Annotated in this window: 52 protein-coding genes and 2 pseudogenes (2 of these 54 only partly in view); 44 read left to right on the top strand and 10 right to left on the bottom strand. The window is 57.2% G+C overall.

Annotated elements, in window-relative coordinates; genetic code table 11:
• Positions 1–863 carry the beginning of a DUF5054 domain-containing protein gene (locus ISN39_RS26525; protein WP_194731099.1) on the bottom strand. Its footprint begins 1,063 nt before the window's first position, so the window shows 863 of its 1,926 coding nt (coding positions 1–863); the start codon lies at positions 861–863; the stop codon falls past the left edge of the window.
• An 11-nt stretch (positions 864–874) separates the two neighbouring features.
• Positions 875–1,915, bottom strand: coding sequence for a LacI family DNA-binding transcriptional regulator (locus tag ISN39_RS26520; protein ID WP_194731932.1), 1,041 nt, complete (start codon positions 1,913–1,915; stop codon positions 875–877).
• 298 nt (positions 1,916–2,213) lie between these two features.
• Between ISN39_RS26520 and ISN39_RS26515 the strand changes: the two genes are divergently transcribed.
• The 12 genes from ISN39_RS26515 to ISN39_RS26460 all read left to right on the top strand — a co-directional run bounded on the left by ISN39_RS26515 (position 2,214) and on the right by ISN39_RS26460 (position 16,673).
• Positions 2,214–3,575 carry an extracellular solute-binding protein gene (locus ISN39_RS26515; RefSeq protein WP_194731098.1) on the top strand — a complete coding sequence of 454 codons (1,362 nt, stop codon included), beginning with the start codon at positions 2,214–2,216 and terminating at the stop codon, positions 3,573–3,575.
• A gap of 80 nt (positions 3,576–3,655) precedes the next feature.
• Positions 3,656–4,564, top strand: coding sequence for a sugar ABC transporter permease (locus ISN39_RS26510; protein WP_074071984.1), 909 nt, complete (start codon positions 3,656–3,658; stop codon positions 4,562–4,564).
• Positions 4,564–5,394 carry a carbohydrate ABC transporter permease gene (locus tag ISN39_RS26505; protein ID WP_194731097.1) on the top strand — a complete coding sequence of 277 codons (831 nt, stop codon included), beginning with the start codon at positions 4,564–4,566 and terminating at the stop codon, positions 5,392–5,394. The genes ISN39_RS26510 and ISN39_RS26505 overlap by 1 nt, the downstream gene beginning before the upstream one ends.
• A gap of 16 nt (positions 5,395–5,410) precedes the next feature.
• Positions 5,411–6,511 carry an ABC transporter ATP-binding protein gene (locus tag ISN39_RS26500; RefSeq protein ID WP_194731096.1) on the top strand — a complete coding sequence of 367 codons (1,101 nt, stop codon included), beginning with the start codon at positions 5,411–5,413 and terminating at the stop codon, positions 6,509–6,511.
• Positions 6,512–6,522: 11 nt separating this feature from the next.
• Positions 6,523–7,923: a CehA/McbA family metallohydrolase gene (locus tag ISN39_RS26495; protein ID WP_194731095.1), complete on the top strand. Its 1,401-nt coding sequence runs from the start codon at positions 6,523–6,525 to the stop codon at positions 7,921–7,923.
• Between the two features lie 154 nt (positions 7,924–8,077).
• On the top strand, positions 8,078–8,809 hold the full coding sequence (locus ISN39_RS26490) for a FadR/GntR family transcriptional regulator (RefSeq protein ID WP_194731094.1): 732 nt from the start codon (positions 8,078–8,080) through the stop codon (positions 8,807–8,809).
• Positions 8,810–8,874: 65 nt separating this feature from the next.
• Positions 8,875–10,383 carry an ABC transporter substrate-binding protein gene (locus tag ISN39_RS26485; RefSeq protein WP_194731093.1) on the top strand — a complete coding sequence of 503 codons (1,509 nt, stop codon included), beginning with the start codon at positions 8,875–8,877 and terminating at the stop codon, positions 10,381–10,383.
• Positions 10,384–10,448: 65 nt separating this feature from the next.
• Entirely contained in the window at positions 10,449–11,396 is a 948-nt protein-coding gene (locus tag ISN39_RS26480; protein WP_194731092.1) for an ABC transporter permease, read from the top strand.
• Positions 11,393–12,265, top strand: coding sequence for an ABC transporter permease (locus ISN39_RS26475; RefSeq protein ID WP_074071992.1), 873 nt, complete (start codon positions 11,393–11,395; stop codon positions 12,263–12,265). The genes ISN39_RS26480 and ISN39_RS26475 overlap by 4 nt, the downstream gene beginning before the upstream one ends.
• Positions 12,266–12,277: 12 nt before the next feature.
• On the top strand, positions 12,278–14,062 hold the full coding sequence (locus ISN39_RS26470; RefSeq protein ID WP_194731091.1) for a gamma-glutamyltransferase family protein: 1,785 nt from the start codon (positions 12,278–12,280) through the stop codon (positions 14,060–14,062).
• A 3-nt stretch (positions 14,063–14,065) separates the two neighbouring features.
• Positions 14,066–14,821 carry a DUF1028 domain-containing protein gene (locus tag ISN39_RS26465; protein WP_194731090.1) on the top strand — a complete coding sequence of 252 codons (756 nt, stop codon included), beginning with the start codon at positions 14,066–14,068 and terminating at the stop codon, positions 14,819–14,821.
• 28 nt (positions 14,822–14,849) lie between these two features.
• A complete protein-coding gene (locus ISN39_RS26460) occupies positions 14,850–16,673 on the top strand; it encodes an ABC transporter ATP-binding protein (RefSeq protein WP_194731089.1) in 1,824 nt (607 codons plus the stop codon).
• Positions 16,674–16,836: 163 nt separating this feature from the next.
• Here the strand turns inward: ISN39_RS26460 and ISN39_RS26455 are convergent, their stop codons facing one another.
• Entirely contained in the window at positions 16,837–17,094 is a 258-nt protein-coding gene (locus tag ISN39_RS26455; RefSeq protein WP_040116588.1) for a hypothetical protein, read from the bottom strand.
• Between the two features lie 106 nt (positions 17,095–17,200).
• On the opposite strand from ISN39_RS26455, the gene ISN39_RS26450 reads away from it, so the two are divergent.
• Both ISN39_RS26450 and ISN39_RS26445 read left to right on the top strand, forming a co-directional pair.
• Positions 17,201–17,350, top strand: coding sequence for a hypothetical protein (locus ISN39_RS26450; RefSeq protein ID WP_194731088.1), 150 nt, complete (start codon positions 17,201–17,203; stop codon positions 17,348–17,350).
• A gap of 227 nt (positions 17,351–17,577) precedes the next feature.
• A complete protein-coding gene (locus ISN39_RS26445; RefSeq protein WP_194731087.1) occupies positions 17,578–17,892 on the top strand; it encodes a hypothetical protein in 315 nt (104 codons plus the stop codon).
• 496 nt (positions 17,893–18,388) lie between these two features.
• Here ISN39_RS26445 and ISN39_RS26440 read toward each other — a convergent pair whose 3' ends face one another.
• From ISN39_RS26440 to ISN39_RS26430, 3 genes are all read right to left on the bottom strand, one after another.
• Positions 18,389–18,685 (bottom strand): DUF982 domain-containing protein, encoded by a 297-nt coding sequence (locus tag ISN39_RS26440; RefSeq protein WP_194731086.1) that lies wholly within the window; start codon positions 18,683–18,685, stop codon positions 18,389–18,391.
• A 213-nt stretch (positions 18,686–18,898) separates the two neighbouring features.
• Positions 18,899–19,327 carry an HD domain-containing protein gene (locus ISN39_RS26435; protein WP_074071998.1) on the bottom strand — a complete coding sequence of 143 codons (429 nt, stop codon included), beginning with the start codon at positions 19,325–19,327 and terminating at the stop codon, positions 18,899–18,901.
• 10 nt (positions 19,328–19,337) lie between these two features.
• Positions 19,338–19,754 (bottom strand): hypothetical protein, encoded by a 417-nt coding sequence (locus tag ISN39_RS26430; RefSeq protein ID WP_194731085.1) that lies wholly within the window; start codon positions 19,752–19,754, stop codon positions 19,338–19,340.
• A 253-nt stretch (positions 19,755–20,007) separates the two neighbouring features.
• Between ISN39_RS26430 and ISN39_RS36795 the strand changes: the two are divergent.
• From ISN39_RS36795 to ISN39_RS26410, 5 genes and pseudogenes are all read left to right on the top strand, one after another.
• Positions 20,008–20,277, top strand: a pseudogene (locus ISN39_RS36795) (NADPH-dependent FMN reductase); the annotation flags it as partial.
• Between the two features lie 250 nt (positions 20,278–20,527).
• Complete coding sequence (locus tag ISN39_RS26425; protein ID WP_074072000.1) at positions 20,528–20,749, top strand: hypothetical protein; 222 nt, start codon at positions 20,528–20,530, stop codon at positions 20,747–20,749.
• A gap of 211 nt (positions 20,750–20,960) precedes the next feature.
• Positions 20,961–21,818 (top strand): SDR family oxidoreductase, encoded by an 858-nt coding sequence (locus tag ISN39_RS26420; protein ID WP_194731084.1) that lies wholly within the window; start codon positions 20,961–20,963, stop codon positions 21,816–21,818.
• A 210-nt stretch (positions 21,819–22,028) separates the two neighbouring features.
• Complete coding sequence (locus tag ISN39_RS26415) at positions 22,029–22,232, top strand: hypothetical protein (RefSeq protein WP_074072002.1); 204 nt, start codon at positions 22,029–22,031, stop codon at positions 22,230–22,232.
• Position 22,233: 1 nt separating this feature from the next.
• Positions 22,234–22,446, top strand: a complete 213-nt coding sequence (locus ISN39_RS26410; RefSeq protein WP_194731083.1) for a hypothetical protein — start codon at positions 22,234–22,236, stop codon at positions 22,444–22,446.
• A 571-nt stretch (positions 22,447–23,017) separates the two neighbouring features.
• Here ISN39_RS26410 and ISN39_RS26405 read toward each other — a convergent pair.
• Positions 23,018–23,122 (bottom strand): annotated as a pseudogene (locus tag ISN39_RS26405) (transposase); the annotation flags it as partial.
• 441 nt (positions 23,123–23,563) lie between these two features.
• Here ISN39_RS26405 and rfbC point away from each other — a divergent pair.
• From rfbC to ISN39_RS26380, 5 genes are all read left to right on the top strand, one after another.
• Positions 23,564–24,127: a dTDP-4-dehydrorhamnose 3,5-epimerase gene (gene rfbC, locus ISN39_RS26400; RefSeq protein ID WP_074072004.1), complete on the top strand. Its 564-nt coding sequence runs from the start codon at positions 23,564–23,566 to the stop codon at positions 24,125–24,127.
• Between the two features lie 15 nt (positions 24,128–24,142).
• Positions 24,143–25,426, top strand: coding sequence for an SAF domain-containing protein (locus ISN39_RS26395; RefSeq protein WP_194731081.1), 1,284 nt, complete (start codon positions 24,143–24,145; stop codon positions 25,424–25,426).
• Positions 25,427–25,747: 321 nt separating this feature from the next.
• The gene (locus ISN39_RS26390; protein ID WP_194731080.1) at positions 25,748–25,924 is read left to right on the top strand and encodes a hypothetical protein; all 177 of its coding nucleotides are present in this window, start codon (positions 25,748–25,750) and stop codon (positions 25,922–25,924) included.
• A gap of 10 nt (positions 25,925–25,934) precedes the next feature.
• Positions 25,935–26,351 carry a DUF982 domain-containing protein gene (locus tag ISN39_RS26385; protein ID WP_194731079.1) on the top strand — a complete coding sequence of 139 codons (417 nt, stop codon included), beginning with the start codon at positions 25,935–25,937 and terminating at the stop codon, positions 26,349–26,351.
• A gap of 30 nt (positions 26,352–26,381) precedes the next feature.
• A complete protein-coding gene (locus ISN39_RS26380) occupies positions 26,382–27,443 on the top strand; it encodes an acyltransferase (RefSeq protein WP_194731078.1) in 1,062 nt (353 codons plus the stop codon).
• Positions 27,444–27,549: 106 nt separating this feature from the next.
• Here ISN39_RS26380 and ISN39_RS26375 read toward each other — a convergent pair whose 3' ends face one another.
• Complete coding sequence (locus tag ISN39_RS26375) at positions 27,550–29,454, bottom strand: acyltransferase family protein (RefSeq protein WP_194731077.1); 1,905 nt, start codon at positions 29,452–29,454, stop codon at positions 27,550–27,552.
• A 528-nt stretch (positions 29,455–29,982) separates the two neighbouring features.
• On the bottom strand, positions 29,983–30,753 hold the full coding sequence (locus tag ISN39_RS26370; protein ID WP_194731076.1) for a metallophosphoesterase family protein: 771 nt from the start codon (positions 30,751–30,753) through the stop codon (positions 29,983–29,985).
• A gap of 540 nt (positions 30,754–31,293) precedes the next feature.
• On the opposite strand from ISN39_RS26370, the gene ISN39_RS26365 reads away from it, so the two are divergent.
• The 18 genes from ISN39_RS26365 (at position 31,294) to ISN39_RS26285 (ending at position 53,070) form a co-directional block, all read left to right on the top strand.
• Entirely contained in the window at positions 31,294–32,715 is a 1,422-nt protein-coding gene (locus tag ISN39_RS26365; RefSeq protein ID WP_074072010.1) for a glutamate-1-semialdehyde 2,1-aminomutase, read from the top strand.
• Positions 32,716–32,877: 162 nt separating this feature from the next.
• A complete protein-coding gene (locus tag ISN39_RS26360) occupies positions 32,878–34,116 on the top strand; it encodes a class I SAM-dependent methyltransferase (RefSeq protein WP_194731075.1) in 1,239 nt (412 codons plus the stop codon).
• A gap of 41 nt (positions 34,117–34,157) precedes the next feature.
• The gene (locus ISN39_RS26355; RefSeq protein WP_194731931.1) at positions 34,158–35,423 is read left to right on the top strand and encodes a DUF4910 domain-containing protein; all 1,266 of its coding nucleotides are present in this window, start codon (positions 34,158–34,160) and stop codon (positions 35,421–35,423) included.
• Between the two features lie 29 nt (positions 35,424–35,452).
• On the top strand, positions 35,453–36,160 hold the full coding sequence (locus tag ISN39_RS26350) for an SDR family NAD(P)-dependent oxidoreductase (protein WP_194731074.1): 708 nt from the start codon (positions 35,453–35,455) through the stop codon (positions 36,158–36,160).
• 455 nt (positions 36,161–36,615) lie between these two features.
• Positions 36,616–37,485 carry a family 16 glycosylhydrolase gene (locus ISN39_RS26345; RefSeq protein ID WP_348651990.1) on the top strand — a complete coding sequence of 290 codons (870 nt, stop codon included), beginning with the start codon at positions 36,616–36,618 and terminating at the stop codon, positions 37,483–37,485.
• Positions 37,485–38,669, top strand: coding sequence for a glycosyltransferase (locus ISN39_RS26340; RefSeq protein WP_194731073.1), 1,185 nt, complete (start codon positions 37,485–37,487; stop codon positions 38,667–38,669). The genes ISN39_RS26345 and ISN39_RS26340 overlap by 1 nt, the downstream gene beginning before the upstream one ends.
• A gap of 11 nt (positions 38,670–38,680) precedes the next feature.
• The gene (locus tag ISN39_RS26335) at positions 38,681–39,679 is read left to right on the top strand and encodes a glycosyltransferase family 2 protein (RefSeq protein WP_194731072.1); all 999 of its coding nucleotides are present in this window, start codon (positions 38,681–38,683) and stop codon (positions 39,677–39,679) included.
• Complete coding sequence (locus tag ISN39_RS37700; protein WP_257788117.1) at positions 39,676–39,798, top strand: hypothetical protein; 123 nt, start codon at positions 39,676–39,678, stop codon at positions 39,796–39,798. Before ISN39_RS26335 ends, ISN39_RS37700 begins: the two co-directional genes overlap by 4 nt.
• Entirely contained in the window at positions 39,795–42,191 is a 2,397-nt protein-coding gene (locus ISN39_RS26330; protein ID WP_246763437.1) for a polysaccharide biosynthesis tyrosine autokinase, read from the top strand. Before ISN39_RS37700 ends, ISN39_RS26330 begins: the two co-directional genes overlap by 4 nt.
• 106 nt (positions 42,192–42,297) lie before the next feature.
• Complete coding sequence (locus ISN39_RS26325) at positions 42,298–43,410, top strand: NAD(P)-dependent oxidoreductase (protein WP_074072016.1); 1,113 nt, start codon at positions 42,298–42,300, stop codon at positions 43,408–43,410.
• A gap of 70 nt (positions 43,411–43,480) precedes the next feature.
• A complete protein-coding gene (rfbF, locus tag ISN39_RS26320) occupies positions 43,481–44,269 on the top strand; it encodes a glucose-1-phosphate cytidylyltransferase (protein ID WP_194731071.1) in 789 nt (262 codons plus the stop codon).
• Positions 44,270–44,498: 229 nt separating this feature from the next.
• A complete protein-coding gene (locus ISN39_RS26315; RefSeq protein WP_269466874.1) occupies positions 44,499–45,185 on the top strand; it encodes a sugar transferase in 687 nt (228 codons plus the stop codon).
• Positions 45,186–45,224: 39 nt separating this feature from the next.
• Positions 45,225–46,514 (top strand): polysaccharide biosynthesis/export family protein, encoded by a 1,290-nt coding sequence (locus tag ISN39_RS26310; protein ID WP_083635976.1) that lies wholly within the window; start codon positions 45,225–45,227, stop codon positions 46,512–46,514.
• Positions 46,515–46,536: 22 nt separating this feature from the next.
• The gene (locus ISN39_RS26305; RefSeq protein ID WP_074072020.1) at positions 46,537–47,835 is read left to right on the top strand and encodes an O-antigen ligase; all 1,299 of its coding nucleotides are present in this window, start codon (positions 46,537–46,539) and stop codon (positions 47,833–47,835) included.
• A gap of 403 nt (positions 47,836–48,238) precedes the next feature.
• Entirely contained in the window at positions 48,239–49,201 is a 963-nt protein-coding gene (locus ISN39_RS26300) for a glycosyltransferase family 2 protein (RefSeq protein ID WP_074072023.1), read from the top strand.
• A gap of 57 nt (positions 49,202–49,258) precedes the next feature.
• Complete coding sequence (locus tag ISN39_RS26295) at positions 49,259–50,326, top strand: glycosyltransferase family 8 protein (RefSeq protein ID WP_194731070.1); 1,068 nt, start codon at positions 49,259–49,261, stop codon at positions 50,324–50,326.
• 90 nt (positions 50,327–50,416) lie between these two features.
• Entirely contained in the window at positions 50,417–51,868 is a 1,452-nt protein-coding gene (locus ISN39_RS26290; RefSeq protein ID WP_194731069.1) for an oligosaccharide flippase family protein, read from the top strand.
• A 386-nt stretch (positions 51,869–52,254) separates the two neighbouring features.
• Positions 52,255–53,070 carry a hypothetical protein gene (locus tag ISN39_RS26285; protein WP_156886603.1) on the top strand — a complete coding sequence of 272 codons (816 nt, stop codon included), beginning with the start codon at positions 52,255–52,257 and terminating at the stop codon, positions 53,068–53,070.
• Positions 53,071–53,138: 68 nt separating this feature from the next.
• Here ISN39_RS26285 and ISN39_RS26280 read toward each other — a convergent pair whose 3' ends face one another.
• A complete protein-coding gene (locus tag ISN39_RS26280; RefSeq protein ID WP_194731068.1) occupies positions 53,139–53,813 on the bottom strand; it encodes a sugar transferase in 675 nt (224 codons plus the stop codon).
• Between the two features lie 882 nt (positions 53,814–54,695).
• On the opposite strand from ISN39_RS26280, the gene ISN39_RS26270 reads away from it, so the two are divergent.
• On the top strand, positions 54,696–55,841 hold the full coding sequence (locus ISN39_RS26270; protein ID WP_074072030.1) for an NAD(P)/FAD-dependent oxidoreductase: 1,146 nt from the start codon (positions 54,696–54,698) through the stop codon (positions 55,839–55,841).
• Between the two features lie 622 nt (positions 55,842–56,463).
• A protein-coding gene (locus tag ISN39_RS26265; RefSeq protein ID WP_194731067.1) for an FAD-dependent oxidoreductase crosses the window boundary here: on the top strand, positions 56,464–57,671 show its 5' portion. It continues 415 nt past the right edge of the window; 1,208 of the gene's 1,623 nt are visible here — the first part of the coding sequence; it begins with the start codon at positions 56,464–56,466; its stop codon lies off the right edge, out of view.

Genomic DNA, 57,671 nt, shown 5'->3' with positions numbered 1-57,671 from the left:
GCTGCAAAACGGTCATAGAGCCGCTGCAACGCGAGAAACTGCGCGGTTTTCTGCGGATCGCTGGCAATGCCGTGAATCCAGCTGTCACCGAGCTCGAGCTCCATACGGGGAAAGCGTTCGCGTTTTTCCCAAAGAAGCGCCCCGTAGTCCTCAAGCGTCGCTGCACGGATAATCGCATCGGGATCACGCTGGTGCATTTGCCGGTAGACATCGGCTGTCTGCGCCACGCTTTGCGGGCCAATATTATCGCTCGTGTGCGCAAAGCCCAAACCCTCGGAAACACCGTCCGGGAAGTATGTTTCGCCATAGGAACGCTGATACATCACAACGATCTCTTCGCCGCCGGGCGCGCGCCAGCGAAAGATATCAGGCACCTGCGGCGGCGGCGAAGCAGTGTTGACGCCGAGATGCAGGAAACGAATGCCGGCTTCGGCAAGCAGCGGCACCATGCCGAGTGTGTGTCCCGGCACGTCCGTCATCTTCGCTGCAATCGTCTTCTTGCAGAAACGCCGATCCAATTCCTGCGAGTAGGAAAGACCGGCCCGGAAAAGATCGGGCGACATCAACTCCGTATGCGTGGTGAATGGCAGGCCGTGCCAACGGATGAGACCGCGTTCGATTGCCCGCTCCAGTTTCGCCACCTCTTCCGGCCGGCACGAATTCAGATAGTCCCAAATCAACCAGGCACCGGTGGTCCAGATGAACTTCGGATCGCCTGGATCTTCCGCGTAAAAATGGTCGCCCGTCTCGATCGCCTGCGGAATGAAGCGCTCGTGATACTGGCGGCGGACCTTTTCCGCATGGTCGGTGAAACCGATGTCGAGATGGGTCTTGAAGACCAGATGCACACGCTTTTGCGTCATGAACGTTCCATTCAGCCAACCGTGCCGCGCACGACGAGACGGGTGCTCAGCGTCTCGATCAAGCGTCCGGCGTCGGGTGTCTTGAGCCGCTTGAGGATCAGCCGGACGAGCGCCCGGACCCGATCTGTCAGATCGATCCGGACGGTGGTGAGGTTGTAGCTCTTCCAATGCGATTGCGGGATGTCGTCGAAGCCGACGATCTTGACATCGCCCGGCACCGACAAGGAAAGCTCGTGACGCAACGCATCGATTGCGCCGAACGCGCCGACGTCGTTGGAGGCAAAGATGGCATCGGCTCCATCGCCGACACGGAAGAGGTCCACCGTCGCGCGATAGGCGGTATCGTAGGTGTAGTCGCCAGGCACGACGATCGGCGGCGCCATGCCGCGCCCTACAAGAACCTGCGTGATGATGCGTTCACGCTCGGTATTGGCCAGCGATTGCGGCTTTCCGCCAAGATAGGCAACGCGGCGGGCGCCATAACCCTGCAACAACGCAACGGCCTGCTCGATGCCCTCTTTCTGCCGCACGACCAACCGGTCGTAGAGGCTGGCAGACGGCTTTTTGCCAAACTCTTCTGCATCATCATAAATGATGTAGATCGGCACTGCGCGATCGAGAAATCCGCAAAGCACGTCCGGCTCCACGTTCTCCGTAAAGGCAATGACCGAATCCGGATTGAAACCGCGCATATAGGTGAGCAAGGTCTGGTCCATGCTCAAATCGGCCTTCGCCTTGAACAGCAAAGTGGCAAAACCCTCCGCTTGCAAGGCCGTCGTCAGTGCATCGATTTCCTGGCTTTCCCAGGGACTGCACACGTCGGGCACGATCATGCCGACAAGATGCGATCGTCTCGTGACGAGCGAGCGCGCCGCCATATCCGGCGTATAGTTCAACTCCCGAGCAATCTGCAGAATGCGGTCGCGCTTTTCCGGCTTCAAAGATGCATTGGGGTTGAACGCGCGCGAAACGGCAACCCGCGAAACATTGGCTTCACGCGCTACTAGATCAGCGGTCGCACGTGCCATTTTTTTGTCGCTGCGTTCATTCATGAAGATAACTGGCGCTGGAATTGAAAACGTGTTCATTCATCGTGCACTTGAGAGCGGCAAATCGTCAAGCGCGACGATGCAGTTTTCACGGGAATGCGCAGCTCTGCTGCCTTTTCCGTCTTTCGTCCATCGAATATTCCAGCGTGCGCAACCGCAGTGTTGACAAAAATGAAAGCGTGTTCATTCTGATGGCTGGATGAGGTGGGGCGTGGCTTGGAGGAGGATCCGGTCCGTTCCGATGCACCGAACCGAAAAGCGTCTGGTCGACAACCGGGCCAAATCCTAGGGAGGAATTGCAATGCGCAAGGGCATACAGTCTTTATTGCTTGGCGTTTCGGCGGCAGTGGCCCTGTCGGGCTCTGCCATAGCCACCGATCTCGACATCACCTGCCGCTGCGTCGTCGGCGGCGTGAACAGCGGTACGGCCGAATGGATCCAAAAGAAAATCATCCCGGCCTTCACCGAAAAGATGAAGACGCAAGGCAAGGACGTTACTGTCAAGCTGACCCAATTCGGCGGCGAAGATGAACAGTTGACGCAGCAACTGGCGCTCGACTTCTCGACCGGCGCCGGTCCGGACATTTCAGCTTTCGACGGCTTCCTCATTCCGAGTTTCGTTCAGGGCGGGCTATTAAAGCCGCTTGAAGAAATAGCAGGTCCGGACGTAGCCAGTTGGGATGGCTGGAGCCATATCGCCGATGGCACCAAGGCTCTGATGAGCTACCAGGGCAAGCCTTACGGAATTGCGCTCGGCACCGATGCACGCATGATCTTTGTGCGCAGGGATCTCTTCCAGAAAGCCGGTCTTGATGCAGAAAGCTGGCAGCCGAAATCCTGGGGCGAACTGCTTGACGCTGCACGCAAGATCAAGGCTGCCGATCCAGATTCCTTTCCACTGCAGCTGAATGCCGGCGTTTCCATGGGCGAAGCAACGACCATGCAAGGTTATTGGATGGCGCTTCTTGGCACCGGCGAGCAGGTCACCGACGAAAATGGAAAGTACATCGTCGCCAGCCAAGGCATTCTCGATACGCTGAGGCTTTACAAGACCATCTATGTTGACGACAAACTTGGCGATCAGCGCGCCCAGCTCTTGGCAGACGGCCGCAACCGTACCTTTGCAAATTTCCGCGACGGCAAGACGGCGATGCTCGTCGAAGGAGACTGGTTCTACCGCTCCGTGACGGCACCGGGGGCCGAATTTGCCGTCGCCGACCGCGACAAGGTCATGACCTGGAAGAAGATGCCGGCCGCACAGCCGGGCAAGGGCCTGCGCGGCCAGGATTTCGTCACCATCTCCGGCGGAACGGGCTTCGTCATCAACCCGCATACGGATGCGCCGAAGGAGTCCTGGGAACTGCTCTCCTTCATGAACAGTCAGGAGCAGTTGACAGCGTTCCAAGAGATCCAGCCGGCGATCCGTATCCGTGACGACGTCGCAATCCCGAACTCGCCGTTCCTGACGGAAACGGCAAAAACGCTGCTGCCGATCACGACGGCGCGTCCCAACGACGCCAATTACAATAAGGTGTCCACGGAGATACAGCGCATGACGGAAAGCGTCGTCTCCGGCGAAATGTCGCCTGAAGACGCGATGGCCCAGTACAAGGCCGCCATTGTCGCCATCGTCGGCGAAGAAAACACCGTCAGCCGTCTCTGACCGGTCGGAACTGGACCCGGCCGGATTTACGGCCGGGTCCAATCAAGCGGACGCCGCAAACCGTCATCGGGTTTTCAAGCATGAAGAAGTTCTCCCTGCTTTCCACGCGCGCGGGCGCAGTTTTTTTGGCACCCGCCGCCGCACTGGTCGGCGTCTTCGTCATCATCCCCTTCTTCTGGGTAATCTTCGTTTCCTTCACGAACCGGACGCTGCTCGGACGAACGGCGCTCGATCCGGATTTCGTCGGTTTGCAGAACTACGTCGCGCTTTTTAATCCGGCGACCTTCTTCACACGCGGCCAGTTCGGCTTTTCATTGGTCCTGACGATTCAGTTCGTGTTGCTGTCGGCACTCGTCGGCCAGGCGCTGCTCGGCCTCGTGCTTGCCTGGCTCAGCCAGTCCGTCTCACCGTCCGTCAAAGCCTTTCTGCAGACGACCGTGATTGCGGCCTGGATCCTTCCGGAAGTGGTGATCGGTTTTGCCTGGTTTGCCTTCCTCGACTATGACAACGGCACGCTGAACATGATCATGCGCAGTCTCGGCCTGCCGCCGGGAGATTGGCTGCTGCAGCAGCCATTCTGGGTGATCGTTTTCTTCAACACATGGCGCGGCGCCGCCTTCTCGATGATGCTTTTCAACTCGGCTTTCCAATCGATCCCGCCAAGCTATTTCCAGGCCGCCGATGTCGCCGGCGCAACCTCCTGGCAGAAGCTGCGCGATATCGCCCTGCCGCTGATCCGCGGCCATGTTGTTACCGACCTCATCCTGATTACCATGTGGACCTTCAACGTCTTCACGCCCTTCCTGCTGACAAACGGGGGGCCATCCTACCGCACCGAAATTCTTTCCATCTATACCTACCGGATCGCCTTCAAGGATTTCGAATTCGGCAAGGGTGCCGCCGTAGGCGTCGTCATCATGCTCATCAATCTGGTATTCGCACTCGCTTATCTGCGTATCGCCCGCAAGAAGACGGCGGAGGCCGAGTGATGCAGATAGCGCGCGCAGTCTATGTGCGGCGCTTGGGCTTTTCGGCTGTTGCCGCGCTGCTCGGGGCCATTTTCGCGCTACCGCTCGTCTGGTTCGCCTTTGCGCCGTTCAACGCGCGCGCCGAGCTCGGCCTTGCCATCCCCAAGCCGTTCACGCTGGCGAATTTCGCAACCGTCTTCCAAAACAGCTTCGCCATGCAGGCGCTGTTCAACAGTCTCGTCCAGGCCTTCGGCGGCGTCGTCTTCGTCGGCACTGCCGCAACGCTCGCAGCCTATGCGCTCTCCCGCTCCTCAGTCCCGGGCAAGGGCGCGGTCACATATATCCTGCTACTCTTTTCTTCCGTGGTGTCAGGTTCGGCGGCAATGGTGCCGATCTTCCTGATCATATCGGCGGCGGGTCTCATCGACACGCATCTTGCTGTCATCCTTGTCTTTGCGGGCGGGCTGCTGCCGACAGCGATGTTCATCCTGCGTGATTTCATCGACGCAATCCCTCGCTCTTACGAAGAGAGCGCCATGGTCGCCGGCGCATCGCCGCTTCAGGCCTTCTTCGACGTGGCGTTGCCCGTCATCCGGCCCGGGATTGTCGTGGTCGTCGTCTGGGCCTTCGTGAATATCTGGGGCAGTTTTCTCATCCCCTTCATCCTGCTGCGGAGCGACAGTCTGATGCCCGCCTCCGTGGCGATCTACTCGTTTTATTCCGAAGCCGGCACGCCGATTGTCACATTGCTTGCCGCCTATTCTCTTCTCTATTCGCTGCCGGTCATCGTGCTCTACCTCTTCGTAAACTGGAAGTTCGGCTTCCGGTTCTTCGGTGGCATCAAGTCGTAATCGGAAGATCAGTCTCATGGCCTCTGTCGAATTCCAGAACGTCTCCAAGAGCTTCGGCGCCTTCAACGCCGTGCCCGACATCAGCTTTTCGATCGCCGACGGCGAATTCGTCTGCCTGCTCGGGCCTTCAGGCTGCGGCAAGACCACCAGCTTGCGCATGATCGCCGGCCTGGAAACGCCGACCTCCGGCAAGGTGCTGATCGGCGGCAAGGACGTCACCTTTCTCCACCCAAAGGACCGGAAGATTTCGATGGTCTTCCAGGACTATGCCCTTTATCCGCACATGAACCTTGCCGACAACATCGCCTATCCGTTGAAGGTCCGCGGCGAGGCGGAAGACAAGCGTCATGCACGGGCCAAGGAAGTCGCCGACGTGCTTAAGATCGGCGATCTCCTCAAGCGCTTGCCGAGCCAGATTTCCGGTGGGCAACAGCAGCGCACCTCGCTTGCCCGCGCTCTTGTCTATCCAAGCCAGGTCTATCTTTTCGACGAGCCGCTCTCGAACCTCGACGCCAAGCTCCGCCTCGAGGCCCGCGGCTTCCTCAATCATCTGCAGCGCGACATGGGTATGACGGCCGTCTACGTCACCCACGATCAGGCCGAGGCCATGGCGCTTGCGACCCGCATCGCGGTCATGGACAAGGGGCGTATCGTGCAATTTGCCCCGCCGATCGAAATCTACCGCCGCCCGGCAACCACATTTGTCGCGAATTTCGTCGGCAATCCGCCAATGAACCTCGTTCCAGTCGAAGCCATGGTCGCAGAAGACAGGCTGCAGCTTCGTGCCGAAGGGCTGACGCTTGAACGCCTTGCGGTCTCCGCGGCCATCGCACGTGCGGCAGACGCAAAAACGATGACACTGGGCATCCGCCCCGAGCATCTGCGCATCGCACGCCCGGATGATGCGAATGTCATTTCCGGCATGCTCTTTGCGAATGAAAACATGGGGCCGGAAAGCCTGGTGACGATGGAGCGACAGGACTCAGGACGCGTGACGGCCCGCATCTTCACCGACGACGAAATCAAGGTCGACAACCGCGTGGCGCTTTCCTTCGATGCAGCGCATGTGACACTTTTCGACGCCACCGGTGCACGCATTCCCGTCATTGGCGAGTAGGCAGGCATCGAATGCGCGAAATCGCCGTCCATGTCTCCCGCGCCGATCAGGTTGACAACCCCTATTTCTACGTAGCCTTCGACGTTCCCGTAGGGACGACGCGGATCGACGTGGCAATGCGCTATGCCAAGGCCGAGAATTGCATTGTCGACCTCGGCCTGCTTGATCCGCGCGCCACCGACTATCCATCCACCGCCGGCTTCAGAGGCTGGAGCGGCGGAGCGCGCGATCGCTTCTTCGTTGCGACGGACGATGCCACGCCCGGCTATCTCCATGGCGAGATGCCAGCGGGTCGCTGGCAGGTGATGCTCGGCCTTTACAAGGTTCCGGCGGAAGGTGCCGATGTCTTCCTCACGATCGATTACGACAGGGCGAAGCGCAAACTGGAACCGCCTCCATCCCGTACGTTCCCGGTGCGCAAGGGCGCCGGCTGGCATCGTGGCGATCTTCATTGCCATACCTACCATTCCGATGCCGCCGGCTCCCCGGACCTACTGCATGAAGCAGCAAAACAGGCCGATCTCGATTTCCTTGCGATCGCCGACCACAACACGATCGCCCAGCGGCGCTATTTTCATCCGAACTCCTCAGCCGACCTCGTCTTCGTTCGCGCCATGGAAGTGACGACCGGCGCCGGCCACGCCAATGTCTTCGGCGTCGACGACTGGATCGATTTCCGCATGACGAAGCCAGGGGACGCCCATACACTTGCGCGTCTGGTGCATGAGCGCGGAGGCCTTCTGTCCATCAACCATGACAAGCCGACGATCCCTTGGGACTACGAGCTTCCGGAGACCGACTGCATGGAGGTCTGGCAATCCAACTGGATGGCTTGGAACTGGATATCGCTCGAACGCTATCAGCAGCGCCTTTCTTCCGGCCTGAAGATTTCTGCCATCGGCGGCAGCGATTTCCACCAGCCCGCACGCCTGATGCCGGAGGGTCCGCTTGCACTTGCACGCCCGACGACCGTCCTTTGGCTTGAAGAACTCTCCGAAGAGGCAATCCTTGCCGCCATGAAGGCCGGCCACGGCTACGTTACCGAGAGTCCATCCGGCCCTCACCTGGCTCTTACCGTCAACGGTAAGCCGATGGGCGAAACAGTGTCCGGTCCGGTTTTTGCTGAAGCCGAAGTGGGTGGTGCAAAAGGCGATCGCCTCGTGTTTCTGGACGCCACCGGCGTGCTTGTCGATCAACCGATTGAGGACGATGCTTGGACGGGCCGCTTTTCCGGTAGGCCGAAGACCTTTCTGCGCGCCGAAGTCATCGCCGAGGCGAGCCGCGCGCGGCTTTTATCGGAATTCACAGCGGCGATATCTGGCAGGAGCCTGCCATGGCAGCTTCGCGGTTCCGATATCCACAGCCAGCCGATCCGCCGCGCGCTCAGCAATCCCGTCTATATAGAAGCCTGATTTGGCGCCATATCCAAGCGCAGGACCACCAAATAGCGTGCGCCGCGCACCAAATCGCTCAAACTTTGTGCATTGCAGAATCTGCCCAAAAATTCGCTTGACGCGTCGGCCAATTTGGTCTGGATTGAACCAATAATCAATTGGTACGGACCATTTGCCAATGGACGAAGCCGCCGGGAACTCAAACCTTGCACTGGACAAGCTCCGGACGCTGCTGCGTTCCGACGGACTGGATGCGGACGGCAAGCTGCCGACGGAGCGCGCGCTTTCGCAAACCTTTGGCGTTAGCCGCCGCGCTGTGCGCCGTGCACTGGAGGTCCTGGAAGCCGAGGGGCTAATCTGGCGGCGTCAGGGTTCGGGCACCTTTGCCGGGCGACGTCCCGATGGCTGGAGCGAGCATGTCGGTTCGATCGTCGCCGGGACCGACCTGATGGAAGTCATGGAAGTGCGTTTGCGCGTTGAGCCGCAGCTGGCCCAGCTTGCCGCCATGCGCGCCAAGGCCGCCGATATCGAGCGCATGTATGAGCTCGTCAAGAAGATCTACGAAAGCACCGATGCCGACGGCCGCGAACTCTGGGACGGCGCACTGCATCGGCAGATCGCCCAGTGCGCCGGCAACCAACTTTTCCTGGCGATCTTTGATGTCATCAACAGGGTGCGTCAGGACGAGGCCTGGCAGACGATTCGCGAGCGCGCCCGAAGCGCCAGCAAGACGCGCACGGTCACTTACGGCCAGCATACCGCAATCATCGAGGCGATTGCTGCCCGCGACCCTGCCAAGGCGGGCGAAGCCATGCGCCAACATCTCTTCACGCTCCAGGAAAGCCTGATCCGCATTACCTCGCTAGACCACCACGAACCGAAGACAAAACAAGAACTCGCCTAAGCGAGCCGGACGCTGAGAGGCAGACACTGCCCCTGAAGAAGCAAAGAACGACAGAGGAGAATGGCATGACGATCGCCAGATTCGTGACGACCCTTCTTTCGGGCGCGCTGATTGCGCTGCCCGCTTTCGCTGCCGAACTAAAAATCGGTCTGCAGGATGATGCCGACGTGCTTGACCCCGCACAGTCACGCACCTTCGTGGGCCGCATCGTCTACACGGCAATGTGCGACAAGCTGGTCGATGTTACACCCGACCTGAAAATCGTGCCGCAGCTTGCGACCGAGTGGAAGTGGTCTGGCGACGGTAAGCTGCTGACCATGAAGCTGCGCGAAGGTGTAAAATTCCATGACGACACGCCGCTTGATGCCGAAGCCGTCGTCGCCACGATTGAGCGCAACATGACGTTGCCTGAATCGCGCCGCAAGAGCGAGCTCGCCTCTGTTGAAAAAGTCGAAGCAGTCACACCCTATGAAGTGAAATTCACGCTGAAGAGCCCGGACGTCACCTTGCTTGCCCAGCTTTCAGACAGAGCCGGCATGATTGTCTCGCCAAAGGCGGCAAAGGAACTCGGCGCGAATTTCGGCAGTCAGCCGGTCTGTGCCGGACCCTTCAAGTTCGTCGAACGCGTGCAGCAGGACCGCATCGTGCTCGAGAAGTTCAAGGATTACTGGAACAAGGACAATGTCTTCATCGACAAGGTCACCTACCTGCCGATCCCTGATACGACCGTACGCCTTGCCAACCTTCGTTCTGGCGACCTCGACATGATCGAGCGACTGGCCGCCACCGACGCAGCTTCGGTCAAGGAGGATGCGAGCCTGACCTACGCGGACGTGGTCAATATCGGCTACATGGCGCTTTATGCGAACATCGCCAACGGCCCGCGCGCCGACAATCCGTTCGGCAAGGACAAGCGACTGCGGCAGGCCTTTTCGCTTGCGATCGACCGCGAGGCGCTGAACCAGATCGTCTACGAAGGCACTGCCGTGGGTGGCAATCAGCCGTTCCCACCCAATAGCCCGTGGTTCGACAAGGACATTCCAGTGCCTGTCCGCGATCTCGACAAGGCGAAAGCGCTCGTGAAGGAAGCCGGCTTCGATCGCGTGCCCGTAGAAATGCAGATCCCAAACAATCCGGTCGCAGCGCAGATGATGCAGATCGTCCAGTCGATGGTCGCCGAGGCAGGGTTCGACGTCAGTCTGAAATCGACGGAGTTTGCGACCCTTCTGTCCGAGCAGACGGCAGGCAACTACCAGCTCAGCCGCTCCGACTGGTCCGGCCGCGTCGATCCCGACGGTAACATCCATCAGTTCATCACCTGCAAGGGCGGAATCAACGATACCAAATATTGCAACCCTGAAGTCGACAAGCTGCTGAATGAGGCCCGCGCCTCGACCGACGATGCAGTGCGCAAGCAGAAGTATGACGCCGCCGCAGCAATTCTCAACGAGGACCTGCCGATCATCTATCTCGGCCACCAGTCCTGGATCTGGGCGCTGCATAAAAACATTACCGGCTTCGTCCCCTCGCCGGACGGCATGATCCGCCTCGCCGGCGTGAAGAAAGCCGGCTGATCCAAACAGACCCGCATGGCGGACCAGTATCCGCCATGCTCCCGGTGCCGTGTCAGGACCTGCTCATGTACACCTACATTACCAAGCGGCTTCTGGTCGCCATTCCGACGCTGCTGATCATCTCGATCTTCGTCTTCTCGCTGCAGAAGCTTTTGCCGGGCGACCCCATTCTCGCCATGGCAGGCGAGGAGCGCGATCCGCAGGTGATCGAATACCTGCGCGAAAAATATCGGCTGAACGATCCGGTACCCTATCAGTACGTCTCGTGGCTCGGCTCGGTTCTGAAGGGCGATCTTGGCATATCGCTGCGTACCAACCAGCCGGTTGTTGAACTTGTGGCGGAAAAGCTGCCGGTCACCATCCAGCTCGCGATCATGTCGATGATTTTCGCTTTCGCCATCGGCGTGCCGATGGGGATTTTAGCCGCGGTCAAGAAGAATACGGCCTTCGACTACCTCGCAAATCTCATCGCACTTTCAGGTCTCTCGATCCCGAATTTCTGGCTCGGCATCATGCTGATCCTGCTGGTCTCGGTGAAGCTCGGCTGGCTTCCCGCCTCCGGTTACGAACCCTTCTTCAGCAACCCGCTACGCTCGATTGAAACGATGTTGATGCCATCCTTTGTACTTGGCAACGCACTCGCCGTCACGCTGATGCGTCACACCCGCTCTGCGATGTTGAGCGTACTCAGCGCCGATTACGTCCGCACCGCCCGGGCGAAGGGGCTTTCCGAGCGCTCCGTCGTGCTTGAACACAGCTTTCGCAACGCCGTCCTGCCGATCGTCACGCTGAGTGCACTGCTCTTCGGCGAATTGCTTGCAGGTGCGGTATTGACCGAACAGATCTTCACCATTCCAGGCTTTGGCAAACTCATCGTCGATGCCGTCTTCAACCGCGACTACGCGGTCGTCCAGGGCGTCGTGCTTTGCACGGCAATCGGCTTCATTCTGATGAACCTGTTAGCTGACATCGTCTATGTCCTTCTCAACCCGCGAATGAGGGCAACCCTATGACCGCTCTCGACCAGATCACCATTGCAACTGATCAGCGCCCGCCAAGCCGAGCCTGGCGCAAGCTGAAGGCGAACAAAGGAGCGATCGCAGGCCTCGGGATCATCGCCTTCTTCGCCATTCTCGCAACAGCAGCGCCGCTATTGCCGATCCCGGACCCTAACGCGACGAGCTGGTCTGCAATCCGCAAGGCGCCGTCAGCAGCCCACTGGCTCGGAACCGATGACATTGGCCGTGATATTCTCTCCCGCATGGTCTGGGGCGCACAGGCCTCACTGATGGCGGGTGTCTTTTCGGTGGCGATTGCGGTTGTGATCGGCGTGCCGTTCGGCCTCATCTCCGGCTATTTTGGCGGGTGGACGGACCAGATCATCTCCCGCGTCACCGAAGCCTTCCTCGCCATGCCGTTTCTGATCACCGCGATCGCACTTGCGGCGTTCCTCGGCCCAAGCCTGACGAATGCGATGATCGCCATTGGTCTTTCGGCCATGCCTATTTTCGTCCGGCTGACCCGAGGCCAGGTGCTCGCCGTCAAGACGGAGGAATATGTTGAGGGCGCACGTTCCATCGGGCTTAGACACTTTAGCATCATCAGCCGCTATATCCTGCCGAATGTCTTTGCGCCGATTCTCGTGCAGGCGACGCTGACGATTGCGACAGCGATCATCGCCGAAGCGAGCCTTTCCTTTTTGGGCCTCGGTCAGCAGCCGCCTGCCCCCAGCTGGGGCTCGATGCTCAACGTTGCCAAGAATTTCCTCTCCCAAGCGCCCTGGATGGCGATGTGGCCGGGTGCGGCAATCTTCCTCGTCGTGATTGGCTTTAACCTTCTCGGCGACGGCCTGCGCGATGCGCTCGACCCGCGCGAAGCATGAAAGGATTTTGAAATGACCGCGTTCACCACCCGTCCTGAGATTTTGGGCACCTTCGGCGTCGTCACATCAACCCATTGGATCGCCTCCGCCGTTGGAATGAGCATACTCGAAAAAGGCGGAAACGCGTTTGATGCAGCTGTCGCCGCCGGCTTCGTCCTGCAGGTCCTCGAGCCGCATCTTTGCGGACCGGGCGGCGACATGCCTGCGATCTTCTATTCGAAGAAGAAAGATAAGGTCGAAGTCATCTGTGCGCAGGGGCCGGCTCCGGCCGGCGCCACAATCGAGCACTATACGTCTGAAGGTCTGAGCCTCATCCCAGGCAACGGCCTGCTTGCCACCGTCATTCCCGGCTCTTTCGATGGGTGGATGCTGATGCTTCGAGATTATGGGCGCCTGACCGTCCGCGACATCCTTGAACCGGCAATTCATTATGCCGAGCACGGTCACCCTGTCCTTGAGCGCGTGTCTGCGACAATCTCCGGCCTTGCATCTTTTTTCGAAAAAGAGTGGCCGACCTCGCATGAGACCTGGCTGCCCCGCGGCTCGGTCCCGGCGCCGCATTCGAACTTCAAGAACCCGGTGCTTGCCGAAACCTGGAAGCGCGTCATCGCAGAGGCCGAAGCAAAAAAAGACCGCGAGGCGCAAGTCGGAGCTGCGCGCGATGCGTTCTACCGCGGTTTCGTTGCCGAGGCGATTGACAGATATGCCGGCTCGACGGAGGTGATGGATGCAAGCGGCAGTCGGCACAAGGGCGTCATCAGCGCGAACGACATGGCAAAATGGTCGGCTGCGATCGAAGAGCCGCTGATCTATCAGTATCACGACTGGACGGTCGCAAAGATCGGCCCATGGGGCCAAGGCCCGGTGTTTTTGCAGGCGCTCTCGCTTCTGAAGGAGATCGACATCGCCGGAATGGACCCGGCGGGCGCCGAATTCGTCCATACGCTCACCGAGGCGATGAAACTCGCCTTTGCCGACCGTGAAATCTATTATGGCGACCCGAAATTCGCGGAAATCCCGATCGAGCATCTGCTCTCGGATGCTTATGCGAACGCGCGCCGGAAGCTGATAACCTCCGAGGCATCGCTTGAATTGCGCCCCGGGCGCATTCCCGGCTTCGAAGCTCAATACGAACTCACCATGGACATGCTCAACGTCACCTCGAAGACAGGCGCCGTCTACGAGCCGACCATGGCGCATCTTTCCGAAAAGCGCGGCGACACCGTCCACATCGACGTGATCGACCGCGAGGGCAACATGGTTTCCGTCACGCCGTCAGGCGGTTGGCTGCAGTCCTCACCGATCGTGCCAGGTCTCGGCTTTTGCCTGAATTCGCGTGCGCAGATGTTCTGGCTGAAGCCCGGCCTGCCGACGTCGCTTGCGCCAGGCAAGCGTCCACGCACGACGCTGACGCCATCCTTAGCTCTCTACGAAGGCCGGCCCACGCTCGCCTTCGGCACGCCCGGCGGCGACCAGCAAGAGCAATGGCAGCTCTCCTTCTTCATGCGCTATGTGCATCACAAGATGAACCTGCAGGCCGCAATCGATCAGCCTCTCTTCCACACGTCGCATTTCCCGGGCTCCTTTTATCCACGTACCCGCGAGCCGGGCAGCCTGATGGCGGAGGCAAATTTCGGCACCGAGGTTCTCGATGCGCTGCGCAGGAAGGGCCACAATCTGACGGTCGCCGACCCATGGACCATCGGCCGCCTCACCGCTGCGCGCCGCGACGCCGATGGCCTGATGCGGGCAGCCGCAACGCCGCGCCTGATGCAGGCCTATGCTGTCGGGAGGTAAGCCATGACCTGGTCGATCGTTGCCCGCGACCCTGAAGCCGGCCACTTGGGCATCGCCGTTGCCAGCCGCTTCTTCGCCGTGGGCGGCCTCGTCCCGCATATTCGCGGCCGCATCGGCGCGGTTGCGACGCAGGCTTTCGTCAGCCCGCTTTACGGCATCGACGGGCTTGCCGCGCTTGCGTCAGGACAGGCTCCGGCGGATATCCTGCGTGGACTGACCGCCCGCGACGAAGGCCGCGATCAGCGGCAGTTCCACTTGATCGACGCCAGGGGCCGGAATGCAGCTTTTACGGGCGCACGATGTATCGACTGGGCAGGCCATCTTATTGGGGACGACATATCCGTCGCCGGAAATATGCTGGGCGGACCGCAGGTGCTCGAAAAGACGCTCGCCGTCTACCGCAAGACGTCCCGGCTGCCGCTTGCCGAGCGGTTGCTCGAAGCCATGCAGGCCGGCGAAGATGCAGGGGGAGACAAGCGCGGCAGGCAATCGGCGGCCCTGCTCGTTTATCGCGATCAGGATTACGCCTGGCTCAATATCCGCGTCGATGACCATGCCGATCCGCTTGGCGAACTTCGCCGCCTCTATGCCGTCGCCCAGGAGCGCTATCTGCATGTCGCCGAGACGATGGCGACGCGCCAAAACCCGAGCGGATTGATCGACCGCCGCGTGATCGACGAAAAGATAGCCACCCTTGAAGCCGCACGTATCGCCGAAGGCCGCCCTTCGGCCTCCTTTGCAACGCCGCTCAAGCTTTGAAACGCAAACGATAAAGCAGGGAAACGAAATGGGTGAAGCCGCAAAATCCGTGCTCTCGGTCAAAGACCTTACGACGTCGTTCCTCGTCGATGGCCAGTGGAAGCCGGTGGTCCGCAACATCGGCTTCGATGTGATGCCGGGTGAAACGGTGGCCATCGTGGGCGAAAGCGGCTCCGGCAAGAGCGTCACCTCGCTCTCGATCATGCGACTGCTGGCCAGGAACCAGAGCCGCATCGACGGCAAGATCGTCCTGAACGGCAAGGATATCCTTGCACTTTCCGACAAGGAGATGCGGCGCGTGCGCGGCAATGACGCCGCAATGATCTTTCAGGAGCCGATGACGAGCCTCAATCCGATTTTCACGATCGGCCGGCAGATCTCCGAAGCGCTCACGTGTCACGGCGACATGACCCGGTCCGAGGCGCGGGGTGAAACGATCCGTCTTCTGGAAAAGGTCCGTATCCCGAATGCTTCCTCGCGCTTCGACGAATATCCTCACCAGTTTTCCGGCGGCATGCGCCAGCGGGTGATGATCGCCATGGCGCTTGCCTCCAGGCCGAAACTTTTGATTGCCGACGAGCCGACGACGGCGCTCGACGTAACGATCCAAGGCCAGATTCTTGACCTCATAAAATTGCTGCAGGAGGAGGAAGGCATGTCCGTTCTCTTCATTACCCATGACATGGGCGTCGTCGCCGAAGTTTCGGACCGGACGATCGTGATGTATCGCGGCGAGGCCGTCGAGACGGGCCCGACCAGTCATATCTTCCTCCGTGGCAAGCACCCTTATACGCGCGCGCTGCTTTCCGCCGTGCCGCGACTCGGTTCAATGGCCGGACAAAAATGGCCGCTCCGGTTTCCTGTTGTCGATACCGCGACTGGCGAGCGGAGCGAGCCGGTAGCAGTGGCAGATACGGTCGTCAGCAAGACGCCGGTCCTCGAGGTCAAGAACCTCACCACCCGCTTTGCTGTTCGCGGCGGGCTTTTCGGCGCAAAGACCGGCGCCATCCATGCGGTCGAGAATGTCTCCTTCGATCTCTTTCAGGGCGAGACCCTGTCGCTTGTCGGCGAATCCGGTTGCGGGAAATCGACCACAGGCCGCTCCATCACCCGCCTCGTCGAACCGAACGCGGGAAGGGTCATCCTTGACGGCTATAATGTGACAGCCCTTGATCCATCGAGCCTGCGCCGCATGCGGCGCAGCATCCAGATGATTTTTCAAGATCCGTTTGCAAGCCTCAATCCGCGGATGACTGTGGGGGCAGCGGTCGCAGAACCGATCATCGAGCACGGCCTCGCCAGCCGCGTCGAGGCGCGCAACAAGGCCGCCGACCTATTGGAACGTGTCGGTCTGAGCGCGGATATGATGGCGCGCTTTCCGCACGAGTTCTCCGGCGGTCAGCGTCAGCGCATCTGCATTGCCCGGGCGCTGGCGCTCGATCCGAAGGTGATCGTCGCCGATGAAAGCGTCTCGGCCCTCGACGTCTCGATCAAGGCGCAGGTCATCAATCTGATGCTGGACCTGCAGCAGAGCCTCAACCTCGCCTTCCTGTTCATCTCGCATGACATGGCCGTCGTCGAACGCGTCAGCCATCGTGTTGCGGTCATGTATCTCGGTGAGATCGTCGAGATCGGCCCGCGCGCTGCCATCTTCGGCAACCCACAGCACCCTTATACGAAGATGCTGATGGCGGCCGTTCCCGTGCCCGATCCGGATCGCCGGCGCGTGAGACGCGGACTATCGACAGAGGAGCTGAAAAGTCCGGTCCGACCGCTAGATTATGTTGGACCAACGCCCAGTTACCGCGAGATCGGCGCTGGCCATCTCGTCCGGCTGGAAACTGCTGCGTGAGCACAGGTTTACGATGGAGAGCAGCGCCTCGCGAAAGGCGCCGAGCCGCAAGCCCTGCCCCAACACCATGGCACCTCGGTGTTCCCAGCAGTTGTTCTGCCCGTTTTGTGACATCTGCATCACCCGTGATGCGACGTTATTGAAATGTCGACCGTCACGACAATCAATCGTAGAGCTCGCCATGGCCAATCTGCTCTTTTGCAGCGCCACTTATCGAGGAGTTGCCAGCCGGGTCAGGGTCCCTGCGATGGGCATCCTTGAGGAAATTTGCCGCCTCCGCAAATGCGACGGTGATTTCTTCAGTGCCCCATCCTGCTTCATTGGCGCTTGCAATCAGCTGTTCCAGGGCCTGGCGCGCGGCATCACTTGCTTCTTTGAAGCGTTGAGAAGGGACTTCGGTCATCGGCGATGGGAAGGTCATTTGATACATCCTTCAATCGATCATGGATCTCGGAGATCAACGCGGCCGTATCGAAATGGATGCAGCAGTGCGTATCTTTTCTTAGCCATCGCCATTGTGCGGCTTGATGCAACATCGTTGCGTACCTTTCGAAAAGACGTCCTTCGGCAGTATCGCCATCGAAGAATTGGGAGCATATCCGGCCTATCTGGGAATGACCGGCACGATTGGCAATCCGATGCGGCAGGCGCAGCGCATGGTCAAAACCGGCGGATAGCGAACCTAGTCTGGATATCGGAAGTTAAGGAAGAATATCAATTGTAGTTCACAACCCGTTAAAACATCAGATCTTTTGGACGACCGTCGATTGATGGGCTGGTTTATCTCTTATCACGTCGGCTTTGTCATGGCCAACCTCGACAAGCCGGTCGTGTTTAGCCCATTCATGCCCCTTAGGGATCTTTCAACGCGGATTGACGAACGTTCCGTCACTGGCAGACCTGCATGACCTCTACCAACGACTTTATCGCCGAAATCATCCGCGCCGCCAACAGGGTCGAAAGGCTGGGCAATCCCGAAAAGCGCCGACTGCTGCGTCGCGCGGTCGTGACGATCAGCAACCTACGCGAGCGTACCGGGATACCGAGCAGCAATACGAACCACGATGCGGTTTTCGACTTGCAAGCGATCGAAGTGTCCGTCGAGCGACGGAAGCCCGGTGAAATCAAGAAAGCACTTCTTATGGCCGCCGACATGATCCGGACGCTGCATATAGTGCTGGATTCGGGAACACAGATTACGACCAAGGTGCCGGAGTAAGCCGCCTCGAATCGCGTCCGCGGGCGCGGCTTGGAGGCAGAACAGCAGACTGCACCGCTTCACATCGAAGGCGAAAATCAGATTGCTTGATCAAACAGGATGACGGCCGGCGCCGGGCTCATTCCCCGCGCGCGGTGCGCGATCTCATTGCGTCAGGCCGCAGCAACGGTCCGACTCCAAGGCGATCCGGCAGAGAGCAACATAGGTTCCTTGGCCTCATGGCACGATCAATAGGCTCTTCGGCAACAATCGTCCAAACGCTCCAAGCGCATTCCCGGCCGAGCGCGAACTGTCGTCCATCATTTTGCGACTAGCAGGCATTCCAAGACGACAACCTTAAGCGAGCGTCAGGATGGGGTTTGCCGATGGAGGCCTGCGCGCCATCCATGGATTGGTACGGCAGCGCGAGGACTTTTGCAGCAAGCCGCGAATATCCTTCGAGGGTGCCGGCAACGGCCGAGAGTGACCCGCGAGCTTTGAAGCATGGTTGAGCCGCCTAGGCGTTCCCAATATTGCGGTCGTTGCTCGATCCGACGAAACTGGGCATATCCTCATTTTCGATCAGCATCCATGCCCTCTTGACGAAGCGTTGGAAATTCTGACGCGCTGCACTCAAAGGAAATCTTCCGCAAGCAGCCTCCCGGCACGCCCTCTGCAATGTTTCATAGGGAATATCGCGCTTGTATTCCGGCCATTCGTCAAGAAAATCAAAAGCTTCATGGAGGTTCGTAATCTCTTCGATGAAGTGCTTGCGCTGAACGTAAACAGGAAGGTCAAACTGAAAACTTGCCATTTTTACCTCCTTGTCTTTGGCGTGTTGACGTTCCAAAATTTAGGAGGTGATTTTGACGCGTTCAAGACCGCCAGTACGGCTGCCGCGGACGATTAAAAACCCGAGGCCATGCCTCCCATACCTCATTCGTCTTCAGGCATGCCCAGGCCCATCGCGTCGGCAGGCTCAAAATCTGCGACGATCGTCGAACGAGGCCATATCGCCACCTTTTGGTCAATCTGCAGAAGAGACGTTCGCAATTATCGCAAGTCCGCGCTCGTATTTTAACGTTTCGCTTCCGGTTTGCCGCGCTTGGTCAAGATTGTCCTCGAGATCCGCCTGCTTCACGGGCCGTGCCAGCCGGTTGGCGATCGCCCGCCGCACAAAGACCTCGTCCTCCTCGCCTTGCCTTTTCGTCAACGCATCGACCGCGGCGAGGACGGCCTGGGAAAAACCCTCTTCCTTCAGTCGGTCGAGCGTCCATCCCCAGGCCTTTTCAGGCACATCGTGAAGGTAGGCGACCACTTTCTCTTCGTCGCCAGATACTGCGTCCGCGACCCTTCGGCAGTGGTCAAAGTAAGGGTTTCCAAGCTTGTCCTGCTGGCCGTCGTGGGCTTCGGTTGCGACTTGAATGGCATGCTGGAGATGCTGTTCAGATTGCATCTAATTTCTCCTATCGGCGCGAATTCGCCTCGAGGCGAGCGACGATTAAGGGGATCGCGACTGCCGCAATTGCACTCACAGGAAGGCGTCTCAGCACCCGCGCGCCGAAAGCGGTCGCGGCCATGGCGCCTGCAAGCTTCGCCCATGGGTATGTTCCGAGTTGGTCATGAGCGCTGGCGTCGGCCCATTCGAGGTTGGATCTGGCGACGATCACCGCCCGCTGCTTGACGAGTGACAGCCTTGAGCGAAGGGTTTCGATCTCGTCCCGCACATGATCAAGGTCGTCTCTAACCCGCTGGAAAGGACGAGCTTCCGGCGGGCCGCTGTCGGGCGCTGAATAGGTTTCGGCCTCAAGCGCGGCGAGATGAGCCTGCAGTTCGACGTCGGTGTCGAGGCCTTCCGAGAGGGTTGTGTCGCGCTTAGGCATGTTGCTCCTCCAATTCGATTTTGCTGTTACAGCACAGCGCGCCTTGGCACTGCGAACACACGCCCGGCGCCCCTGACGTGCCTCGCCCTTGACCGGATTGTCCGGTGATCGCTCGTGCGCTCAACTCCTGCCGGAAAGGATGGTTCCTGAGCTGATTGTCGTTTTGACAGCGATGCGCCTCGACAATCTTGACGGAGTGGCTCAAGGCTCGCGGTTCAGGAGGCGCAATCGCGCCACGAGGGATGCAAATGGCCCGCCGCGAGCGCTTTTGATCAATGGATCGTCGCGCAGCGAACACACCTGTCCCTGCGAACTATCGAAGAGTTACAGGATGGTTCAACTGGCCAAGCAGATTTTCCGGGAAAGATCCGATTTCAAAGTCGAAGTCCTCGACCTCAGCCGTATTGCGTCCGAATATGAACGGCAGATCCATCCCTGCAAGTCGTGCTCCTCCACAGCGGCGCCGCTGTGTCACTGGCCGTGCTCCTGCTATCCGGACTACTCTCTCGGGCCAATCCACGACGGCCCCAAACGCTGCAAGGACACTGCGCGAAGCCGTCGTTGCGAAGCGTCGCGGGATTTGATCGAAACTGGGAAAGACGGGGAGCATGCTCGCCCAAAATAGGATCAATCGCAGATGCTAGGTCGCGCCATGCCACCGCCATCGATTCGAAGGTTCACAACTAAGCCGCTCAGATTTTGGGCGCGTGTGGCTTTCTGGTGATTTGCTCATTGCCCGGCGGCCGCTATCGTCATCAAAAAACGGGGTAACCATGGCAAAGACGGACTGGCCGAAGGAACCGCTGACAAGCGAAACCATGAAGATGCTCGATCGCATTCTTCGCGAATGGTGCGCCGAGCAAGATTGCGAACCATCGAGTGATGCCGCCATCGTGCAGGCGAAAGCCCTCATTGACTGGTTTGAATTCGGCGTGCGGGATGAGGCGGAGCTTTCGAGACTGCTTCGCGACGAGCTTACGACGAAGCAATCGTAGGAACTCTGAGCGTCTTTGGAAGTTGTGTTGAGACACAGCCAAGGAGACATGAAACACATTCCTGTCGCCTGCATCGCCACGACAACCACTTAGGCTCTACAAAACGGCAGGACAATCGTGACCCGAACGCTTGGCCGCACGCCTGTCCAGCTTTCGAGCATTATCTCCAAATGGCTCAAAGACCTTAACACGCAACCCGTGGGAGATTGCCATGCCAAACTATCCAGCCCCGCCCTTCGACACCCCCAAGCAGCCAATGCCCGGTTCGACGAACGCCATGTCGCCGTTGCCTGATCATGGCGAACATACTTACCGTGGCTCCGGTCGCCTCAAGGATAAGAAGGCGATCATCACCGGCGGCGACAGCGGTATCGGCCGCGCTGTCGCCATCGCTTACGCCCGAGAGGGTGCCGATGTTCTCATCGCCTATCTGGACGAGGATGATGACGCCAATGAAACGAAAAGTTGGGTCGAAAAGGCCGGTCGCAAGGCCATCCTCTTGCGAGGCGACATCCAAAATCCCGAGCATTGCCGCCACATCATCGACACGGCAAGGGCAGAACTCGGCGGCATCGATATTCTCGTCAACAACGCCGCTCATCAGGCAAGCTTTAGCGACATTGGAGACATAAGCGACCAGGAATGGGAGCTGACATTCAAGGTCAATATCCACGCGATGTTCTACCTTTCCAAAGCGGCTGTTGCGCATATGAAACCAGGCAGCGCGATTATCAACACCGCCTCGATCAACGCTGACAGTCCAAGCCCGCACCTGCTTGCCTATGCCACAACAAAAGGCGCCATCCAGAACTTCACCGCTGGTCTTGCCCAAATGCTTGCCGACAAAGGTATTCGGGCAAATGCGGTGGCACCCGGGCCAATCTGGACGCCATTGATCCCATCTACCCTGCCGGAGGACGCAGTCAGGAACTTCGGAAAACAGGTTCCAATGCACCGCCCTGGGCAGCCGGCCGAACTGGCGACGACCTATGTAATGCTCGCCGATCCCCTGTCGAGCTATGTCTCAGGCGCTACAATTGCCATTACAGGTGGCAAACCGATCATCTGATCGCAAGCGCCGCGACCATACGGACCGGTAAAGCAAGTTGAAGCGCGCCAGCGAGCTTTTTGCCGGCCGCTTCTGGCGTGACGCTCAATTTCCCATTGCTGCGACTTTGGAACCTTGGACTTGGTCAAGGGTTAGACCGTCAGGAATGATCTATGGCGATGGCAGCCAGCAAGCCTGCCTCAACCCCGCATAGACAGACGGAGGACTAAGATGGGCATGAATTCACCGAAGAATGGCCCACCAGGAACCACCGATCAGTCGCCACGTTGGGAAGGCCCTAAGGGCAATACTCCGAGGGGCTATCTTCCGCCGAAAGACGATCCGGACAACGATCGGGACGCGCTTGGTGAAAACAACCGTGATCCAGAGAGAAAAAAACTTTCCGATGCCTTCAAGACAAAAGGAGGAAGCTGACATGGGTGGAAGCCCCAAGAAAGATGCCGCCGGCCAATTCGCGAAGTCTCGTGCAGACAGAAAGGCTTCCGGCGTCCACAGCGCCAAGCCCACCGTCATAACGGGGTCGGAGGACGCCACGGTTCATAAAAACCCTCCAGGCAAGCAAAAGCCAGAAAAAGACTGGGATCTGAACTACGATCCGGCTGAGATGAATGAGGGTCAATCGCACTAAGTGTTGTCGGGCGGCGCAGAAGACGGCGCTGCCTCATGCGTTCTATTCCGATATCGGCTGGTCATTTCGACAATGCCTGTCGGCACGTGCGTCCTGAAGACATGGATCAGCATGTCCGCATTTCGGCCGATCCTGCAGATCATATCGCATGGTTGGGTGATGATGCGCGGACGGGATTCGAAAAGGTATTCTTGCACAATCGGGCGCAACCAAGCCGAGTTCATCGATGTCTTAGCAGCGTTCAAAACTTAAGGCGCAAAGCGCCGCCTGCTTGTCGCACGGTTGACCGTCCACACCTTTCCAGTCGCCGGATCTTCAGAGTGAGTGTCCCAAATAGACCGTTTCATGATGCAGCACCTGCCGCAGCATAAACGGTCTGCAATTCACCACGCCTCCCGGTCACCCTACGCTTCCCGCGGCACTGGTTAACAGAGCGTTTTCTCTCGTATGCATCTGCCTGACGACAGGATCCAAGTGAAGCTGTGGCGGCGTCCGACAGACATGATCTTTCACGACCGGTCGCGGCGGCCTATTCGAGGAAGCGCAGCCATGGGTGACGATGTCGTGCGTCGTTAAAGATCCAGTCGCCCATGAACTGCAACACGTTTTCAACTGGGTTCAGTTCCGGCGAGTGCGGCGGCAGCAACGTCAAGATGATGTGGTCCGGCATCTTCAGGCTCAGCGTTTATCGGTCGACATTATTTCTTCCAAACGATTAAGTCTTAAGAGTTGACATTACGCAATGGCGGAAGGTAGCATATAGCATGATGGAATAAATGATATCGTTTTATCGATACTGGCAAGTATCGATATTGAGTTCCATGCACGTTTAAGATACCGTTCCTGCCTGAATCCCTTGCTTCGCGCAAAAAATCGGTCGACATTCTTTTAACATAACCCGCTGCAGCGACATTTATATTTATACGACGCGCGCGCTTTGTTGGTTTTTGAACTTTAAAACTCATGGTTAATGTAATATTAAATTCTGGAGCAGCGTGAAGAGCATATGATTAAAATCAATCTTTGCGGGCCTTTGAAAGGCGCTCAGAGCGTCATTGCTCTACGGTCGGGGCTGCATCGCAGCTGACCGCTAACAGAGGGATACGAGGCTAGCGGCATGAAGTTTCACGGAACGCCTTTGGATGGTGCATACGTTATCGAGCCGGAACCGCGCGGGGACGAACGAGGATGGTTTCAGCGCGTCTTCTGCGAGCGAGAAATGGCCGACGCCGGAGTGGAAGGCCGCTTCGTACAAGTCAATAACTCGTTCAATGCCGAAGCGGGCACCCTGCGTGGGCTGCACTATCAACTCCCGCCGTCGCCAGAAGTTAAGATCGTCCGGTGCCTCTCCGGAGCACTGTGGGACTGTATCGTCGATCTGCGGCCCGATTCCGCGACGTACCTCGGTTGGCACGCGGTTGAGTTAACGGGTGAGAACCGGCTGGCATTTTATGTGCCCCGCGGCTTTGCCCACGGGTTTGTGACACTAAGGCCCAACACCGAGACATTGTATCTTGCCAGCGAGTTCTATGATCCAAAGTCGGAGCGCGGTGTGCGTTGGAATGATCCGAAGTTCGGCATCGCCTGGCCGGTTGAAGGGGTCGTAATTTCGGAGAAAGACGCGAAATGGCCAGACTTCGATGAGGATTTTCATGGCGTGGAAAGCCTACGCGGCATCTAGGAGCAGGAGGTTCTGATGGTGATTGACACGCTCCTGAAGAAACGGGAACAGGATGGCCGTCCCATTAGGGTCGGGATGTATGGCGCGGGCTTTATGGCGAAGGGCATCGTCAACCAGATCGCCAACTCCGTGCCGGGAATGATCCTTTGCGTGATCTGCAACCGAAACGTGGAGAAGGCTATGTTAGCCTACCGCGCTGCTGGCCTTGAGGCATCCTACGCCTGCGACAGCAGCAAGCTCTCCGACTTGATTGCCGAAGGCACGCCGGCTGTCACTGACAATCCAGCATTGCTGTATGAGTCGGGTGATCTGGATTGCTTGATTGATGCGACGGGTGCGATCGAATATGGCGCCAACATCACCTTAGGGGCAATCGCGCACGGTCGCGACATGGTGACCATGAATGCCGAACTGGACGGTACGGTTGGTCCGCTTCTCAAGAAAAAAGCCGATGCGGCAGGGGTTATCTTCACGGCCTGCGATGGAGACCAGCCCGGAGTACAGATGAACTTGTGGCGCTTCGTCAAATCCATCGGCCTTACGCCGCTGGTGTGCGGCAATATCAAAGGCCTACAGGATCCCTATCGAACACCGACAACGCAGGCCGAATTCGCGGCAAAATGGGGGCAGGACCCGCATATGGTCACCAGCTTCGCTGATGGCACGAAGATTAGCTTTGAGCAAGCTATTGTCGCTAACGGCACTGGCATGTCCATTTTGAAGCGCGGCATGACAGGTGTCGAGCATCGTGGCCATGTCGATGAACTCGTCAACGCGTATGACATTGAGGCGCTGAAAGCCGTGGGTGGAGCCGTCGACTATGTTGTGGGAGCAACACCAGGTCCGGGTGTCTTTATTCTCGCCTACCACGACGATCCGAAGCAGCAGCATTACCTGAACCTTTACAAGCTCGGAACCGGCCCGCTTTATAGCTTTTACACACCTTACCATCTTTGCCATTTCGAAGTACCCCTCTCAGTGGCTAGGGTTGTACTTTTACGCGATCCCGTGCTTCAACCACTGGAGGGCCCAAGGGTCGAGGTTGTGGCGACTGCAAAGCGCGACCTTAATGCTGGCGAAACAATCGACGGTTTGGGCGGCTACATGAGCTATGGCCAATGCGAGCGCGTCGATGTCGCCGGCGCTCAGAATTTGCTGCCCATGGGGGTTGCAGAGGGATGCGTCTTGAAACAGGCCGTGGCGAAGGATCAAGTCCTTACCTATGCCGATGTGGTGCTGCCGGCAGGCCGCACCATCGATCTGCTGCGCCGCGAACAGACGGCGATGTTTGCTGCGTAGTGACGGAGACGGAACTTCGGTGGGGACCCTCGCATCAATTGTGTGGCTGATAATCTTACATCGACACCGACGGGTAGATCTACGGAAAATGCAGTATTCAATCGGCGCACCAGAGCCTCTCAATCGTCATTTTAAAAGCTCTGCTGCAGCCTTACCCATTCGCTGCAAATAAGCCGGATCCTTACGCCAAGAGGAGGAGCCGAAGGTTGCGAAAATTGCGTTACAGTACGCGTCAATGTTCTTAGGTGACAACTGGCTCTCCAACCGTATCGTCAAGGATAGCGGCGACATCGCCACCCATGGCTGCCCAAGAGGAAGATCATGTCCATCGGAAGCCGCCAATCGGCGCATCGATCGCCGCTCGTTCGTATCAGACCTGCCGAAACGCCAGCGAATGGAATTTTCGACGCCACTTCCGCAGACAACCTTTCTCTTCGGCTGCTTAAGCGGCTCGGCATGGATTTTGCATTGGCAATAGCTACCGGGGCTAAACAGTGAGCAAGGTGCCATGAAACAAAACAATTTGGCCGTTCGGCCCATCGGTCTGACGATGCATTGCATCGCAGAGTACCGAGTTGTTAATTCTGTCAGCCGCGCCGCCGAAACGCTTCTACAGCGATGGTCGATCGATGACGGTGAGGACTTTTCTGAGGTAGTCATGGTGTGCCTGGAGGGCTTGCATAACCGCGTGCCTCTCGAAGATGTTCGCGCAGCATTCATCAAAGCCGCTCATGAAGCGATCGACGCTGACCTATCGCTTGGCGCGGTAGTAAGAAAGGATCGTGACCCGCGCCAGGATTCAATCACCGGAGCTGCAAAAAAGTCACCATCAAGACAAAAGACACTATTCGCCTTAGCGGCATTCAAGTGGTCAAACACCGATATTTATCCTGCAACCCAACGACTGAATAGCATTTACCCGTGATGTTTACTGCATTGAACCGGCGTCATTACAATGAAGACTCTGGTTTGCATTCTGCGTTTTCTTGCACATGTGAGGCGTACCGTGCAGCAGATCTATACTGTTCAATATCTGCGAGGGATCGCAGCAATCGCAGTTCTCGTTTTCCATGTCAGCGAACGACATAATCTCGGCTTTTCAGTCGGAGCGGCGGGCGTCGACCTGTTCTTCGTTATCAGCGGCTTCATCATGTGGATCACGACTGACGGAACAGCCATGACACCGGGACATTTTGTTCAAAAACGCGTCAAAAGAGTTGTGCCACTTTACTGGGTTGTGACGTTTGCGACATTTGCTGCCTTGCTCGTCAAGCCGGCCTTTTTCTTCAATCACGATGGATCGTTGCAAAACCTCCTTGGCTCCTTGTTTTTTCTTCCACACCTGCAGGACGGCCTTCATCCGGTCGTCGTCCAAGGGTGGACACTCACCTACGAAATGGTCTTCTATCTCGTCTTCTCCCTCACGCTATTCTTCAGGGAACACACTACCAGACTGACCTTGGCAATCGGCTCGCTCTGCATCATGTGCCTTTCGTCACTCCTGTTGGATTGGCCTTACCTGCGGGCTTTGACAAGCCCCGTCATCTTGGAATTCGCCGCCGGTCTCTTGATTGGCCGTGCATTCGTCCGTGGACCAGATTGTCCGACCTGGCTGTGTATAGGACTTGCTGCCGTCGCTCTGATCTGCTTGGCAGCGGCCACGGCCTTTGATGCAGACCTGCCGCGCGCCATAAGATGGGGTGTTCCCTCGGCGCTTCTCGTCCTTGCCGCCGTGATGTGGGAGCGGCGAAGGAATGTCCAGCCATCCAGCATGCTGCTCTTCCTTGGCAACGCATCGTACTCGATCTATCTTTGGCATGTGTTATTCGGCGTGGCGATCGTCGCGCTTCTTCTGCGAAGCGGGATCCCGCATTGGGCTTTCCCTCCGATCGAAGTCGCGGCTGCGCTCGGCCTGTCGCTGATTGCCTATGTTTACGTCGAAAAACCGTTGGGCAGGGTGATCAATCGGCGATTTCAGTCCAGACGTCGCGATCCCCTGGCGACATCAAACGCCTGACGAAAAGGCTCCTGACTTGGCCGAGAAGACCGCGGCCGCGCATCTGGAAAAAGCGGAGCGGGCAAGGGCTTTGCGGGGCGCGACCGCAAATCGACCGGCGCAGGCTTCAATTGACGCGGGATACGAGCGGGAAATAGCGTTCGACAACGCGAGCGCTGCCAAAATTCGACAGGTGACCGGAATCGAAATAGAGCATCCTGCCATCGTCAATGTAAGGGCACTCGCCGGCTGCGCAATCCATCGCAATCGGATCAACGAAATCGGCGCCGCCCGCAGCAGTCCGCAGCCGCTGGTTAAAATCGTGATCGATCACGGTTGACCAAGAGGCCGCTTTTTGGCCAGCGGCTGCCTTCTTAAAAGCAATGACATCGACATTGGTTACAAACATTGGCGATTGCCCGATCACTATTACCCGGACACCCTGCGCCTGAAGCTGCCTGACAGTGTCGTCGAGCATATCCAGGCCCCGGCGTTGCAAATCAACCCATCGGCCCGAGAGCACGACCGTCTTAACGTCAAGCGACCGGATGATCTCTAGTGCCTTCTGATTGAATGCCTGGCAGTTCGGTCTTGCATAGGAGTAGTAGGCAAGGACCGGAGGGCATCCGGCAAATGTATACTCATAAACGCGGCCATGAATGGACGCAGCATTCGCGACGATCCCGGGGGCGTAGTGGGCGGCATAGGAATCCCCCCACAGAAGCGCAACATCACCCATGTTTGTCGTCAAAGCGCAATCTTCAGGGCGCCAATTTTTAAAGCCGTCGTCGTCTTCGAAAAAGCAGATGCCGTTCCGCCACGTCTGGCCGGCCTGCACTGTCGTATCCGCGCTCGCTACAACTGCAGAAACGTCAAGCATGCGCGCTTCGACCTTGGTTGCATAGCCGGGAAAACGCTGGGGGAAGCCATGAGCGGCGATGCCCGCGTAACCAAACAGCGAGACGATCGACATGCTGGCAAGCGCCGAGCCGATGAGGGCGCGCCGAGGCCAACTTACGGTCTGCAGACGGAACGGCGTTTCGACAAAGCGCCAGGAGCAAATGGCAAGCAGAAGGCTGGCGGCGATAATGCCCATGGCATGGAGTCCGTTGGGCTCCTCAAGGGTCACGTATCGGACGAAGACGGTAATTGGCCAGTGCGCCAGATAGAGCGAATAGGAAATCTTGCCGATGAATACGAAGGGCGCGCTCGCAAGGATTTTGCCGACCACGGAACGGGTCGGGCCGCCTGTATAGATGATGAGAGCTGCGCCCGCGCATGGCAAAACGGCGGCGAGCCCCGGAAATGGTGTCGCATCAGTATAGGCAAATACCGAATAGAGGATCAAGATCGCAGCACCGATCGCAACGGCGCTGTTTGTCCGGTAGGACAGCGTGCTTTGTCCTCCCCAAAGCGCCAGCAAGCTTCCAATCAAGAGCTCCCAGCTTCGTGTCGGCAAGAGGAAGAAGTTCGCTGTCGGAGCGACGTCGATCGCATAGATGCTAAGTGCCAGGGACAGTGTTAAGGCGAGTGCGAATGCCGCCAACCGCACGCGGAAGTTCACTTTGTAGAGCAGCCACATGGCGATCGGCATGAAGATGTAGAACTGCTCTTCGACCGCAAGCGACCAGGTATGCAGCAAAGGGCGTAAAAGCGCACTGTTTTCGAAATAACCTGAGAACTTCCAGAAATAGATATTTGAGGTGAATGTCCCGACGGCCACCAGGCTTCGGGCGAAGTCTTCGAAGAATGGTGGCAGAAAAAGCATGTAGGCGGCGATCGCCGTCAGTAAAATATAGAAAACCAGTGCTGGAATGATCCTGCGAAAACGCCGCTCGTAGAATGTCAGTATGGAAAAGCGATCATTCTTGAGATCATCGTCCAGAATTCTTGTTATGAGGAAGCCAGAAATAACGAAAAAGATGTCGACGCCGACGAAGCCGCCAGAAAATCCAGTGACGCCGGCGTGGAAAAACAGCACTGGCAATACTGCTATCGTCCGTAATCCGTCAATCTCCGGCCGATATTTCATGAAGATCCTAGTTTGTGAAAGGATTTTCAGGTTTGTTAGTCATGGGTAATCAGCTTAGAAGCCGGAGTCAATAGAACAGTTAAACCGGAGAAACTTCCTCATCTGTCTTGAGTAACATGGTTTCTTTTTTGTTCATCGGCTTCCTGGATAGCTGTTCGTGTTTTACATCGATGGCTTACTTCACCAGCCGGAGCGGCTAGAGAGCTGGGTTTGATTTACTCAGAGTCATTCCTACAGCCTCGAGCTGGTTTCGGCATTCGCTTGAACAGCCGGCGCAAGGGTAGTCGGCGATAACCGGCCAGAATTTGGCGATCCGCGCTGCAGCTTTCCTGAAACGGATGAAGAGTGAAGAATGGTTATCGGTCATCCGTCGTGATCCGCAGACGATGGAATGTGTTGCATGCCTTGATCAAGGCGGCGCTGTGCCATTGAATTTGACGGCAATGCGCCGACGGCGCCTCCCCTAACGTCGGCTGCGCAAATCGGGACGGCAGGGCGGCGGCCAGCGCCACCCAAAGAGCCGGGCTGTCAGATGAAATTAAAGCTTGCCTCGGCGATCTTCAGCACTGTCAGGTGGCCAGTGGCCGTTGCCGCCGTGTCGATGGCAACCCGCTGCGGTCCGAAGGTCGGCTGCAGGACAGGTGTATGCCCGTGGATCACGAAGAGCGGCCGACGCGGGCCTTCGCTTAAGAATGGCTCGCGGATCCACATGAGGTCCATATCCGTTTGTTTTGACATGTCGACGCCAGGCTTTATGCCGGCGTGCACGAAGAGTAATTTGCCGATCTGAAGCGAGACCGGCATCATTTCGATCATGGCGATGTGCTCTTCTGGGACGAGTTCCGCGACGAGACCTTGAAGACCGCGAACCCCTTTCGTCTTGATGATATGCGCAACGTCGATACCGTAGGAAGCAAGCGTCTCGGTCCCGGCGAAGTCGAGCCAATCAGCAATGATGGAAGGTTTGCGGAACATGCGGGCAAATTCGTCGTCGTGATTGCCTGAAAGCGCTACCTGCACGAAGCCAACAGGCGGCTCTGCTGCAAGCATGTCGAGAACCTTGCTGCTGGCGGGACCGCGATCAACATAGTCGCCGAGAAAAACGAGGAGCTTGGGGCCAAGATAGGCCCTAGAGTCATCGACTATGCGTCGTTGTGCTTCTGCCAGTTCATCGGCGCAACCGTGTATATCGCTGATAGCATAGATCGCATCGAAGTCGTTATCGGACCACAAGAGCCTTTGCCTGCCGATCGACTGCGGGTTCATATTGCGGCGCCAACGCATCGGGAAGTGAAACATTGATCCACCGAAAATGACAACGACTCAAATCTCCCTACAGGAAATGTCTTAACTGAAGTTCAAAGAGAAAGGCTCTCGAATCCCGTTATGGTTCATCTCGATGGGATCTGATTACAATTGCACGCTCAACCAGCGCAACGCCCCGGTTTTCCAAGTAGCAAATGCACAAAAATACACCAGATTAAATCTGCTTTTAACGCATCATTAATTCTTATTTACATGTTGTTTCTTTAATGATAACTCTTGAACAGTAGCAGTGGAGTATAGTGTACTTGCGTGTATCTAATGCGTACCTGACGAACTTGGAATCCAGCAGTCGCTGCACGATTTCGATTTGGCGCCCGTTGCAATATATGCGGCTGGCTCAACAGTTTTTCAGAAAAGACTTCACCCACCTTGATCACTCAAGGTATGGTCTTCCCGCGCTTGGGACATCCCACGGTCACCCCTCCCCGCTCAGCGATTTCAAAATGTCGTTAAACACGTCCGTCGACGCCCCTTGCAACGGTCTACGACGTGTTTTCGGAGGGGGAAAGAACGGTGACCAGCCTCATTAGCAACTTTGAGAACTCGAAAGAGTTGCGCCAGCGAGCCAGAAGGTTGATTCCGGGAGGAGCGCATACTTATGCAAAGGGCGACGATCAGTATCCGGTCTTATCGCCGGGCTTCATCGCCCGGGGGCACGGCGCCTATGTCTTTGATGTAGACGGCAACAAATATATCGAGTTTGGCATGGGAAACCGTGCAGTCTCCCTTGGCCATGCCTATCCGAAGGTCTTGCGCGCTGTCGAGCGTGAATTGAAAAATGGTGCGAACTTCACCCGGCCGGCAGTCATCGAGTTAGATTGCGCATCGATCTTTCTTGAGACGATCCAAGGCGCCGAAATGGTCAAATTCTGCAAGGATGGCTCACATGCAACCTCTGGCGCCATCCGTTTGGCAAGAGCCGTCACCGGTCGTGACCTTGTTGCCCGATGCGCCGATCACCCGTTCTTTTCGACCGACGATTGGTTCATCGGCACAACGCCCATGAATGCCGGCATCCCGAAAGCCGTACGGGATATGACGCTATCGTTTTGCTATAATGAGATTGACAGTGCCAAAGCACTGTTTGAGCAACATCCCGGTAAGATCGCGGCTGTCATCCTTGAGCCATCGAAAGGCGAAGCACCGAAGGATAACTTCCTGCATCGTCTTCGTGATCTTTGTCATGCCAATGGAGCACTTTTCATCCTTGACGAGATGATAACCGGTTTCCGGTGGCACCTGAACGGAGCGCAGGCTCTTTACGATATCCAGCCAGATCTATCCTGTTTCGGCAAAGCGATGGGCAATGGCTTTGCCATCTCCGCGCTTGCGGGAAAACGCCAATTCATGGAGCTTGGCGGTATCGATCAGCGCGAGAAGCCACGCGTTTTCCTGTTGTCGACCACCCATGGCGCTGAAACGCACGCTATGGCGGCGGCAATTGCAACGATGAAGATTTATCGTGAAGAGCCGGTGATCCAGCATCTTTTTGAAAAAGGCGAGGCGCTTCGAAAAGGTATTTCGCAGATCGCCGCTAGCCACGGGATTAGCAATCATTTCAGCGTCTTCGGGCTGGCAAGTAACCTCGTTTACGCAACGATTGATGAGGACGGCCGTCCCTCCCAAGCGTTCCGCACGCTGTTCCTGCAGGAATTGATCAAGCGCGGCGTTCTCGCTCCCTCCTTCGTTGTCAGTTACACGCACGGCGACCCCGAGATTGCAAAGACGCTCGATGCTGTTGACGGTGCGCTTTGCGTTTATCGCAAGGCCCTTGAAAACGGTGTGTCCAATTATCTGGTCGGCCGACCATCGGACGTGGTGTTCCGCGCCACGAACCGCATGACAACCCAGCCTGACGCTGTGCCCGCTCTGGTGCCTGAATTAAATCGTCGCGTCAAACGGCGCGAGACGAGCCTTGCCACTGCCGGCCGATAGAGAGGTTTAATGATGCATCGCCCCGGATCATTTTCGAGGAGCCTAAAACTCACGGCTGTTCTACCGCGAACAGATCAGCAAAGGTAAACGTCTCATAAAGCTGCCATAGGTTTCAGACCACGTACTCTTCACTGCATCGTTTCGTCTAGGGGGACGAAGATCATGTCTTCATTCAACTGCCGGTTCTGCAATACCACACTCACTCAGACGGTCGTCGACCTTGGCGCGTCACCGCTTGCAAACTCCTACATCGCCATCGACAAAACCCAGGATGCCGAACCGTTCTTTTCACTACATGCTTTCGTTTGCGACGAGTGCTTCTTGGTCCAGGTCCCTCCCATGGCGCCGCGGGAAGACATTTTCGACAGCGAATATGCCTATTTCTCCTCCTATTCGGCCTCGGTACTGAAACATGCCCGCGAATATGTTGACCATATGGTCGAGCGGTTTCAATTCGACTCTGGCCACCAGGTGATCGAAATTGCCAGCAACGACGGCTACCTTTTAAAGAACTTCAAGGAACGCGGCGTTCCGGTGCTCGGCATAGAGCCATGTGCCAATGTCGCGGCTGTCGCGGTAGAGGCCGGCATCCCGAGCAGGGTGCAGTTTTTCGGTGTCGAGACGGCACGGCAGTTGGTTGGCGATGGCCTCACAGCTGACCTATTGATTGGCAATAACGTGCTGGCGCATGTCCCCAACATCAACGATTTCGTTGCCGGCATCAAAATCGTGTTGTCGGCAACCGGCATCGTAACGATCGAATTTCCGCATCTCATGAAGATGCTGGAGCTCAATTACTACGATACGATCTATCATGAGCACTATTCGTACCTGTCGCTCTATAGTGTCGAGAAAATCTTTGCCCATCACGGCTTGACGATCTTCGATGTCGATGAGATCCGTCCACAAGGAGGATCGTTGCGCATTTATGCTCGCCACGCCGAAGATCAAAGCCAGCCAGTCTCGGTGCGTGTCGGCGAACTGCGCGCGCGCGAGATTGAAGGCGGCGTCAACTCTGTTCAACGCTACAGCAAATTTTCTGAACAGGTTCACCGCACCAAGCGCGATCTGCTGCGCTTTCTGATCGATGCAAAAGAGAGCAAAAAGACCGTTGTCGCCTATGGCGCTCCGGCAAAGGGCAACACGCTTTTGAATTTCTGCGGCGTTGGTACGGATCTCATCGAATATACTGTCGATGTCAGCCCTCATAAGCAGAACCACTTGCTTCCGGGGACCCGCATCCCGATCCACGCACCGCAAAAGATTGCGGAGACCAAGCCCGATTACGTCCTGATCCTTCCCTGGAACATCAAGGATGAGATCATCAGCCAAATGTCGGAGGTCAAAGGCTTGGGCAGCCAGTTTGTGGTTCCGCTTCCCAATGTCGAGGTCGTTGCTTGAGCGCCGTCAGTGCGCCAGACAAGGAGCCTGCCGGCGCGCGGATGTATGCCCTCATTGAACGACTTTATCCGATCTGTCGCAGCATCACCGGTCCCGGCGTCGTGGAGACACTGGAGATTATCAGGCAGGAAATTCCGGTTAAGATTCATCGCATAGCAAGCGGCACAGAGATCTTCGACTGGACGGTCCCGCAGGAATGGAGCATCCGCGATGCCTATGTGAAGGACGATAAGGGCAATCGCGTCATCGACTTCAAGGCAAGTAATCTGCACGTCGTCAACTATTCACGACCGATCCACGCGACATTGCCGCTTAAGGCGCTGAGGACCCATCTACACACCGACCCCGCCCATCCCGCTTGGATACCCTACCGGACGAGCTACTACAAGGAGGACTGGGGCTTCTGCCTCTCCCAGAACGCCCTTGAGGCGATGAGCGAAGGATCCTACGAGGTCCTGATAGACTCAACACTTTCAGACGGCGAACTCCTGTGGGGCGAGTGTTTCATCCCCGGCACCACAACCGACGAGATCGTTATCTCGACGCATATCTGCCATCCGTCACTTGCCAACGACAACCTGTCCGGCATCGCCGTCTGTGTCGAGCTTGCTAAGCTTTTGATGGCAGCACAGCGGCGCTATTCCGTGCGGATGCTCTTCATTCCGGGCACCATCGGTTCGATTGCCTGGCTTTCGATGAACCGCGAGCGGCTGTCGCGCATCAGACATGGTCTCGTCGCCGTCAACCTGGGCGACCCTGGCATGCTGCATTATAAGAAAAGTCGTCACGAAACGGCCGAGATCGATCGGGTGGTGGAGCATGTGCTGAAGGCAGCGGGGCAAGCCCATTCGATTATGGCGTTTTCTCCCTATGGCTATGACGAAAGGCAGTTCAGCTCGCCTGGCATCAACCTTCCCTTCGGCTGTCTGTCGCGTACACCCTACGGGCGGTTTGCTGAGTACCATACGTCGGGCGACAACCTTGATTTCGTGAAGCCGGAAGCGCTTGCCCACTCGCTCAAAACCTACGCCTGCGTGCTTGACACACTGGACCGCAATCGAGCTTTCCTGAACCTTTCGCCGATGTGCGAGCCGCAACTTGGAAAACGGGGGCTCTACGATGCCGTCGGCGGCAAATCCGACACGAAGACGCGTCAGTTGGCCCTGCTCTGGGTTCTAAACTACTCGGACGGCAAACATGATCTCCTCGATATCGCCGTAAAATCGGGTCTTGAATTTGATTTGATTGCCGATGCCGCCGATCTTCTGCTTGGCCATGATCTACTTGCACCGGCGCAGAGGGACTAGGGATCATGGAAAAATCTCTTAAGGGGCGGGTGGCAGTGGTGACCGGGGCAGCGGGCGGTATCGGTCAGGCGATCGTATCAGCCTTAGGTGTAGCCGGCGTGACCGTTCATGCTCTTACCCGCGGCGGCGTCCCGCCGTCGTCCCTTAGCAACGGAGCATCGATCAGCTGGCATCACGTCGATCTTGCCGATGATCGGGCGATCGCCGAATTCGTCGCCCGTTTGCGGGTGACCGATCGCGGCATCGACTACCTTGTGCACAGTGCTGGCGTCTTTCGTTCCGGTCCGGTTGCGCAAAGCCCGGTGGAAGAACTCGATAACGTTTGGCGCGTCAATCTGCGCGCGCCCTATGTTCTGACACAGCTCCTCCTCCCGGCACTGGCCAGACAGAAGGGTTATATCGCGTTCATCAACTCAAGCGTGTGGCTGAATCCGAGAATGGAGCTCGCGGGTTACACGATGAGTAAATATGCCTTGAAGGCCTTTGCCGACGTGCTGAGAGCCGAGATCAACAATCAGGACGTGCGTGTCCTCAGCATCTTTCCCGGGAAGACCGCAACGCCGATGCAGGAAACTATCCATGATTCGCGAGCGCTTTCCTATCAGGCAGACGAGTTACTGCAGCCGGAATCGGTGGCAGCGAACCTAATCACAGCCTTGTCGATGCCGTCCACCTGTGAAGTCACCGAGATTTTCATGCGTCCAGCACGACCGACGCCGCCGACCTTCAACGACTAGACATTCTTGGTGCCTCCATCCGCAGCGCCAGCGTGATAGAGCAAATACGCTCATGACGGACAGACGTCCCTGCCCTCTCCAGCATTCGGAATGCCTACCTGTACCATTATGAAACGGCAGCAGCTGAACTTTGTTCAAAAACTAATCTACGGCGTAAAATCAAGCTTTTAGCTATCAGATTCGTTAATTTTTTGTTGCCTATTTCAGATTTCTGAAATAACGTCGTCACAAATACTGATACGCCGTTCTAAGGCTGCCGGTATAAACGATCGCAACTAGTTGAACGCGGTCGATATTGGCAACATCGGCGCTGAAATTCTGGCAGGATAACTATGCGGTGATTCCACCGCGCGTTTATTCTGCCTGTAATAAAAGAACCAGAAAGTATAGCCTGGAATTTTTAGTGCCGACGTCCCCGCGCCATTTGTTTCTCGTACTCGCTTCGGGTTGCTACTATGAATTTCGATCAACCTTCACATGCTGACCGCTCAGTTATGGGTCAGGAATTCAGTTGCATTTTCCGGCAGATCTTTTCATTGATCTTGCTAACGTGTGCGCTTGTCCCCAACGTTCAAGCCGCGGACGGCCGCCCTGCAGCGTCCTTCTTCGAGAGCTTTGACCGGCTCGATCCCAACTTCTGGTATATTTCAGACGGCTGGACGAACGGTGATCATCAAAACTGCTTCTGGTCGGCAGAAATGATCAAGATTGCCGACGGCTTTGCGTCGCTGATGCTCGCAAAGGACACTGTCGATCAGAAGGCCCTTCTGTGCGCAGAAATCCAGACGAAGCAACGCTACGGCTTTGGTACCTATGAGGCACGGATAAAGTCGGCGACCGGGTCAGGCCTTAACTCGGCGTTCTTCTCCTATATTGGCCCCGCCGACCAGGAGGAGCACGACGAGATCGATTTCGAGGTGCTGGGGAAGAACAGTGCTGCTGTCCAGGTCAACCAATATGTGAAAGCGAAAGGCGGCAACGAAAAGCTCGTTTCACTCGCCGGTCCGGCAGACGTGGATTTCAACCATTTCGCCTTTACCTGGGAGCCCTCGAGACTGCGGTTCTACGTCAACGGCTTACTCGTCAACGAAGTTACCGATACGCTCCGCATTCCGACGGCAAGGCAGAAAATCTTCTTTAGCCTGTGGGGAACCGATACGCTGACAGGCTGGATGGGCCCCTTTGCCTACAAAGGACCGGCGATCATGCAGGTCGACTGGGTGAGCTATACCGCTACAGGCGAAAGATGTCTGTTTGCAGCCTCTCTGACCTGCGACGGGGCCATCACCGTCAGCGCCCCTGCAAAGCCGCAGGAGAACCTTTGATGGCGCACGTGCTTTACCTAGTCCATGATCTGTCCGATCCGGCAGTTCGCCGGCGCCTGATCATGCTGACACGCGGCGGCGCGACGGTTGACCTTCTAGGTTTTTCGCGAGCTAAGATCCCAGGCGATATCGAAGGCATCAAGCCGGTCAACCTCGGCAAGACGGCCGATGGTCGCTTTGTCCAGCGCACCTGGGCCGTTCTCAAGGCAATGGCAAGGCTGCGTTCCGTCCTTGCAGGCCTCAGCAAGCCGGACGTGATCGTCGCCCGCAATCTCGAAATGCTTGCATTGGCAAACCGCGCCAACGGCTATTTCGGCGGGTCCGTACCAATCGTTTACGAGTGTCTCGATATTCACAGGCTGCTCGTCGGCATGGGTCCCGTCGCGCGCTCGATGCGATTTGCCGAACGTTGGTTTGGCCGAAACGTCAGTGCGATCGTCACCAGTTCGCCAGCCTTCAAGAGCAACTATTTCGATGTGCTGTCGTTTCTGAAGGTCCCGGTCATGCTCGTCGAGAACAAAGTCGTCGCGGTCATGGATGACGGCCTTCTTCCTGCCCCACAAAAACGCGAAGACCGGCCATGGCGCATCGGCTGGTTTGGCGCGCTGCGTTGCAGGAAATCATTGAAGCTGCTCGCGCACTTCTCAAGGATGGCGAATGGCAGGTTCGAGATCATTCTGCGCGGCCGGCCGGCTTATTCGGAATTTGACGATTTCGACGCCTTCGTGGCGAACGAACCCTTCATGCGTTTTTGTGGGCCCTACCGAAACCCGGAGGATCTGGGTGCAATTTACGGCGAGGTCGACTTTGCCTGGACGGCCGATTGTTTCGAAGAGGGCCACAATTCCAAGTGGCTGTTACCGAACCGGCTTTACGAAGGATGCCTGCACGGGGCGGTACCGATTGCCGTTCAAGGCACCGAGACGGCTGAGGCACTTCGGCGCAATAATATCGGCCTGATCTTGTCGGATGCCACGTCCGTTGCGCTAAGCATGGCGATGGAGGGGCTGGACGTTCGCCGCTTTAGGTACCTGAAGTCCGCCGTTGCCGCGTGCGATCGGCGCAACTGGGCGATCGATGAGGCAGACTGCAAGAACTTGGTCGCCTGGCTCGCCGGCTTGGCGCCATCCGAGCCTCGCAAAACTTCAGATCACTTTCCGATCAGTTCGTCATTTGCCATATAGGATTGAACGCGATGAATAAGCACGTAAGTCCAGAAGATTGCTGCTTGATCGTCATTCCATGCCTTAACGAGCGAAACTACATTGGTGCGCTTCTGAACGCTCTGAGCATGGAACTTCAAGCTCCGGGCTGGCGCATTGTCGTGGCCGATGGCGGCAGCAAGGACGGCTCGCAGGATATCATTAAGGCCGCCTGCGCCATCGATCCGCGCATCATCTTCCTTGACAATCCGAAGCGCCTGCAAAGTGCGGCGATCAATCTTGCAGTGGCACGCTACGGCCGTGATTTTGAATATTTGGTGCGCATGGACGCGCATGGACAATATCCGAAGAGTTATTGTCAACAGCTAATTGCTGATGCCGAGATGACCGCGGCTGCCTCCGTCGTCGTCGCCTTGGAGACGACCGGTTTCAATACGATCCAGAAAGCAGCCGCGATTGCCCAGAACTCCAAGATCGGCAATGGCGGTTCTCCGCATCGCAATCTGTCGACGGGTGGTTACGTCGATCACGGACACCACGCCTTGATGCGCGTCAGCGCCTTTCTCGCCGTCGGCGGCTACGACGAAACCTTTTCCCATAATGAAGATGCCGAGCTCGACTTCCGCCTGAGGAAGGCTGGCTACAGGATCTGGATCAGCGGCAGGACAAGCATGGTCTATCATCCGCGCGCAAGCGTTGGCGCACTGTTTTGTCAATACCTCAATTACGGCCGCGGACGGGCGCGCAATATCCGCAAACACAAGACAATGCCAGCTTTGCGCCAAATGCTGCCGCTTACAGTCGCGCCCGCCGTTGCCGGCACCGTGCTCGCGCTGTTTTACTGGGCGGCGATCGTTCCAGCTTTCGCCTGGGCGTTTACCTGTATCGGCTATGGCTTTTATCTTCGCGTGCGCCAGCAGATGCCCCACGGACCATTGGCCGGACTGCTTGCTATGGTCATGCATGTAGCCTGGTCAACCGGTTTCTGGCTCGAGATGCTGTCGCTTGGTCCAAGAAGGAGCGTCTCATGAGCCGGCCACTTCTCATCGAAATTGCCGTCTGCACATACCGGAGGAGCTCGCTCAGCGACACGCTGGCGTCGATTGCGGCGGTTGCGGTACCTGAGCAGGTTAGGCGGGTGTCGCAATGAACGAGTTCATAGGCATAGGCAAGGCAAAGAAGATGCAGGAAGCAATACGCCCCTATCTCGGTCAGCCGGGCACGGCCAAGCAGCCTGAGGCCGGCGATGAAAGGTTCATAGACGTCGACCGCCTGATACAGATCGCCAGGCGTCAAGCAAAGCTCGTGGTCCTTTTTGCCGCCATTGGCCTGCTGCTCGGCGTTACCCGGCTGGTGTTTGCAACCTATTATTACACGGCAGGCACTAGCGTCCTCATCGATGACAATCTGAGCCGGTTTGCTGGAGACGTTTCACCGGCGCCTGCAAACATGGAATCTGACAAGAAGATCATGAGCCAGGTGGCGATCTTGAGGTCGAGCTCGCTTGCAGCAAAGGTGGTGGATAGGCAGCAGCTTTACGAAAAGCACGAATTCGTCAACCCTCCACTCTCGGTCACCCAGCAGATCAAGGGCCTTGCCAAGATGGCGATGGACGTGTTTGCCGGCAAAGGCACGGAGATGGCAGATGCCGATAGCCTCGACGCGCGCAAGGGCGCTGCCGTGGCAGTTCTCATGGAAAATCTGAGGGTCGAGCAGCAACCGCAGAGCTTCGTGATCGATCTCTACTACACGTCGACAGACCCCACCTTGTCGGCGCAGATCGCTAACGCCTATGCCGAGGCCTACCTGTCAGACAAGCTCGATGCCAATTTCGACGCGTCGCAAAGGGCGACGGTCTGGTTGCGCGCTCGGCTGACCGATCTGAAGGACCAGTCGCAGGAAGCGGCCCTGAAGGTCGAACGCTACCGCACCGAAAACGGCCTCACCTCAGCAAAAGGTGCCCTCTTGTCGGAAGAACAGCTCTCCGACATCAGTGGCCAGTACATTTTGGCCCAGGCGGACAGCGCCAAGGCGCTTGCGCTTTACAACCAGTACAAAGCGATCGTCGCCGCCGGCCAGCAAACTGCGGTCGACAATGCCGCAACCGTCTCCGAGCAGCAAGGCTCGACGGTCATTGCCACGCTCAGAGCCCGCTATCTGGCGGTCACCAAACGGGCCCAGGAGATCGAAGGCCGTTTCGGTCCCGAACATCCGCAGGCAATCACGCTGCGCAGGGAGCAGGACGACATTGGACGGCAGATATTTCTAGAACTCAAGCAGATGACCGAAAGCTACCGCAATCAGTATGAGGTTGCGGTCTCGCGCGAGGCATCGCTGAAGGAGGGACTGTCGAGGATCACCGGACAAACCTCGGCGGCGAATGAATCGCTCGTGCAATTGAAGGACTTGGAACGCAACGCCGAAGCCATTAGCGACCTCTACAAGACCTATCTGACGAAATATCAGGAAACGGCCCAGAACCAGTCGTTCCCGATATCAGAAGCGCGCGTCATCTCGCCTGCCTCGCCGCCGACCGAGGCATCCAGCCCCAAACGCACCTTGACGCTTGGTGGCTCGCTGATGCTCGGCGCGATCTTCGGTATCGGACTTGGCCTGTGGCGCGAGATTAGGGAAGGCACGTTCCGCCTTGGTGAGGAATTTACGCCGTTCGGCCTGAAGTTCTTGGGTTACCTGCCGCCGATCCCTGGGGCCACGCGTCCCTCCCCCGATGACGAAAGGAAGCTGATCGCCAATCCCGATGTCGAAACCATGCGGTTTGCGGTCAAGTCGGGCGGCACCAAATTTACCGAGACCTTACGGCATGCAAAGATCGTGACCGACACGATGCTTGGCAGCCAGAACTGCAAGGTCATCGGCGTCGTCTCAGTATTGCCAGGCGAAGGCAAGACGACGATCGCGGCAAATTTCGCGACGCTCGTGGCATCCAGCCCAGCCAAGGTGCTGATGATCGATGCTGATCTTAGACGCGGATCACTAACGCAGGGTCTTGGCATCCGCTTTGAAACCGGCTGGACAGAGGCGCTGGCTGGAACAACGAAATGGCAAGACACTCTGGTTGTCGATCCACAGACGGGTGCGAGCCTTCTCGCGACGCCGCGCCAAGTGAAGGTCTTCAACACGAGCGAGCTGATCTCAGGTCCTTCCATGGCAACTCTGTTAGAAGAGGCCCGCTCCATGTTCGACTATATAATCGTCGATCTTCCACCAATCGGGCCGGTCTTTGATGCCAAAGCCTTTGAGCCGTTGGCCGATGGTTTCCTGCTCGTGTCGGAATGGGGAGCCACACCGCGGGCCCTTTTGAAGTCAACGCTTGAACAAGAACCGGCGATCGCAGCAAAATTGCTGGGCGTTGTGCTCAACAAGGCCGATCAGGAGAAACTTTCTACCTATGGTGGGCTTGGCAGTTCCGAAAAGCTCTATTCCCGGTATGCGAGCTACTACCTCGAGCATGGCGAGCCGATCATGAAGGCGCGAGGCCGCAGACGGCGAAAGGCGCGCGTGCACCTATCGAAGGAGCTCTAACGAGACGCGCAAGAAACACTGATCCGATGCAACGTTGGTGTGAAGCAACCCCCTGGTTTGCGCCATGCCCATCTTAATGACAGTCACCAGTTCCGGAGCGTTTGAAATGAAGATCTTAATCACAGGAAATATGGGCTATGTCGGGCCTGCTGTCGTCTCTCACCTGCGCCGTGAGATGCCTGACTGCTTGCTTGTTGGCGTCGATACTGGCCTTTTCGCGCATTGCCTCACCCAAGCAAACCTGCCCGAGCGTTTGCTTAATAGTCAGGTCTTTGCCGATGTCCGCGACCTGCCCGCCGAGCTATTCGAGGGCGTCGATGCGGTCGTGCATCTGGCAGCCGTTTCCAACGACCCGATGGGCGGCCGCTTTGAGGCGGTGACCGACGAGATTAACCACCGTGCTACACTGAGAACAGCCGAACTCGCCGCCACGATGGGCGTAAGAAGCTTTGTTTTCGCCTCCAGCTGCTCCATGTACGGATTTGCTGAGGGCGGCGCGCGCACCGAAGCAGATGAGCTTAATCCTCTGACCGCCTATTCGCGTTCGAAGGTTGCGGCCGAGACCGGGCTTGGCGAGATCGCCCGCAACAGCCAAATGAGGGTCAGCGCGCTGCGCTTCGCGACTGCCTGCGGCTTTTCAGGGCGCACGCGGCTCGATCTCGTCCTTAACGATTTTGTGGCCTCGGCGCTGAGGACCGGACGGGTTTCGGTCCTCTCTGATGGCACGCCCTGGCGGCCGCTCATTCATGTCAACGACATGGCAAGGGCAATCGAATGGGCGCTGCTCAGGCAGGATGGCGGAAACTTTCTGGCCGTCAACGTCGGTTCCGAAGACTGGAATTATCAGGTCCGCGAGCTCGCGGAGGCCGTCGCCGCCTCGGTTCCGGGGACGGTGGTCGAAATCAACAAGGACGCGCCACCGGACCGGCGTTCTTATCGGGTTAATTTCGATCTCTACCGGAGCCTGGCACCGGCCCATCAGCCAGAAGTAACGCTTGCAGGCGCTATTGCCGATCTGAAAACCGGCCTTGATGCGGCGGGTTTGAAGGATCCCGATTACCGCTCAGCGCAACTCGTGCGGTTGAACGTGCTCACACAGGCGATCGACGGCGGCAGCCTTGGCACTGATCTGCGCTACACGGCCAATCCGTCCGACCGTAGTTTCATTCCTGGTTTCAAGGACCCCGCTCATCGGACGCGCGAAGCCATGCCTGGCTGAACCGGATCATGTGACACAGTGACTTAAAGCCGCGTACGGCGGGTAACGCTTCAAATGACGAGAGGACGCAATGAAAGTTGTCATTTTTGCAGGAGGCTACGGGAGCCGTCTTTCGGAGGAGACTACACTTCGGCCAAAGCCTATGGTCGAGATCGGCGGGCGACCGATCATCTGGCATATTATGAAGATCTATTCGCACTACGGCTTCAACGACTTCGTTGTGCTTGCCGGTTATAAAGCGGATTACATCAAGGACTACTTCATCAACTATGCGATGATAAACAGCGACTTCACAGTCGACCTAGCGACAGGCGAGTTCAAGTGGCTCCGCCGCGCGTTGGAGCCGTGGAAGATCACCGTGCTCGATACCGGACTGAACACGATGACTGGCGGACGATTGAGGCGCGCCCGCGACGTCATTGGCGATAGGCGGTTCCTTCTGACCTATGGCGACGGTGTCTCCGATACCGATATCGCCGCGACCATTGAGCTTCATGAGAGGGACGGAAACTGGATCACGCTGACCGCCGTCAGCCAGCCGGGCCGCTATGGCGCGCTTGGCCTGTCTGACGACGGAACTCGTGTCCATGCCTTCCGCGAAAAACGCATTGGCGATGGCGGTCTGATCAACGGTGGCTTCTTTGTCTGCGAGCCTGAAGTCTTCGACCTCATCGAAGGTGATGACACCGTCTGGGAAGAGGGGCCGATGGAAAGAGCGCTTCACATGGGCAAGGTTGGCTCGCATTGGCACCAGGGCTTCTGGCAAAGCATGGATTCGCTGCGAGACAAGATGGTGCTCGAAAAGGCCTGGGAGAGCGGCAATGCGCCATGGAAGCTCTGGGACCCGACACCGGGGTGAACCGAACCGCTGACGAGTGACACGTCGCCTCTGCGGTTTGACCCGCCCGACCGAAATTGAATAATACCGTCTGTTCAATGGAATATTGCCTGCGAACTGCGCGAACTACAGAACCAATCTGTATCACAATGTTACACTAAGTATATTTCGATTATAACGGATCTTTTTCTATTGCCTTTTCGAACGCTTTAGTTACTAATTTCTTAACATTCTGCTTTCGGGGAGCTTCATGATGAAGCATGATGTCGAATTAGCCGATGCCTCTATTTTCTCACACTACACCCAGTGGCGGCCAATGAGGCCACTAGGCGGGTTGCGCAAGAGGGTGTTTGACGTCGTCGGCGCCCTCATTCTGCTCGTCCTGTTTTCCCCACTCTTCTTGCTGATCGCGATCGCCGTAAAGCTTGATGACCGCGGCCCCGTTCTTTTCGGTCATCAGCGCGTTGGCCACAACGGAAAGTCATTCCGTTGCCTGAAATTCCGAACCATGGTTACCGAGAGCGATGCGCGGCTTGCTGCCTATCTCGCCGAAAATCCCGTCGCCCTTGCTGAATGGGCAACGACCCGCAAGCTGCGTCACGACATCAGGGTAACCGCCACCGGAAAGGTGCTGCGAAAACTCAGTCTCGACGAGTTACCACAACTGCTCAATGTCTTGCGCGGCGATATGAGCCTTGTTGGCCCGCGTCCAATCATGGGCGAAGAAATGGCCCGTTACGGTGATAGCGGAAGTCACTACCTCCGCTCGCGCCCAGGTCTTACCGGCAAGTGGCAGGTGAGTGGGCGAAGCGACACGACCTACGAGGAGCGCGTTCAGCTCGATAGCCAGTATGTTGAGCACTGGTCCTTCGTGGGCGACGTCTGGATCATTCTGAAAACCGTGCCGGTTGTCCTGTTCGCGCGGGGTGCCCGCTAGCACGACGACGCCTTTGCCCGGCAAAGATAGGGAAGAACCATGAGGTTAGTTCGTCAGCTTTCTCCTGCCGCGCGTAACGCCATTTACGCGCTACCGCGGCTGTGCCTTGCAACGCTTGCCGCAGTCGTCTGTCTTGTTCAACCGGTGTTGCTCTCGGCTGCGCGCGCCGATCCCTATAAGCTTGGAATCATGGACAAGCTGTCCGTCCGCGTGGTCGAATGGCAGACTGCCGAGGGGCAGTTTCGCGAGTGGCCGGGTATTACAGGCGAATACATCGTCGGTCCGAACGGCGATCTGGCTCTGCCGTTTGCGGGTGAGCTGAAAGCTGTCGGCCGGTCGACCTCGGAGGTGGCGCGCGAGATCGCACGCAGTCTCCAGGAGCGTTTCGGGCTTCCCGATCCGCCGGAAGCTTCGGTTGAAATTCTTGAATTCCGGCCGATTTTCGTAGCTGGCGAAGTCCACACGCCCGGCAAATATCCCTACGATCCGGAGATGACGGTCCTGAAGGCGATTAGTCTTGCCGGCGGCATGCGTCGCGGACTGCACGAAGGTCAGCGCTTCGAACGCGACTTCATTAACGCCAGGGGCAGTTACGAGGTGCTTGTTGCCGAGCGCGCCCGTCTGATGGCGAAGAAGGCGCGACTTGCCTCCGAGGAGGCCGGCAAGGAGAAGATTGCTATCCCCCAAGACCTTGCCGCCATCCCGCAATCGCGAACGCTGATCGAGGATGAAATAGCAATCATGGAAACGAACCGCAACGCGTTCGACCTTCGCCTCAAAGGGCTTGATGAGCTGCAAACCCTCTACAGCAACGAAATCACCTCGCTCAGCAAGAAGGTCGACAACCAGACACGGCAAGTGGACCTTTACAGGAGAGAGCTCGAAAAGACTGCCAAGCTCGTCGATCAGGGTCTGGCAGTCAGCTCCCGGGCGCTGGGCCTCGAGACGACGCTTGCCGATACCCAGAGCAACCTGCTTGACCTCGATGCTGCCTCGCTGCGCGCCAAGCAGGAGATGAACAAGGCCGCACTCGACACGATCGACTTGAAGAATGAGCGCAAATCGAAGATTGCGCTCGATATGCAGGAAACCAAGTCGCAGCTGGACGAAAATGCGCTGCAGCTCCAGATGTACCGGCAACTGATGGCTGAGGCGCTGGTGAATGCGCCAATGGCCTCGCAATTGACCGGAAGCGACGCTGCCAGGCTCATCAGCTATTCGATCGTGCGAACGGTCGCAAGCAAGATCCAGGAGATTCCAGCGACCGAAACAACGCCCGTTCAGCCGGGAGACTTGGTCAAGGTCAGTGTCACCAACGAAAAATCATAGGACTTGGGGTCGGCAGATCGGCATGCGTATCAGTATCAACGCTTTCTTATCGCCTGGACAGAACGCGCCCTTTGCGATCGCTGCTATGGTCGCGACGATGTTTTTCATCGCCTATGCGCAGCTGTTTGGCTCTGTCTTCATTTTGTTGTTCTATCTGGTGTGGCTGCCTCTTCTTGCCATGGACCCGCGCGCAGTCATCGGCGATCCACGGCCTCTCTATTGGATTTTTGCCTTTTCCATCTTTGCATGTCTGTCCTTTTTCTGGTCTGCGGTTCCGGGGCTCAGCCTGCGCGGCGGGCTGCAATATCTTTCAACGATTGTCTGCGCGTTGGTTGCCGCACGGGTCGTGCCTGTAAAGGCGATGATTTTGGGCATGAGCCTCGGCGCATCGCTGGTACTGCTCTACTCACTGATATTTGGACACTTCAGCTACGACCCTCTTGATGGCGTCTACAGCTTCATCGGCGCCTTCGGATCGAAGAACCAACTCGGCATGTTTGCCGCGCTCGGCGTCTTTGCCTCCTTCTCGGTGGTCTTCGTCCTGCGCGTGCAGATGATCTGGCGCATCCTGGCCCTTATGTCAGGCGTCTTCGGCGTCTTTTCGCTACACACCGCCCAGTCGGCGACCTCCACCATCACGATCGCCGCAACGATTGCCGTAACGGTCGCTGCGGTCTTTCTGAAGCGGTTCTCACCGCGGCACCGGACGGTCCTCTTCCTGTCGATCGTTCCGGCAGCAGCCGTCGGACTCCTGATTGCATTGAGTACCGGGCTGTTCGGCGCGATCCTCGGCGCCTTCGGCAAGGATGCGACGTTGACAGGGCGGACGTATCTTTGGCAGCGAGGTATCGAAATCGCCCACGAACAACCTATCTTCGGCCTCGGTTTTCAGGGTTTCTGGGTCCAGGGCTTTTCTCAACCGGAGGTCCTGTGGCAGCAGTTCTATATTGCATCGCGTGCAGGCTTTCACTTTCATAATACCTACATCGAGGCCGCGGTCGAACTTGGCTATATCGGACTGATCCTGCTCAGCGCCGTTATTCTTGGCCTCCTCGCTGGATACCTCAGACGCCTCCTGTCGTCGGGCGCGCGAAACGAGGATGTGGTCCTCTTCGGTCTCGTCATACTGTTCATCGGTCGCTCCTTTTTCGAAGTCGATTTCCTGAATCAATACACGATCGGATCCTTCCTCATCTACTACTGCGCCGGGGCACTCACCAAACCGGTCGCTGGAACGGTAGGCAATGCCTCGGTGCGGTTCTATCCTCAATTCGCTGGCAGTGAAGGTTTTCATGTGCCTCGCCGTGGCGGTCACGGGTGACCGATCAGGATGACCGCTTACAAAACAAGCGAAGCGACAGATGGAAGGTATTGTCACAGTCGATTTTATGCACCTCATTTGCTGCGCGCCAGAGTGCAATCTCCTTTGGCTCGTGCATCTCCAGGGCTAGCTCGTCATCGCCACAGTTTGCGAACAGGCCGGGGTCTATTCGCGACTGCATCTGTTGGCGACATTCTTTCATTTGCTCGCTGCAATTGCCGACAGCCTCAAACGGCCTCTGCATAGAATGCAGCTAAGCTCTTTGATAGTCAGCTATACAGAGGATCGACAATATCTCAATAATAAATTGGATTCTACGCTAAGCCATTATTGACTCGCATCACCTTAACTATAACATAGCTTTAGTTCTTCTTAGGATTTCTTTCGCGTTGTGGAATGTACAATGTCTTTGCCGCTTGTCGCTGTTGTGACCCCGACGTATAATGGCGGACGGTTCTTGGCTGAAACGATGGAATCCGTTCAGCAGCAAGATTGGCCAAACCTTGTTCACGTCGTGCTCGACAACAATAGCAGCGACAATACCGAAGAAATCGTCTCCGCCTATTTGAACAAGCGCATCCCTGTCCTTCGCTTCCGCAATGAAAAGACGCTGGATCAGCGTGAAAACTGGACGAAAGCTTATCGCCTGGTACCACGGGACGCTGTCTATGTGCGCTATCTCTGCGACGATGACACGATTAGCCCGACGTCGATCTCCAAGATGGCGGCACTCGGCGAAACCTTTCCCAATGTCGGGGTCATTGGCAGCCTTCATGACTGCGCGGGTGCTGTTCAAGATTTCTTCTGGCCACCCGGCAAGCCGGTTTTCCCCGGCAAGGACGCCATGCGGATGGCGCTGCTGCGTCAGGGCATTTTAATGCCGGTCCAGATGATGTGGCGCCGGCGCGTGACTGACTCGCTCGAACCTCTTTTTGCCAGCGCCATGGACGGCAGCTGGGACCTCGATACGGTTTTCCGGATGCTGGCGATCAGCGATTTCGGTTTCGTGCATGAGGCACTCGGCTTTACCCGTGTACACGAGAATACGGTCACTGCCTTGCATTATGCCGGCAAAACTCGCGCCTGGACGCGCGATGGCCTTGATCTGATCATGCGCCACGGTCCAGTCGCCTTCGGGACCGACTACCGCCACCAGCTTCTCGCGTTTCGCCGCTATTATGTGCGCCGCATTCTGACCTGGTGGCGCGAAGATCGCGGTCGCGAGCATCTGCAACCCCATTTTGATGCACTGGCAAGAGCCGGCTTTGGTGTCAACGGCATGCTTGTCGTCGATGCCGTGCTGGACTGGATTTACGTCAAGCTTGGCATGCGCCGCGCCTGGACCGGATATCCGGGCTGGCAATAGGCGGCAAACGTTTCGACGACATGAGACTGGAGCATGAGGCTCCCGCTTGGAGGGGTAATGAGTGATCCCGCATTTGAAGGAAATCTGGCATCTTCTGCCATGGGCGCCTTGCCGATGAAGACTGCCAGTTTCCGGTCAATCGCCGAAGGCCTGAACGGTCGCCCCCTTGCCGAACCTCTACTTGAGGCAGCAATGCAGCGATACAGCCGCCCGCAACCGCCAGCTTCGGAGGTGACAATCGCCTTCGGACTCGATACCGCTTACCTGCCGCATGCAGCTGTTGTGCTGGCATCTCTTATCGCTAACGCGCCGGGCGCAAAACTCCGTTTTCTGATCGTCCATGATGGCATTCCCCCCCAAGCCCGTTCGACATTCGAACGCTCTGCTGAAGGACACCGGTTTGATTGGCTCGAGATTAAAGGCTCAAGTGTCCTTGCAATGCCCGGCAAACGCCATATCAGCCGCGCCGGCTACTATCGTCTGATGCTTGCCGAGCTGGCCCCGCCAGATATCGATCGAGTCCTTTATCTCGATGCCGACCTCGTCGTCATGGGTGATATTCGGGAACTCTATGCCTCCGATCTGGGCGAGCATGCAATCGGCGCGGTCTGCGACGTCGGCATGGACGGCGAGGTGTTCGCCAAGCGTTTTCAGCTGCACCCCAAGCGTCTTGGCTACTTCAATTCCGGTGTACTGTTGATGGATCTCACCAAGCTGCGCGCCAGTGATGATCTTTCCAAAGTCATCACTGTTTTGGAAACGCGCATCGACGATATGGAGTATGGCGATCAGTGCGCTCTTAACGTTGTCTTCTGGAGCCGATGGAAACAGCTTGACATATTGTGGAACGTCCAACGCCGAATGCTGATGCCGCAGGAAGGCAAGCCCTGCTATGCAACTGCAGCCGAAATGAAAAAAGGGCGCCGGCCAAAAATCATCCACTTCACGGAGCACAACAAACCGTGGTCGACGGACGGATGGCATCCGTTGATCTGGACCTATTACCGCTATTTGAAAAAGACCCCGTATCGCGCGCAGGTCCTCAAGCTTGGCGAGGTCCATTTCGTCAAGGATCTGCGTCGGAAAATCAAGACCATCGTCAACTGGTACCGGTTGCAGGCGTGAGGCGGACCTGGTTTTCCAGGCGCACATGCTTGATTATGATGCGCGGCGGTGCAACGGCGCCGGTTACACCTTGCACAGATGGGATGGTCCATGTCTGAAACGTCGCTAGCAACGGCACTTCGTAATGGCATTGCCTGGAATACCATCAACGCGATCTTTTCGCAGAGCGCCGGTTTTGTCATCTTCCTGGTTCTTGCACGCATGCTGGAACCGGCGGTCTTCGGGGCAGTCGCGCTCTCTGCTGTTATTGCCGACTTCATCGCCAATGACGGCCGCTATGCCGGCATGGATGCGATCCTGCAGCGTGGTGATTTCGACAAGAAGAGCTTAAACGCGGCTTTCATTTCCCTGTCTTTGGTCGCCTCACCCTTCGCGCTCTTTCTGGTCATGGCTGGGCCTTTGATCGCTGGCTTTGAGAACGCGCCACTGGTCGGTTACTATATGCCGATTTTTGGCCTTCTTTTGCTCTTTACGCCGTGGCTGTCGGTGATGGATGCCCTCATAATGCGCGAACTGGGCTTCAAGACGTTTGCCAAGCGCAATATGATTTCGACGCTTGCGGGCGGTATCGCCGGCATCACGCTGGCGTTCTCACCGCTGGCGATTTGGGCGCTGCCTGCTCAGCGCATTGTCTCGACAATGGCCGTTGTTGTCTTTGAGTTCCGTCATACCGGTTGGCTTCCCGGGCGTCATACCAAAAAAGGCGCGTGTCGCGAAATTCTTCGCCGCTTCCTGCCTCTATGGATGGTCGCCGCCATTAACATATCCATGCAGCGCGCTGCCGTGCTGTTCTTCGGCATCCGCTTCGATGGCGCGACCGTCGGTCTGTTCCGGGCTGCCGACAGGATCAGCGAATCGCTGCAAAATCCCCTGGTCAGCCCGCTCTTTGCGCTTTGGTTTCCGTTGATGAGCAAGGTGCGCGGCAACCTTGCGGCGGAACGCGAAGTGTTTACCGCCATCATCCGCACCGCTGCCTTCGTGACACTGCCGGCCTTCACCGGACTGATTGTCGTCGCCGATGATGCGGTGGCGTTGCTGTTGCCCTCGTCCTATGCCGGGGTCGCGCCCATTCTTCGCGCTGTGGCGATCACCTCGCTGATGATCCCGATCGTCTGGTTTAATCCCATTGCAATGAACGCGCTCGGCTTGAACCGCATGTCGCTGCAATACTCCATCATCGTTGCCTTGACTTCTATCGGTGCGCTCGTCGTCATACCGACAAGCACGCCGGGCGCGGCGATTTTGGTGATGTCGTCGCCGGCGCTCGTCTATGGGGTGATCGGCAATGTCTTGTTACTGCGCCGGCTGAACCTGCAGGCGAAGGTGCATTACATGGGGCTCGCGCCGGCCGCGGCGGCGGCCCTCGCCATGGGCGTCGTCGTATATTATGTGCAAGCAACAGCAATGGTTGGGATGCAATCTTCCTTCCGCCTCGCTATCTCGGCGAGCCTTGGCATGGTCATCTATTTCGGCTGGCTCACCTGCTTCAGCCGAAGCTGGATGATCGAACGTATCCAGCTCCTGCGTGGCCAAGGCAGATGACGCACAGCGTCACAGACAGGCGATAGCCTCGACGCAAGCTTCACCGCCTATCCTTCTCTCATGCGAAAGCGGGAGAGCGACATGAAGAAAACGACGTTGCTGAATGCCACCGGGCTTTCCGTGCTCCTCTGGCTTTTTATCCTGCTCGCGGTCGTCTGTCTGCTGCGCTAGCGCAATCAGAAAGGATCGGCGCGCCAAAAGCTGCTTCCGGCTCGCCTTTTTAATCACCGGATAGAAATCTGCAGATTATCTGCTAGAATAATCTTGAGGCATTTATGTCTCATTATCCAGAGAGCGTAACATCCACAGCCGAAAATCGAAGTTTTTATCTGGTCTTTAGTAGGATATGTCTTCATATTGTTAGCGCCTCCACAGGTGGTATAGTGATGTTACTCAATGATACCGTATTTCCTGCCGTTCAGGCAGCATCAGTCTGCGTTCTGGACAGGCTTTTGGTCTGCGAGAGCGCTGAGCTATCATTTTTGTACTTTCACTATGAGGCTCGCTTCGTCCTTATCATGCGCGCAGCGGGTGCGCCGGCAAGGTGCGAAATCATTGAAGATTTCGAGGAAAAAACCGGGGCGGCCGCTGACAATTACTTCCGCGACTTTGCAGCGGCTGTGCTCGAAGTCAGATCCAGTGAGCTCGGACTTTATCTGACATCCGCAATTTCTCCGGCAGAGGGCTTGGCAAATGGTGCGGTCGGGATCGCAAGGCGTGCTGGGCGACAGAGCGACGCGCTGGCCCTGGAAAAGCTGACCGCCGCAAGCTTCCTGATTGGCCAGTTACTCAAAACGTTCACCGAGATCGCAAGCGATGTACCGCAACACGACGCCCTGCCCGGACTTGTCTTACATCGAGCCCTTGACGCGCTGACCATCCTTTTTGATCTGCGGGTATCTTCGCTGCGCAGTTTCGACGGCATTGAAGCTTATCGGGAACGACTGCTGATCCTGATCATCGCGCTGTCGACGATGGCAGCGAGCGCACAAGAAGCAGAGGCCGTCAGTGTCGAGATCGCAGGCGGGGCAGCAGAAAGGTCGGTGACTTTCATCCAGAAGAACGCCACACTAATGTTTCCATTCATGAGCGGTCGGGACGCCGCGATCCTAAGGCGCGCCGTCAATGGCCTTGGCGCGCGGCTATCGGTCCAGCGTGATAACCAGACCAATATTACCCGCGTCCAACTCGTGATTCGCTAGTGAGGGCTGCAACGGCTGCTTACTCGCACAAGCACGGTCCTGAACCGCGCCCGCCATCAGCGGTCTTCTCAATGATCGAGCTGAAACCTTTCAGCCTGGAACAGACCACCAATCGCGCGGACCAGAATTTTCAAATCACCCAAAAAACTCCACTGCGCGGCGTAGGAAGCAGCCGCCATTTCCCCGTTCCTGACACCGTCAGCCGTGGCGCGGCAATCGTTGATCATGCCTGGTCTACAGAATTGTGCCGACACGTTGCCCCTTTTTACATAACCGCGATCAACAGGCAGCGATGGCGGACCAACGAAGCTCATGTCACCGAAGAGCACGTTGAGAAGTTGCGGCAGATCATCAAGCCCTGTTCGATGAAGAACTCGTCCAACCGGCGTTAGCAAAATATCGTCCTTCAACGTTTCCGTCATGATCCAGCTTGCAAGCTCGTCTGGATGGCGCGACAGATGCTGGCCAAGCCGGAGGCGCCAGTCGACCGGCAATTTCCGGAAGCTGTAGCAGTCAAACGCCTCTCCCCCGGGTGATCGCCGTCTTTCCAAGTGAAGGATCGGTCCGCGATCGGCCAAACGAACAAGTAACGCGATCGCAATCATCAGCGGCAGAAGGCAAATGATAGCCACACCCGCCAGAACGACGTCAAAAATCCGTTTCTGTGCACCGCCCGCAGGCTGCGGGATGTGTCGATCGCCGTGATCACGCGAGGGATTGGCAAATTCGGCATCGTATTTCATTTTGAGGCCTCCACAGCGTTGGCCATTTAAATCGTATTGATTAGTATTTTCAAGCAGAATCTTATGTATACCTCGAAAGCATGAACTACGTCCTGGAATACCCTACGTTACTGTAGGTAGCGTTACGTCACGATCGATTTGCACGAGCACATTCATCTGGCGCATAGACTTCTGATTTTTGCTGATGATTCACTATCTTATATTTTATGAGCTTCTATCTTTCCGGTTACTGACAGCTTTTCGCCATTTATCGCAAAGGTCGTCATGAAAAATCGTGTTTAATGACTTTTTAACGATGACATCTTTTTGACATCTTGTCTGTTGAAGGTTTCCGGCGACGCATTAAGCATGGAAACACTGCAACAAAGAACTCAGTTATCTCTGATTATGCGAAGTATTGCGGGACGATGGAAGAAGGTCCCAGATCAGAGTGTGCGTCGTGAGGCCGGAGGGGAGTTCATGTACGCACCCAGGGTGTTTGTTTCGATGGCCGCCGTGCTCATCGCTTTCTTTTGCGCGATATTGTGGATGCAAGGGTCCGTCCTCAGTGCGTTTGCCGATAGTCTTTTATGCGCTGTCCTGATCCAGAGCGGGTATTTTCTCGGGGTCCTGTTTCTGGTCTGGCACGAGGACGTGTCCAGGCCTTCTCGCGCTCTTGATATTTCGAGCCAGGCGGTCGGTCCCCGATCCCGATGAGGTCACGATCCTTCCGAGCAGCCCCAAATATGGCTGTTCAGATTGGTCGAGAGGCGAGGTGTCATCGGCTCTCGCGTGATGAAAATCTGCGCCGCTTTGCACGCTGCAGAATTGACTTCGCTGCTCAGAGGTCAGATGAAGGAGCGTTAGTTCATGCGTGGCGGCGGTTGGTGAGATGAAAGCCGGATGAGCAGATTGTTTGTCGACGCCATTGTCGTTGGCGCAGGCGTCATCGGTCTGGCGGTTGCCCGCAAGCTCGCGCTTTGCGGCCTTGAAACCATCATTCTCGAGCGCGCCAATGCAATCGGCACAGAAACCTCATCCAGGAACTCGGAAGTTATCCACGCCGGTCTTTATTACCCGCAGGGTTCGCTGAAGGCGACGGTCTGCGTCGAGGGCCGGGCAGCGCTTTACAACTACTGTACCCGCCGCGGCGTGGATGCGCGACGGGTAGGCAAGATCCTGCTTGCCGCAAGCCCCGAGGAATTACCCAAGCTTGAAGCGATCGCTGCGGCAGCCAAACGCAACGCCGTTTTCGATGTCGTTCCGCTCACACCGAGCGACGTCGCCGACCTCGAACCGGAGCTGCACTGCGCCGGCGCGCTGCTCTCGCCATCGACGGGCATCATCGACAGTCACGGCTACATGCAGGCGCTGCGCGAGGATTTCGAGGCCGCCGGCGGCATGCTCGCCTTCCACACGCCGGCTATGGCAATCAGGTGCGGTGGTGCGCGGATCGGCCTGACCACGGGCGGAGCGGAACCCACCGAAATTGAGGCCAGCTTCGTAGTCAATGCCGCCGGCCACGGCGCCCCCGGCCTTGCGGCAAGAACAGCGGGGCTTTCCCCCAAGATGGTGCCGCCACAGTGGTACGCCAAGGGCAACTACTTCGCGCTTTCCGGACGCCAACCCTTTTCGCACCTCATCTATCCAATGCCCGACCATGCCGGCCTTGGAGTCCACGCAACACTCGACCTCAACGGGCGCTGCCGTTTCGGGCCTGATGTCGAATGGGTCGATGAGAATCATTCGCTCGATGTTGCTGCCTCGCGCGCGGAACAGTTTTATGACGCGATCCGCCGCTATTGGCCAGGTTTGCGTGACGGCGCCTTGCAACCGGATTATGCCGGGATACGGCCAAAGCTTCACGACGCAACCATGCCGATGCCGGACTTCCGCATCGACGGGCCGCAGCTGCACGGCGTCAAAGGTTTGGTCAATCTGTTCGGGATCGAGAGCCCCGGTCTGACAGGATCGCTTGCGATTGCGGATATGGTTGTGGTCGCACTTGGAGTTGCAAGCGACAAAGAAGCACCCCACTCTGATCGATAAGCGGTTCTCGTGCTCTATCTGCCTGAAAAAGCTACACGCGGCCGTGTTTAGTGCGCGGAGGGAGCGGGATCTCCTCCACCCGACGTGCGGGCCTAGAGAGTAAGGCGAGCAACCACGAAAGCCATCACATGGGCAAGGTACGCCAAGGTCGCGTATCCGAGCTTTCCTTGCAGCCGGCATAATCCGCAATCGACGTCTTCTCGCACAGTGCCACTGCACGTGCCTCGGCAATGCTGGAATTAATAAAGATCGGAATCCGATCCTTCCGAGGCATCGTATCGAGTTAAAGCTTTTGAGTACACTGTCGTCAGTATTATAAATTTATGCTAGTAAGCCACTTTTGTTACACGTAATGATCGCAGAGAATATTGATTAAATACCCATTTCGAACACATCACAAATGATACATTTTTCCATATACATAACGTGATTGAACACTATTTCTAACTTATGATAGTAAATAAATATTGCAAGAACTTCAAAACCATGATGCCGCTTCTTTCGTGAGAGTCATTGGGATTTTTTAATCCAGAAATCGTCTTGAACCCCACGCCCGCATACTCTTTTGCATTGAATGCATTGCAACATATCGCATCATAGCTAACATTGTGACGGGGCCGCAATGATTTCAGGGCGTATTGATGACATGCCAGGTGACACCGATGTCCTCATCGTCGGATCCGGACCCGTCGGCCTCACCCTTGCCAAAGAGCTTCGACAGGCCGACAAGCGCGTGCTCGTTGTTGAGTCGGGCGGGTTAGACCCATCTGCGGCTTCGAACGAACTCGCCGGCGCCTTGATCCTGCAGCCCGCCACCCACGACGACGTACGCATCTGCGTCTCGCGTCAATTCGGCGGAACAAGCAACCTTTGGACTGGGCGATGCCTTCCCTTTGATCCGATCGACTTTGAAGATCGATTTCCCGATGGGCGGTGGCCTATTTCCTATGACGAGATACGGCCGTTCTACGACCGTGCCGTTGAATACGCCAACTGCGGCCAGGGTTTCGTCGATAAGGTGCCACTTGCGTCGGTAGACGCCAGTTTCGAACTAACGCACCTTGAACGTTACAGTCGTGATCCGAAGCTGTTTCGCGCGAGCCTTCAGCAATTCAGCGAGGATAGGGGACTGACAATCCTGCTGAACACCACCGTCGTGGATCTGGTCCTGACGGAAAATAGCAGCGTCAGCCATGTCGTGGCCCGTCACAAAAACGGTCTTGCCTATCGCATTTCATGCAGACGCGTGGTTCTTGCCTCAGGGGGACTGGAAGCGGCGAGACTTCTGCTCAACATCCAGCGGCGTCACCCGCTGATGTTTGGCGGACCCCATGGAGCGCTCGGCCGTTATTACATGGGCCATCTTTTCGGGCATGTTGCTGCGCTCAGATTTTCGAACAGACCGGCCGAGGCACTTTTCGACTTCCGCCGGGACGAAACAGGCGCATATGTGCGCAGACGCATCGTGCCGAGCGATACGCTAATCAACCAGCATCATTTGCCGAATGTGGCGTTCTGGCCCGACGTGCCGGCCCTTTCAGATCCGCAGCATGAAAGCGCCTTTTTGTCCGCCGCTTACCTTGCCTTGAGCTTTCGTCCACTCGGTCGGTACCTCACGCCTGAAGTCATCCGCCGGCATCATGCAAGCCGTCTTGATGCAATCGCCGGCCATCTCAAGAACCTCGCCGCTAACCCGACCGAGATTGTCAGGCACCTACCAGGCTATCTGCGCAATCGCTACGGGCGAAGCGCCAGGAAGCCTGGCTTCTTCGTCAATAACAGCCGTCGGACGTACAGGCTTGCTTTCCATGCCGAACATTTCCCAGACAG

The sequence above is a fragment of the Rhizobium sp. 007 genome (assembly GCF_015353075.1).
Taxonomy (GTDB): Bacteria; Pseudomonadota; Alphaproteobacteria; order Rhizobiales; family Rhizobiaceae; genus Rhizobium.
This window is presented reverse-complemented; position numbering and strand designations above follow the sequence as displayed.

Coding starts and splice junctions, on each gene's coding strand:
- ISN39_RS26425 (WP_074072000.1), top strand. CDS start 20,528: ATGGCAAAGACGGACTGGCCGAAGGAACCGCTGACAAGCGAAACCATG.
- ISN39_RS26380 (WP_194731078.1), top strand. CDS start 26,382: ATGAAGACTCTGGTTTGCATTCTGCGTTTTCTTGCACATGTGAGGCGT.
- ISN39_RS26290 (WP_194731069.1), top strand. CDS start 50,417: ATGTCTGAAACGTCGCTAGCAACGGCACTTCGTAATGGCATTGCCTGG.
- ISN39_RS26485 (WP_194731093.1), top strand. CDS start 8,875: ATGACGATCGCCAGATTCGTGACGACCCTTCTTTCGGGCGCGCTGATT.
- ISN39_RS26360 (WP_194731075.1), top strand. CDS start 32,878: ATGTCTTCATTCAACTGCCGGTTCTGCAATACCACACTCACTCAGACG.
- ISN39_RS26315 (WP_269466874.1), top strand. CDS start 44,499: ATGATGAAGCATGATGTCGAATTAGCCGATGCCTCTATTTTCTCACAC.
- ISN39_RS26355 (WP_194731931.1), top strand. CDS start 34,158: ATGTATGCCCTCATTGAACGACTTTATCCGATCTGTCGCAGCATCACC.
- ISN39_RS26435 (WP_074071998.1), bottom strand. CDS start 19,327: ATGCAATCTGAACAGCATCTCCAGCATGCCATTCAAGTCGCAACCGAA.
- ISN39_RS26295 (WP_194731070.1), top strand. CDS start 49,259: ATGAGTGATCCCGCATTTGAAGGAAATCTGGCATCTTCTGCCATGGGC.
- ISN39_RS26370 (WP_194731076.1), bottom strand. CDS start 30,753: ATGTTTCACTTCCCGATGCGTTGGCGCCGCAATATGAACCCGCAGTCG.
- ISN39_RS26410 (WP_194731083.1), top strand. CDS start 22,234: ATGGGTGGAAGCCCCAAGAAAGATGCCGCCGGCCAATTCGCGAAGTCT.
- ISN39_RS26310 (WP_083635976.1), top strand. CDS start 45,225: ATGAGGTTAGTTCGTCAGCTTTCTCCTGCCGCGCGTAACGCCATTTAC.
- ISN39_RS26335 (WP_194731072.1), top strand. CDS start 38,681: ATGAATAAGCACGTAAGTCCAGAAGATTGCTGCTTGATCGTCATTCCA.
- ISN39_RS26465 (WP_194731090.1), top strand. CDS start 14,066: ATGACCTGGTCGATCGTTGCCCGCGACCCTGAAGCCGGCCACTTGGGC.
- ISN39_RS26495 (WP_194731095.1), top strand. CDS start 6,523: ATGCGCGAAATCGCCGTCCATGTCTCCCGCGCCGATCAGGTTGACAAC.
- ISN39_RS26455 (WP_040116588.1), bottom strand. CDS start 17,094: ATGACCTTCCCATCGCCGATGACCGAAGTCCCTTCTCAACGCTTCAAA.
- ISN39_RS26445 (WP_194731087.1), top strand. CDS start 17,578: ATGACCTCTACCAACGACTTTATCGCCGAAATCATCCGCGCCGCCAAC.
- ISN39_RS26460 (WP_194731089.1), top strand. CDS start 14,850: ATGGGTGAAGCCGCAAAATCCGTGCTCTCGGTCAAAGACCTTACGACG.
- ISN39_RS26430 (WP_194731085.1), bottom strand. CDS start 19,754: ATGCCTAAGCGCGACACAACCCTCTCGGAAGGCCTCGACACCGACGTC.
- ISN39_RS26510 (WP_074071984.1), top strand. CDS start 3,656: ATGAAGAAGTTCTCCCTGCTTTCCACGCGCGCGGGCGCAGTTTTTTTG.
- ISN39_RS26515 (WP_194731098.1), top strand. CDS start 2,214: ATGCGCAAGGGCATACAGTCTTTATTGCTTGGCGTTTCGGCGGCAGTG.
- ISN39_RS37700 (WP_257788117.1), top strand. CDS start 39,676: ATGAGCCGGCCACTTCTCATCGAAATTGCCGTCTGCACATACCGGAGG.
- ISN39_RS26475 (WP_074071992.1), top strand. CDS start 11,393: ATGACCGCTCTCGACCAGATCACCATTGCAACTGATCAGCGCCCGCCA.
- ISN39_RS26270 (WP_074072030.1), top strand. CDS start 54,696: ATGAGCAGATTGTTTGTCGACGCCATTGTCGTTGGCGCAGGCGTCATC.
- ISN39_RS26450 (WP_194731088.1), top strand. CDS start 17,201: ATGCAACATCGTTGCGTACCTTTCGAAAAGACGTCCTTCGGCAGTATC.
- ISN39_RS26285 (WP_156886603.1), top strand. CDS start 52,255: ATGTTACTCAATGATACCGTATTTCCTGCCGTTCAGGCAGCATCAGTC.
- ISN39_RS26325 (WP_074072016.1), top strand. CDS start 42,298: ATGAAGATCTTAATCACAGGAAATATGGGCTATGTCGGGCCTGCTGTC.
- ISN39_RS26470 (WP_194731091.1), top strand. CDS start 12,278: ATGACCGCGTTCACCACCCGTCCTGAGATTTTGGGCACCTTCGGCGTC.
- ISN39_RS26305 (WP_074072020.1), top strand. CDS start 46,537: ATGCGTATCAGTATCAACGCTTTCTTATCGCCTGGACAGAACGCGCCC.
- ISN39_RS26415 (WP_074072002.1), top strand. CDS start 22,029: ATGGGCATGAATTCACCGAAGAATGGCCCACCAGGAACCACCGATCAG.
- ISN39_RS26520 (WP_194731932.1), bottom strand. CDS start 1,915: ATGAATGAACGCAGCGACAAAAAAATGGCACGTGCGACCGCTGATCTA.
- ISN39_RS26390 (WP_194731080.1), top strand. CDS start 25,748: ATGTCCATCGGAAGCCGCCAATCGGCGCATCGATCGCCGCTCGTTCGT.
- ISN39_RS26300 (WP_074072023.1), top strand. CDS start 48,239: ATGTCTTTGCCGCTTGTCGCTGTTGTGACCCCGACGTATAATGGCGGA.
- rfbC (WP_074072004.1), top strand. CDS start 23,564: ATGAAGTTTCACGGAACGCCTTTGGATGGTGCATACGTTATCGAGCCG.
- ISN39_RS26395 (WP_194731081.1), top strand. CDS start 24,143: ATGGTGATTGACACGCTCCTGAAGAAACGGGAACAGGATGGCCGTCCC.
- ISN39_RS26345 (WP_348651990.1), top strand. CDS start 36,616: ATGAATTTCGATCAACCTTCACATGCTGACCGCTCAGTTATGGGTCAG.
- ISN39_RS26420 (WP_194731084.1), top strand. CDS start 20,961: ATGCCAAACTATCCAGCCCCGCCCTTCGACACCCCCAAGCAGCCAATG.
- ISN39_RS26480 (WP_194731092.1), top strand. CDS start 10,449: ATGTACACCTACATTACCAAGCGGCTTCTGGTCGCCATTCCGACGCTG.
- ISN39_RS26500 (WP_194731096.1), top strand. CDS start 5,411: ATGGCCTCTGTCGAATTCCAGAACGTCTCCAAGAGCTTCGGCGCCTTC.
- ISN39_RS26280 (WP_194731068.1), bottom strand. CDS start 53,813: ATGAAATACGATGCCGAATTTGCCAATCCCTCGCGTGATCACGGCGAT.
- ISN39_RS26385 (WP_194731079.1), top strand. CDS start 25,935: ATGAAACAAAACAATTTGGCCGTTCGGCCCATCGGTCTGACGATGCAT.
- ISN39_RS26340 (WP_194731073.1), top strand. CDS start 37,485: ATGGCGCACGTGCTTTACCTAGTCCATGATCTGTCCGATCCGGCAGTT.
- ISN39_RS26330 (WP_246763437.1), top strand. CDS start 39,795: ATGAACGAGTTCATAGGCATAGGCAAGGCAAAGAAGATGCAGGAAGCA.
- ISN39_RS26440 (WP_194731086.1), bottom strand. CDS start 18,685: ATGGCAAGTTTTCAGTTTGACCTTCCTGTTTACGTTCAGCGCAAGCAC.
- rfbF (WP_194731071.1), top strand. CDS start 43,481: ATGAAAGTTGTCATTTTTGCAGGAGGCTACGGGAGCCGTCTTTCGGAG.
- ISN39_RS26505 (WP_194731097.1), top strand. CDS start 4,564: ATGCAGATAGCGCGCGCAGTCTATGTGCGGCGCTTGGGCTTTTCGGCT.
- ISN39_RS26375 (WP_194731077.1), bottom strand. CDS start 29,454: ATGAAATATCGGCCGGAGATTGACGGATTACGGACGATAGCAGTATTG.